The 56748-nt window shown below is 68.3% G+C and carries 47 protein-coding genes and 5 pseudogenes (1 of these 52 running past the window's edge); 30 read left to right on the plus strand and 22 right to left on the minus strand.

All coding sequences use genetic code 11. The features are described from left to right. Positions 1 to 27: 27 nt before the first annotated feature. The gene (locus tag ACN6O8_RS12335; protein ID WP_427991330.1) at positions 28 to 228 is read left to right on the plus strand and encodes a hypothetical protein; all 201 of its coding nucleotides are present in this window, start codon (positions 28 to 30) and stop codon (positions 226 to 228) included. 25 nt (positions 229 to 253) lie between these two features. Here ACN6O8_RS12335 and ACN6O8_RS12340 read toward each other — a convergent pair whose 3' ends face one another. After that, positions 254 to 688, minus strand: a complete 435-nt coding sequence (locus tag ACN6O8_RS12340) for a DUF2809 domain-containing protein (RefSeq protein ID WP_427991331.1) — start codon at positions 686 to 688, stop codon at positions 254 to 256. A 143-nt stretch (positions 689 to 831) separates the two neighbouring features. On the opposite strand from ACN6O8_RS12340, the gene ACN6O8_RS12345 reads away from it, so the two are divergent. From ACN6O8_RS12345 to ACN6O8_RS12370, 6 genes are all read left to right on the plus strand, one after another. Further along, complete coding sequence (locus ACN6O8_RS12345) at positions 832 to 2067, plus strand: molybdopterin-dependent oxidoreductase (protein ID WP_427991332.1); 1236 nt, start codon at positions 832 to 834, stop codon at positions 2065 to 2067. Between the two features lie 10 nt (positions 2068 to 2077). Then, positions 2078 to 2404 carry a sulfite:cytochrome C oxidoreductase subunit B gene (locus ACN6O8_RS12350; protein WP_427991333.1) on the plus strand — a complete coding sequence of 109 codons (327 nt, stop codon included), beginning with the start codon at positions 2078 to 2080 and terminating at the stop codon, positions 2402 to 2404. A gap of 140 nt (positions 2405 to 2544) precedes the next feature. Next, positions 2545 to 4245, plus strand: coding sequence for an MFS transporter (locus ACN6O8_RS12355; RefSeq protein ID WP_427991334.1), 1701 nt, complete (start codon positions 2545 to 2547; stop codon positions 4243 to 4245). Positions 4246 to 4261: 16 nt separating this feature from the next. After that, positions 4262 to 6322, plus strand: a complete 2061-nt coding sequence (locus ACN6O8_RS12360; protein WP_427991335.1) for a site-specific recombinase — start codon at positions 4262 to 4264, stop codon at positions 6320 to 6322. 110 nt (positions 6323 to 6432) lie between these two features. Then, a complete protein-coding gene (locus tag ACN6O8_RS12365; RefSeq protein WP_427991336.1) occupies positions 6433 to 7842 on the plus strand; it encodes an MFS transporter in 1410 nt (469 codons plus the stop codon). A 144-nt stretch (positions 7843 to 7986) separates the two neighbouring features. Further along, entirely contained in the window at positions 7987 to 9606 is a 1620-nt protein-coding gene (locus ACN6O8_RS12370) for a methyl-accepting chemotaxis protein (protein WP_427991337.1), read from the plus strand. 43 nt (positions 9607 to 9649) lie between these two features. Here ACN6O8_RS12370 and ACN6O8_RS12375 read toward each other — a convergent pair whose 3' ends face one another. Next, entirely contained in the window at positions 9650 to 10276 is a 627-nt protein-coding gene (locus tag ACN6O8_RS12375; RefSeq protein WP_427991338.1) for a HutD/Ves family protein, read from the minus strand. Beyond that, positions 10273 to 10437, minus strand: a pseudogene (locus ACN6O8_RS12380) (UTRA domain-containing protein); the annotation flags it as partial. The gene ACN6O8_RS12375 and the pseudogene ACN6O8_RS12380, both read right to left, overlap by 4 nt. A 176-nt stretch (positions 10438 to 10613) precedes the next feature. Here ACN6O8_RS12380 and ACN6O8_RS12385 point away from each other — a divergent pair. The 3 genes from ACN6O8_RS12385 to ACN6O8_RS12395 all read left to right on the plus strand — a co-directional run bounded on the left by ACN6O8_RS12385 (position 10614) and on the right by ACN6O8_RS12395 (position 14128). Next, positions 10614 to 10904 carry a metal-sensing transcriptional repressor gene (locus ACN6O8_RS12385; protein WP_427991339.1) on the plus strand — a complete coding sequence of 97 codons (291 nt, stop codon included), beginning with the start codon at positions 10614 to 10616 and terminating at the stop codon, positions 10902 to 10904. Between the two features lie 25 nt (positions 10905 to 10929). Continuing rightward, positions 10930 to 12039 (plus strand): S-(hydroxymethyl)glutathione dehydrogenase/class III alcohol dehydrogenase, encoded by a 1110-nt coding sequence (locus ACN6O8_RS12390; protein WP_427991340.1) that lies wholly within the window; start codon positions 10930 to 10932, stop codon positions 12037 to 12039. 169 nt (positions 12040 to 12208) lie between these two features. After that, positions 12209 to 14128 (plus strand): bifunctional metallophosphatase/5'-nucleotidase, encoded by a 1920-nt coding sequence (locus tag ACN6O8_RS12395; protein ID WP_427991341.1) that lies wholly within the window; start codon positions 12209 to 12211, stop codon positions 14126 to 14128. 59 nt (positions 14129 to 14187) lie between these two features. On the opposite strand, the gene ACN6O8_RS12400 is transcribed toward ACN6O8_RS12395, so the two are convergent. The 4 genes from ACN6O8_RS12400 to ACN6O8_RS12415 form a co-directional block, all read right to left on the minus strand. Continuing rightward, a complete protein-coding gene (locus ACN6O8_RS12400; protein ID WP_427991342.1) occupies positions 14188 to 14559 on the minus strand; it encodes a hypothetical protein in 372 nt (123 codons plus the stop codon). 101 nt (positions 14560 to 14660) lie between these two features. Further along, positions 14661 to 16001 carry a heavy metal sensor histidine kinase gene (locus ACN6O8_RS12405; RefSeq protein ID WP_427991343.1) on the minus strand — a complete coding sequence of 447 codons (1341 nt, stop codon included), beginning with the start codon at positions 15999 to 16001 and terminating at the stop codon, positions 14661 to 14663. Beyond that, the gene (locus ACN6O8_RS12410) at positions 16001 to 16690 is read right to left on the minus strand and encodes a heavy metal response regulator transcription factor (protein ID WP_020925543.1); all 690 of its coding nucleotides are present in this window, start codon (positions 16688 to 16690) and stop codon (positions 16001 to 16003) included. Before ACN6O8_RS12410 ends, ACN6O8_RS12405 begins: the two co-directional genes overlap by 1 nt. Positions 16691 to 16873: 183 nt before the next feature. Beyond that, a complete protein-coding gene (locus ACN6O8_RS12415) occupies positions 16874 to 17212 on the minus strand; it encodes a DUF4148 domain-containing protein (protein WP_427991344.1) in 339 nt (112 codons plus the stop codon). Between the two features lie 255 nt (positions 17213 to 17467). Between ACN6O8_RS12415 and ACN6O8_RS12420 the strand changes: the two genes are divergently transcribed. From ACN6O8_RS12420 to ACN6O8_RS12440, 5 genes are all read left to right on the plus strand, one after another. Beyond that, complete coding sequence (locus ACN6O8_RS12420; protein ID WP_427991345.1) at positions 17468 to 18712, plus strand: TolC family protein; 1245 nt, start codon at positions 17468 to 17470, stop codon at positions 18710 to 18712. Between the two features lie 14 nt (positions 18713 to 18726). Beyond that, complete coding sequence (locus tag ACN6O8_RS12425; RefSeq protein ID WP_427991346.1) at positions 18727 to 19950, plus strand: efflux RND transporter periplasmic adaptor subunit; 1224 nt, start codon at positions 18727 to 18729, stop codon at positions 19948 to 19950. A 16-nt stretch (positions 19951 to 19966) separates the two neighbouring features. After that, complete coding sequence (locus tag ACN6O8_RS12430) at positions 19967 to 23152, plus strand: CusA/CzcA family heavy metal efflux RND transporter (RefSeq protein ID WP_427991347.1); 3186 nt, start codon at positions 19967 to 19969, stop codon at positions 23150 to 23152. A 150-nt stretch (positions 23153 to 23302) separates the two neighbouring features. Further along, positions 23303 to 24334 (plus strand): glycosyltransferase family 2 protein, encoded by a 1032-nt coding sequence (locus ACN6O8_RS12435; protein WP_427991348.1) that lies wholly within the window; start codon positions 23303 to 23305, stop codon positions 24332 to 24334. Next, positions 24318 to 25772, plus strand: coding sequence for an ArnT family glycosyltransferase (locus ACN6O8_RS12440; RefSeq protein WP_427991349.1), 1455 nt, complete (start codon positions 24318 to 24320; stop codon positions 25770 to 25772). Before ACN6O8_RS12435 ends, ACN6O8_RS12440 begins: the two co-directional genes overlap by 17 nt. 10 nt (positions 25773 to 25782) lie before the next feature. Here ACN6O8_RS12440 and speB read toward each other — a convergent pair whose 3' ends face one another. Together speB and ACN6O8_RS12450 are read right to left on the minus strand one after the other, a co-directional pair. Continuing rightward, positions 25783 to 26829: an agmatinase gene (speB, locus tag ACN6O8_RS12445; RefSeq protein ID WP_427991350.1), complete on the minus strand. Its 1047-nt coding sequence runs from the start codon at positions 26827 to 26829 to the stop codon at positions 25783 to 25785. Continuing rightward, positions 26826 to 28226, minus strand: a complete 1401-nt coding sequence (locus ACN6O8_RS12450; RefSeq protein WP_427991351.1) for a sodium:solute symporter — start codon at positions 28224 to 28226, stop codon at positions 26826 to 26828. The genes speB and ACN6O8_RS12450 overlap by 4 nt, the downstream gene beginning before the upstream one ends. Before the next feature lie 253 nt (positions 28227 to 28479). Between ACN6O8_RS12450 and ACN6O8_RS12455 the strand changes: the two genes are divergently transcribed. From ACN6O8_RS12455 to ACN6O8_RS12465, 3 genes are all read left to right on the plus strand, one after another. Further along, positions 28480 to 29397 (plus strand): LysR family transcriptional regulator, encoded by a 918-nt coding sequence (locus ACN6O8_RS12455; protein WP_427991352.1) that lies wholly within the window; start codon positions 28480 to 28482, stop codon positions 29395 to 29397. Between the two features lie 111 nt (positions 29398 to 29508). Continuing rightward, positions 29509 to 30618 carry a YcjF family protein gene (locus ACN6O8_RS12460; RefSeq protein WP_427991353.1) on the plus strand — a complete coding sequence of 370 codons (1110 nt, stop codon included), beginning with the start codon at positions 29509 to 29511 and terminating at the stop codon, positions 30616 to 30618. 127 nt (positions 30619 to 30745) lie between these two features. Further along, positions 30746 to 32827 (plus strand): sensor domain-containing protein, encoded by a 2082-nt coding sequence (locus tag ACN6O8_RS12465; protein ID WP_427991354.1) that lies wholly within the window; start codon positions 30746 to 30748, stop codon positions 32825 to 32827. A gap of 29 nt (positions 32828 to 32856) precedes the next feature. Here the strand turns inward: ACN6O8_RS12465 and ACN6O8_RS12470 are convergent, their stop codons facing one another. Together ACN6O8_RS12470 and ACN6O8_RS12475 are read right to left on the minus strand one after the other, a co-directional pair. After that, entirely contained in the window at positions 32857 to 33927 is a 1071-nt protein-coding gene (locus tag ACN6O8_RS12470) for an ornithine cyclodeaminase (RefSeq protein ID WP_427991355.1), read from the minus strand. Positions 33928 to 34082: 155 nt separating this feature from the next. Continuing rightward, the gene (locus tag ACN6O8_RS12475; protein ID WP_427991356.1) at positions 34083 to 35030 is read right to left on the minus strand and encodes a LysR family transcriptional regulator; all 948 of its coding nucleotides are present in this window, start codon (positions 35028 to 35030) and stop codon (positions 34083 to 34085) included. Between the two features lie 112 nt (positions 35031 to 35142). Here ACN6O8_RS12475 and ACN6O8_RS12480 point away from each other — a divergent pair, with 112 nt between their 5' ends. The 3 genes from ACN6O8_RS12480 (at position 35143) to ACN6O8_RS12490 (ending at position 39284) form a co-directional block, all read left to right on the plus strand. Beyond that, complete coding sequence (locus tag ACN6O8_RS12480) at positions 35143 to 36381, plus strand: MFS transporter (RefSeq protein WP_427991357.1); 1239 nt, start codon at positions 35143 to 35145, stop codon at positions 36379 to 36381. 270 nt (positions 36382 to 36651) lie between these two features. After that, a complete protein-coding gene (nadA, locus tag ACN6O8_RS12485) occupies positions 36652 to 37788 on the plus strand; it encodes a quinolinate synthase NadA (protein WP_427991358.1) in 1137 nt (378 codons plus the stop codon). Between the two features lie 20 nt (positions 37789 to 37808). Further along, positions 37809 to 39284: an L-aspartate oxidase gene (locus ACN6O8_RS12490; RefSeq protein WP_427991359.1), complete on the plus strand. Its 1476-nt coding sequence runs from the start codon at positions 37809 to 37811 to the stop codon at positions 39282 to 39284. Between the two features lie 87 nt (positions 39285 to 39371). On the opposite strand, the gene ACN6O8_RS12495 is transcribed toward ACN6O8_RS12490, so the two are convergent. The 4 genes from ACN6O8_RS12495 to ACN6O8_RS12510 all read right to left on the minus strand — a co-directional run bounded on the left by ACN6O8_RS12495 (position 39372) and on the right by ACN6O8_RS12510 (position 42243). Then, on the minus strand, positions 39372 to 40022 hold the full coding sequence (locus tag ACN6O8_RS12495) for a DUF799 domain-containing protein (RefSeq protein ID WP_427991360.1): 651 nt from the start codon (positions 40020 to 40022) through the stop codon (positions 39372 to 39374). 1 nt (position 40023) lies between these two features. Further along, positions 40024 to 40524 carry a DUF4810 domain-containing protein gene (locus tag ACN6O8_RS12500; protein ID WP_427991361.1) on the minus strand — a complete coding sequence of 167 codons (501 nt, stop codon included), beginning with the start codon at positions 40522 to 40524 and terminating at the stop codon, positions 40024 to 40026. 12 nt (positions 40525 to 40536) lie between these two features. Then, positions 40537 to 41214: a CsgG/HfaB family protein gene (locus tag ACN6O8_RS12505; protein ID WP_427991362.1), complete on the minus strand. Its 678-nt coding sequence runs from the start codon at positions 41212 to 41214 to the stop codon at positions 40537 to 40539. Between the two features lie 231 nt (positions 41215 to 41445). Further along, complete coding sequence (locus tag ACN6O8_RS12510) at positions 41446 to 42243, minus strand: fused MFS/spermidine synthase (protein ID WP_427991363.1); 798 nt, start codon at positions 42241 to 42243, stop codon at positions 41446 to 41448. 170 nt (positions 42244 to 42413) lie between these two features. Here ACN6O8_RS12510 and ACN6O8_RS12515 point away from each other — a divergent pair, with 170 nt between their 5' ends. Then, a complete protein-coding gene (locus ACN6O8_RS12515) occupies positions 42414 to 43502 on the plus strand; it encodes a hypothetical protein (RefSeq protein ID WP_427991364.1) in 1089 nt (362 codons plus the stop codon). Between the two features lie 125 nt (positions 43503 to 43627). Continuing rightward, entirely contained in the window at positions 43628 to 44122 is a 495-nt protein-coding gene (locus tag ACN6O8_RS12520; protein ID WP_427991365.1) for a WG repeat-containing protein, read from the plus strand. A gap of 372 nt (positions 44123 to 44494) precedes the next feature. On the opposite strand, the gene ACN6O8_RS12525 is transcribed toward ACN6O8_RS12520, so the two are convergent. Next, positions 44495 to 45367, minus strand: coding sequence for a cupin domain-containing protein (locus ACN6O8_RS12525; protein ID WP_427991366.1), 873 nt, complete (start codon positions 45365 to 45367; stop codon positions 44495 to 44497). Between the two features lie 100 nt (positions 45368 to 45467). Here ACN6O8_RS12525 and ACN6O8_RS12530 point away from each other — a divergent pair. From ACN6O8_RS12530 to ACN6O8_RS12540, 3 genes and pseudogenes are all read left to right on the plus strand, one after another. Next, a pseudogene (locus tag ACN6O8_RS12530) lies at positions 45468 to 45644 on the plus strand (organic hydroperoxide resistance protein); the annotation flags it as partial. Positions 45645 to 45709: 65 nt separating this feature from the next. Beyond that, complete coding sequence (locus ACN6O8_RS12535) at positions 45710 to 46723, plus strand: alpha/beta hydrolase (RefSeq protein ID WP_427991367.1); 1014 nt, start codon at positions 45710 to 45712, stop codon at positions 46721 to 46723. 73 nt (positions 46724 to 46796) lie between these two features. Then, positions 46797 to 47373 (plus strand): annotated as a pseudogene (locus tag ACN6O8_RS12540) (hypothetical protein); the annotation flags it as partial. Positions 47374 to 47386: 13 nt separating this feature from the next. On the opposite strand, the gene ACN6O8_RS12545 reads toward ACN6O8_RS12540, so the two are convergent. Beyond that, a complete protein-coding gene (locus ACN6O8_RS12545) occupies positions 47387 to 47956 on the minus strand; it encodes a TetR/AcrR family transcriptional regulator (RefSeq protein ID WP_427991368.1) in 570 nt (189 codons plus the stop codon). 117 nt (positions 47957 to 48073) lie between these two features. Here ACN6O8_RS12545 and ACN6O8_RS12550 point away from each other — a divergent pair, with 117 nt between their 5' ends. The 3 genes and pseudogenes from ACN6O8_RS12550 to ACN6O8_RS12560 all read left to right on the plus strand — a co-directional run. Then, entirely contained in the window at positions 48074 to 48541 is a 468-nt protein-coding gene (locus tag ACN6O8_RS12550) for a DUF1348 family protein (RefSeq protein WP_427991369.1), read from the plus strand. 644 nt (positions 48542 to 49185) lie between these two features. Further along, positions 49186 to 49470 (plus strand): annotated as a pseudogene (locus tag ACN6O8_RS12555) (IS66 family transposase zinc-finger binding domain-containing protein); the annotation flags it as partial. A gap of 63 nt (positions 49471 to 49533) precedes the next feature. Beyond that, positions 49534 to 49593: pseudogene (locus ACN6O8_RS12560) on the plus strand (transposase domain-containing protein); the annotation flags it as partial. A gap of 22 nt (positions 49594 to 49615) precedes the next feature. Here the strand turns inward: ACN6O8_RS12560 and glmS are convergent. Next, positions 49616 to 51448 (minus strand): glutamine--fructose-6-phosphate transaminase (isomerizing), encoded by a 1833-nt coding sequence (gene glmS / locus ACN6O8_RS12565; protein WP_427991370.1) that lies wholly within the window; start codon positions 51446 to 51448, stop codon positions 49616 to 49618. A 151-nt stretch (positions 51449 to 51599) separates the two neighbouring features. On the opposite strand from glmS, the gene ACN6O8_RS12570 reads away from it, so the two are divergent. Continuing rightward, on the plus strand, positions 51600 to 52088 hold the full coding sequence (locus ACN6O8_RS12570; RefSeq protein ID WP_427991371.1) for an Lrp/AsnC family transcriptional regulator: 489 nt from the start codon (positions 51600 to 51602) through the stop codon (positions 52086 to 52088). A 27-nt stretch (positions 52089 to 52115) separates the two neighbouring features. Here the strand turns inward: ACN6O8_RS12570 and ACN6O8_RS12575 are convergent, their stop codons facing one another. The 4 genes from ACN6O8_RS12575 to glmU form a co-directional block, all read right to left on the minus strand. Continuing rightward, the gene (locus tag ACN6O8_RS12575) at positions 52116 to 53177 is read right to left on the minus strand and encodes a glycosyltransferase family 4 protein (protein ID WP_427991372.1); all 1062 of its coding nucleotides are present in this window, start codon (positions 53175 to 53177) and stop codon (positions 52116 to 52118) included. Beyond that, on the minus strand, positions 53174 to 54496 hold the full coding sequence (locus ACN6O8_RS12580; RefSeq protein ID WP_427991373.1) for a UDP-glucose dehydrogenase family protein: 1323 nt from the start codon (positions 54494 to 54496) through the stop codon (positions 53174 to 53176). The genes ACN6O8_RS12575 and ACN6O8_RS12580 overlap by 4 nt, the downstream gene beginning before the upstream one ends. Before the next feature lie 108 nt (positions 54497 to 54604). Beyond that, complete coding sequence (locus ACN6O8_RS12585; protein ID WP_427991374.1) at positions 54605 to 56005, minus strand: MFS transporter; 1401 nt, start codon at positions 56003 to 56005, stop codon at positions 54605 to 54607. Beyond that, positions 56002 to 56748: the 3' portion of a bifunctional UDP-N-acetylglucosamine diphosphorylase/glucosamine-1-phosphate N-acetyltransferase GlmU gene (gene glmU / locus ACN6O8_RS12590; protein WP_427991375.1), read on the minus strand. It continues 627 nt past the right edge of the window; only the last 747 of its 1374 coding nucleotides appear in the window; its start codon lies beyond the right edge, outside the window; the stop codon is at positions 56002 to 56004. Before glmU ends, ACN6O8_RS12585 begins: the two co-directional genes overlap by 4 nt.

Below are 56748 nucleotides of genomic sequence, written 5' to 3' on the forward strand. Positions count from 1 at the left end.
ACACTTTCACTGCCACCCGGAAACATCATGAAGACCCGCCATCCTCTCGGGGACGCCCCGATCGGCCAGCAACTGCTGGCGCATTACGCCCGCCGCGATGCGGTGCGCCACGCCACGCCCTTGTTGCCCTCGTCGTGGGCCGAATGCCTGGCCCCCTTCCGCAGTGCGCGGTTGCGCCCGCAGGCCGCGCAGGGCGGCGACGGCGCCCCCGTCGGCCAGCCCGGCTGAGCCCGCCCGGGACCGGATCACGGGTTCAGGGCCTGACGGCCCCCGCGGCCGGACGCCCCTCGCCCCCCACGCCCGGCCGCGCCGGCTCCCGCGCGCGGCGCAGGCCGGCCAGCAGCAGCACCAGCAGAAATCCCAGCGTGTAGGCCAGCATGTCCCACCAGTCGGGCACGCTGCCCAGGATGACGCGCAGCACCGGCTGCTCCAGGCGCCAGCCATAGTGGCGCGCCAGGTATTGGCCTAGCTCGACCGCGTAGCCGGTCAGCAGCGCCGCAAGTGCCAGCGGCAGCACGCCGGCGCGAATAACGCTGCGGTACACCAGGTAGGCCCAGCCCACCGCCACCACATCGCCCACGAAACCGCGCAACAGCGGATAGGGCTTGCCCAGGGTGGCGATCAGCGCCTCCACCGCGGTCACGGCCAGCAGCGCGGCGAAAGCCGTCCGGTTGAAAGTCAGTCTCATCGCGAGGCCCTGCGCGCTTGGCGCGGAAAACACGGTTATTGGAACGGCCGATGCAACTGTTAACGCATTTGTCAGGCGGGCAAGCGTAGCCTGATTCGACCGCGCCGCAGGCGAGGGTACTAGAAAACAAAGAGGAGACAAGCATGAGCACATTCGATCCGGATGGGCGCCGACGCTTCCTGCGCCAGGCCTGTACGCTGGGCGCGACCGGCACGCTGGCCGGCCACGCCCTCACCAGCCTGGCGGCCCCGGCCACCGTCACCCTGCCTTTCGCCAACGGCGAGCGCGACCTGATCGCCTATCCGCAGAAACGCCCGCTGATTCGCCAGACCTCGCGCCCGCCACAGCTGGAAACCCCGTTCGCGGTCTTCAACGAAGACCTGATCACGCCCAACGACGCCTTCTTTGTGCGCTACCACCTGGGCAACATCCCCACCGCCATCGACCCGGCCGCCTACCGGCTGCGCGTGGGCGGACGGGTGGCCACGCCGCTGGAACTGTCGCTGGCCGACCTGAAGCAGCAATTCGGCGCGCCGGTCGAGCTGGTGGCGGTGGCCCAGTGTTCCGGCAACAGCCGTGGTTTCTTCGAACCGCGCGTGGGCGGCGGCCAGTTGGCCAACGGCGCCATGGGCAACGCCCGCTGGCTCGGCATCCCGCTCAAGCGCGTGCTGGAAAAGGCAGGGATCCAGGCCGGCGCGCGCCAGGTGACGTTCGAGGGGCTGGACCGGCCGGTGCTGCAAGGCACGCCCGAGTTCGTCAAGGCGCTGGACGCGGACCACGCGCTCGATGGCGAGGTGATGCTGGCCTACGCCATGAACGGCGCCGACCTGCCCATGCTCAATGGCTATCCGGTGCGCCTGGTGGTGCCGGGCTACTACGGCACCTACTGGGTCAAGCACCTGGCCGACATCAGGGTGCTGGATCACGAATTCGACGGCTTCTGGATGCAGAAGGCCTACCGCATCCCCGACAACGACTGCGCCTGTACGCCGGCGGGCAAGGCGCCGGACAAGACCCGCCCCATCGGCCGCTACAACGTGCGCAGCTTCATCACCAGCCTGGCCGATGGCGCCCGCGTCGCCAAGGGCCAGCGCATACAGGTACGCGGCATCGCCTTCGACGGCGGCCACGGCATCCGCGAAGTGCAGTTCTCGGCCGACGGCGGCAAGCGCTGGCGCGCCGCCACGCTGGGCCGCGACCTGGGCCGCTATTCCTTCCGCGAATGGCACGCCGATTTCACCCCGGCGCAGGCCGGCGCCTACGCGCTCAAGGCACGCGCCACCAACCTGGCCGGCGATACCCAGCCACTGGAGCCGCTGTGGAATCCGGCTGGCTACATGCGCAACGTGGTCGAAACCGTGCGCGTCGACGCCGCCTGAGGAGAGCGCCATGATCCGATTCGCCCGCCTCGCCCTGGCGCTGGCCGCCGCCGGCGCCGCCGTGCCCGCGCTGGCGCTGGACATCCAGTTGCCCCAGGAAACCGCCACCCTGCACCCCGGCACCGGCCCCGGCGCCCAGGGCGCCACGCTGTGCCTGATGTGCCACTCGGTCGACTACCTTTCGTCGCAGCCGCCGATGCCGCCGGGCTTCTGGGAGGCCGAAGTCAAGAAGATGGTGGGCACCTACGGCGCGCCGATCCCGGCCGACCAGGTGCCCCTGATCGTCGAGTACCTGAACCAGGCCTACCCGCCGCCGGCGCCACGCGCCAAGCCCTGATCCGCGCCGCGCGCCCCCGCCGGGCGCGCGGCGTCGCAATCCCTCACACTCGCGCCGCGCCTCGTCTTAACCGTGACGCCCCAATAGGCGTACCATTGGACGGCCCCCGCCCGCCGTTTCCGGGTGATACAGAGGCCTCCATGCTCCAGCCCGTCTCGGCCAACAACGATCTGCCCCCCGCGCCGCCGGGCGCGGCCGCTGCGCCCAAACCCGTCCTGCGGGTCAGCACACTCTCCCCCTTTTCCTTCCCGGCGTTCCGCATCATCTGGATCGCCAACCTGTTCGCCAACCTTGGCACCTGGGCGCAATCGGTCGCCGCCGCCTGGGTCATCACCACCGAGCAGAGCAGTCCGCTGCTGGTCGCCATGATCCAGGTGGCCGCGGCCTTCCCGCTGGTGGCGCTGTCGATCCTGACCGGCGTGCTGGCGGACAACTACGACCGCCGCAAGGTCATGCTGGTGGGCATGCTGCTGGAGCTGGCTGGCGGCGTCTTCATCACGATCCTGGCCTTCCTCGGCCTGCTGCACCCCGTCACCCTGATCATCTCGGTCTTCTGCATCGCCATCGGCAGCGCCATCGTCACGCCTGCCTGGCAGGCGGCCGTGGGCGAACAGGTGCCGCGCGAGCACATCGGCAGCGCGGTGCTGCTCAACAGCGTCAACTACAACGTGGCGCGCGCGGTCGGGCCCGCCATCGGCGGCCTGCTGCTGGGCGCCGCCGGCGCGCCCACCGTGTTCCTGCTGAACTGCGTCTGCTATGGCAGCCTGATCTGGGCCATCTGGCGCTGGCGCCGCGACGTGCCGGGGCGGCGGCTGCCGCCGGAACGGCTGTTCGAGGGCGTGGTGGCCGCCTTGCGCTATACCCAGCATTCCACCGTGACGCGGGTGGTGATGCTGCGCGCCTTCGCTTTTGGCCTGTCAGCCAGCGCGCTGTGGGCGCTGTTGCCGCTGCTGGCCTATGCCCACGAACAGGGCGACGCGCTGCTGTACGGCTACATGCTGGGCGCGCTGGGCTTGGGCGCCATCCTCGGCAGCGCCGTGGTGCGGCGCTTGCAGGCAGCCTGGGGCGCCAGCGGCCTGGTGAGCGCCGCGGCCGGCCTGTTCGCCGCCTGCCTGCTGGCGCTGGGGCTGACCGACACGCTGTGGCTGGCGTTTCCGGCGCTGCTGCTGTCCGGCGCCTGCTGGATCGGTGTGCTGGCCACCTACAACACCGCGGTGCAGATGCTGGTGCCCGACTGGGTCAAGGCGCGTTCGCTGGCGCTCTACCAGACCGCGATCTTCGGCGGCCTGGCGGCCGGCTCGTTCATGTGGGGCCACTTCGCCGGCACCATGGGCGTGTCCGGCGCGCTGTCGGCCGCTGGCGTGATGCTGGCCATCACCGTCGCGCTGCTGTACCGCTCGCGCCTGCCCGAGCAGGTCGACACGCAATCGCTGACACGCGCCGGCACCACCGAGCCGGCGCTGTCGGCGGCGGGTTTCGACACCCAGCACGGCGCGGTGCTGGTGGCGGTGGAATACCTGATCCCCAGGGAAAAGCTGTCCGCCCTGATCGAGGCGGCGCGGCCGCTGCGCCTGCTGCGGCTGCGCAACGGCGCGCAGCAATGGCAACTGTTCCGCGACCTGGAACGCGCAGGCGTGTGGCGCGAGGTGTTCCTGGTGGAAAGCTGGATGCAGTACCTGCGCATGATCGACCGCATGACCCTGGCCGACAAGATGGTGCTGGACGGCTTGCTGGCGCTGCATGACGGCGACACGCCGCCAGTGGTGTCGCGCAATGTCAGCTACCTGGCCATGAACGAGGCGCAGGGTTTCTCGTTGCGCCGCGAACCCGAATCGCTCTGATCCAAAAGGCCCGGCCATGTTGACTTCCCTCTGGCGTAAATGGCGTGCGTCGCGGCACGGCGGGCCGCAACTGGATACGATCCTGGCCGCCGCCGATCCGGCGGCGCCGCTGGCGCAACGCAACCTGTGGATGGTGGATCTGTGCCGCTGGATCGACCGCCCCGGGCGCGATCCGGCCGAAGCCGGCCGCCACCCGCAGCACGCGCGGCTGCGTTACGCGCTGCAGGTGCTGGAAAACAACCCGGCGCTGGCCGCGCCCGTGGCCGCCACGCTGCGTTCGCTGGTGGCCGACAACGATCCCACCTCGCTGCTGTGCGATACCGGCGTGGCCTCGCACCCCGGCTTCTGGGGTGAATTCTGGGAACGGGCCCAGGCGCGGCTGCTGCCGCCGCCACCCAACCGCGGCGACATGTTCGGGCTGTTCTCGCTGATCTTTCGCCAAGCGCAAGACGCCGCCTGGATCGAGGCGTTGGACGACGACACCCGCGCCCGCATGCGGCGCCTGCTGCGCCACGGCGACGGCGTCGAACGCGCCGATCCGGGCGCCCCCGAGGCGCCGCCCCGCCACCTGGTCGATGCCCTGACCAGCAGCATCCAGGTGCTGGCCAGCCAGGTGCGCGCCACCGGCCTGAGCCAGGACATCCGCGCGCGCCTGCCGGGCCGGGTGCGCGAAAGCCCGTTCTTCGGGCTGGCGGCGGCGGCGGCCGAACTGTGCGACAGCCCGCCCGATACGCCGCGCGAGGTGTTCGCGCGCCGCCTCAACGTGTTCCGCGCGCTGCTCGACAGTTGCCGCGCCGCCTCGCGGCACGTCTATGCCGAGCTGGAACAGAACGGCGTCTCGGTCGAAGTGGTGTTCCAGATCGAGCGCATGAAGCTGCGGCTGACCCGCATCGAACTGCTGCTGGGCGTCTGGGTCGACCCTACCCAGCGCCATAAGTACGTGCATCTGATCGCCGAGCTGATCCGTTCGACCCAGGCGCGCAGCAGCATCCGCCACCTGGCCGCCTCGTCGTTCGCGCAACTGGCGCGGCGCGTGATGGAGCGCACCGCCGAAACCGGCGAACACTACATCGCGCGCGACCCGGCCGAATACCTGTCGATGCTCAAGGCCTCGGCCGGTGGCGGACTGGTGATGGTGCTGACCGTCTACCTGAAGTTCTTCATCGTCTCGCTGCACCTGGACAAGTTCATCGAAGGATTGCTGGCCTCGCTGAACTACGCCGGCGGCTTCCTGGCGATCCACTTCGCGCACTTCACCCTGGCCACCAAGCAGCCGGCGATGACCGGTCCGGCCCTGGCGCACCGGCTGGACGAGGCCAACACCCCCGCAGGCCGCGAAGCCTTCCTGGACGACACGCTATCCATGATCCGCTCGAACGCGGCGGCCATCCTGGGCAACCTGGCGGTGGTGTTTCCGCTGGCCTGGGCGGCGCAATGGGTGGCGCAGCACGGGCTGCAACGGCCCTTGATCGATGCGCAGAAGGCGCAGGCGACGCTGGATTCATTTTCCGCCTGGGGATCGACGCCGATCTACGCCGCCGCCACCGGCGTGCTGCTGTGGCTGTCGAGCCTGATCGCCGGCTGGGCCGACAACTGGTTCGCGCTGCACCGCGTGCATGACGTGATGGCCTACGACCGGCGCATCCGCCACCTGTTCGGCGCGCGCGGCGCGGCACGCTGGGCCGGCTTCTGGCAACGCAATATCTCCGGCATCGCCGGCAACGTATCACTGGGCCTGATGCTAGGCCTGGGACCAGCCATCGTCAGCTTCTTCGGCCCGCATGTGGAGGTCCGCCACGTCACCCTGAGCGCCGGCCAGATCGGCTCGGCCATCGGCGCGCTGGGCTGGGAAGTGGTGCATACGCACGCGTTCTGGCTGGCCGTGGCCGGCACCGCGTTGACCGGCGTCCTCAACGTGGGCGTGAGCTTCGCGCTGGCCTTCAACGTAGCCCTGCGTTCGCGCAACCTGCGCCGCGGCGACCGCAAGGCGCTGGCGCTGGGTGTGCGGCGCCGCATCTGGCAGCGGCCGGCCACGCTGTTCTGGCCGGTCAAGCCGCGCGCGACGCTCAAGACGTGAAGGCCGGCACATGGCCGCCGCGCGCCGCCGCCTGACGAAGCGTTGAATCGCCATGTCGCACTAGAATCAACGCTCCCTCCTTACGTGCCCCGGCGCGGCGCCGCCCTCCCATGTTCTCGTTCTCACGCAACACCATCCATCCCGCGGGCCAGGGCCTGCCGGCGTCCGAACGCCTGGGCGCGCTGCTGGCGGTGATGCTGGCCGTCTGCATGGCCAGCCTCGACACCGCCATCGCCAACACCGCGCTGCCCACCATCGCGCGCGACCTGCGGGCCAGCGACGCCGGCTCCATCTGGGTCATCAGCGGCTACCAGTTGGCGATGGTCGCCGGCCTGCTGCCGGCCGCGGCGCTCGGCGAGATCCTGGGACACCGCCGCGTCTACATGGTCGGCATCGTGGTCTTCACGCTGTCGTCACTGGCCTGCGGGCTGGCGCCGTCACTGCCGGTATTGGTCGCCGCCCGCATCCTGCAAGGCCTGGGCGCGGCCGGGGTCATGAGCGTGAACGCGGCCTTGCTGCGCTTCATCTATCCCGCCCCGGTGCTGGGACGCGGCATGGGCCTGAACGCCATGGTGGTGGGCCTGTCGTTCGCCGCCGGGCCGACGGCGGCATCCACCATCCTGTTGCTGGGTTCGTGGCACTGGCTGTTCCTGATCAACGTGCCGATCGGCCTGCTGGCCGTGGGGCTGGGCCTGCGCGGCCTGCCGCGGACCACGCGCGCGCCGCACGGCTTCGACGGCCTGGCGGCGGCCCTGTGCGCGCTGACGCTGGGATTGTTCGTGCTGGGCTCGAACGAACTGGCGCACAGCGCGCCGTGGCAGCGCGTCACGCTGGAATGGGGCCTGGCGGCGGCCAGCCTGCGGCTGCTGATGCGGCGCCAGGCCGGCCACCCGGCGCCGATCCTGGCGGTGGACCTGCTGCGCCGGCCGCTGTTCGCGCTGTCGGCGGCCACCGCGGTCTGCGCCTTCGCGGCGCAGGCGCTGGCGTTCGTATCGCTGCCGTTCCTGTTCCAGACGGTGCTGGGCTACACGCAGGTGCACACCGGCTTTCTCATCACGCCCTGGCCGGTGGTGGTGGCGTTCATGGCGCCCATCGCCGGCCGCATGTCGGATCGCTATCCGGCCGGCATGCTGGGCGGCGTGGGGCTGGCGCTGCTGGCCCTGGGCATGGCTTCGCTGGCCCTGCTGCCGGCGGCGCCCACGGCTTGGGACATCTCGTGGCGCATGGCGCTGTGCGGCGCCGGCTTCGGCTTTTTCCAGTCGCCCAACCTGCGCGCCATCATGACCTCGGCGCCGCCCTCGCGCGCCGGCGGCGCCAGCGGCATGATCGGCACCGTGCGCCTGCTGGGCCAGGCCAGCGGCGCGGCCCTGGTGGCGGCCTGCTTCAACGTATCGACCACGCACGGGGCCGTGATGGCGCTGTGGCTGGGCGGATTGTGCGCCGCGCTGGCGAGCCTGGCCAGCTTCGCGCGGCTGCGTTTTGGCGCGGTGGAACCGGCCGAACTGCCCGCCACACGCTGAAATCCGGGGTTTATTGCGTTTTATGGCGTTATATATCGGTATGCGCCAGACATATACGTAAGATGTGCAACACACGCTAAATATCGGTGGAAATCGGGCCGTTGTCCGGAATGTAGCAATCCGCTGCACCCTAGAACGACGCGTATGACACAGTTCCTGAAAGACATCACCATCCGCCGCATGATCCTGTGCACGCTGCTCATGATCAGTGTCCTGGTCGCCGGCCAATCGGCCATCAGCGTAAGAGGATTGAACAACGCCGACGAAGCGCTCGCCGCAAGCTATGAACTCCTGAACGAAGTCTCCTCGCTTTCCCGCACCAACGACCAGATCATGCGCGCCCGCTTGCGCCTGGCACGCCAGCTGGACTATGCGCGCGACGGCCTGGCCGGCCCGGCGGCCGAGGAAAACCGCGGCATCGACGCGGCCCTGCAGGAAGCCCGCGAGCACCAGGCCGCGTTCATGGCCTCGGCGCGCGATGACACCCCCGCCGCAATCCTCGAACCGCTGCAACGCAACTTCGAGGCGCTGGCCGACGGCATCGCCACCCAACGCAAGTTCATGGCCGCCGACGACATCGAAAAGGCGCGCGCCCAGGCCGCCGGCCCGATCATCAGTGTCAGCCGCGCCTATGGCGAGAGCATCGAGAAGTACGAAGCCTATGCGCGCGAACGCCAGGAGGCCCTGAGCCGGCAAGCGGCCGCCGACCAGCATCAGGCCTTCCTCGGCATCGGCACCGTGCTGGGCGTGACCCTGTTGCTGCTGTTCCTGGGCGACCGCTACGTGGTGGGATTCGTGCGGCGGCCGCTGGAAGACATCAAGCGGCATTTCCAGCACATCGCCGCCGGCGACCTGACCGCGCCCATCGCGCCCTACGGCGGTAACTGTGTCGGCCAGCTCGTCCCCTACCTGCAGGAGATGCAGGCCAGCCTGGTGCGCACCGTGCACGCGGTGCGCGAGGGCGTGGCCGAGATCAACACCGGTTCCAGCGAGATCGCCGCCGGCAACCAGGATCTGTCCAGCCGCACCGAACAGCAGGCCGCCTCGCTCGAAGAAACCGCGGCCAGCATGGAGCAACTGCTGTCCACCGTCACCAGCAACGCCGACAACGCGCGCCAGGCCAACGCCATGGCCGCCGAGGCGTCGGCAGTGGCGCGCCGTGGCGGCGCGGCGGTGCAGAGCGCGGTCGCCACCATGCGCGAAATCGCGCAGGACTCGGGACGCATCGAGGACATCGTCGGCGTGATCGACGGCATCGCCTTCCAGACCAACATCCTGGCACTGAACGCGGCGGTCGAGGCCGCGCGCGCCGGCGAACAGGGCAAGGGCTTCGCGGTGGTGGCGGGCGAAGTGCGCTCGCTGGCGCAACGCAGCGCCAGCGCCGCCAAGGAGATCAAGCAGTTGTTGGGCGCCTCGGGCGCGACGGTGCAGGCCGGCGCGGTCCAGGTGGAAACGGCCGGCCGCACCATGGAGGAAATCCAGGCGGCGATCGAACGGCTCACCATGCTGGTCGGCGACATCGCCGCGGCCTCGCGCGAACAGGTCACCGGCATCGACCAGGTCAATACCGCGGTGACGCAGATGGATCAGGTCACGCAGCAGAACGCGGCGCTGGTCGAACAGGCGGCGGCCGCGGCGTCGTCGCTGGAATCGCAGGCGCAGCGCCTGCAGCAGTCGGTCAGCATTTTCCGGTTGCCGTCCGGCCAGCACGAGCCGAACCGCCCGGCGCTGGCCGCCGGCGGGCGGCTGGCGCTGTCGGCCTGAGCCGGGGCGGCCCGGCTCGTGCTGGCCGTTCCGGGCCGGCCGTTCAGCCGCGGCGGCGTTGCAGTTCGATCAGGCAGGCATCCAGCGGCGAGGCCGATGCCAGGCGATACTCGGCGAGATCGTCCCGGCCGTCCTCGCGCGCCGTGGCCGGCTGTTCGATGTGCAGGCAGTCGTAGCGCGCCGCTTCAGGCAGCGCGCGGCCATCGCGCCGGACAGTGAGCGCCGGCCCCGCATTCAACAGCAGCACCGTGCTGGCGGCGCTGTGGAACGTCCATTCCCGCGCGCCGCCGATCCATTGCAGTCGGGCGCGGTAATGACGCGGCGAGTAGATCAGATTGAAGTCGCGGATGGCGCCATCGAGCAGGCGGCAGTCGACCCGCGCGTCGCCCGCGAAGGCATAGGCCTGGCGCGGCCGCAGCGGCGCCTGGGCCTGGCCGTCGACGGTCAGCGCGATGCCGGCGCCTTCGAGCACCGTGATAATGCGCTGCAGGCCGCTGAACAGCGAGAAGCCGCCGTCCTGCGTCACGTCGGCAATCGACAGGCGCCAGTCGAACGCGGCACTGCTGCCGCCTGCGTTGCAGGCCACTTCCTGGGTGGTGCCGGCGCCATTGCGCCAGGGCATGCGCGGGTAATCCTGTGCCCGGTACAGGCGCACATCGAACGGGTTCATGTGGTGAATTTTCCTTCAAGGCGATGGCGCGACCCGGGATGGATCAGGCGCGCCAGGGTCACGGCGCGCTCGCCCGACCAGGTGCGCCGCCGAATCAGCAGGCACGGCTCGCCCCGATCGATCTGCAGCCACTGGCATTCGCGCGGCTTGGCGGTGATGGCATGGCGCTGGGCAGGGCCCGCAAATGGGGCGGGGCAAGCCAAGGGGTATCCTGTGTCGTGCCGTGGGACGAAGATCGATTATAGAGGGGCCCCTGACAGGTACCGACAGGCGGCCCTCGCTGGACGCAATGAAGCCGTCCGCGTATACTCCCCCCCTGTATCTATCGGAGCCCGCCGTGCCCCATTCCCCCGCAGAGAAAAAGCGCGTCACCACGCGCCTGCGCCGCATCCAGGGCCAGGCACTGGCGCTCGAACGCGCCGTCAACGAAGGCACGGAATGCGGCGCGCTGCTACAGCAACTGGCGGCCCTGCGCGGCGCGGCCACCGGCCTGATGGCCGAAGTGCTGGAAAGCCATCTGCGCGAGACCTTCCTGCAATCCGCCCAGGGCGCGCGCCCCGGCGCCGCGATCGAACCCGAAGCCGAGATCGACCAGATCATGCGCATCGTCCGCGCTTACCTCAAATAACCCATCCGACCTTCTGGAGCCCCTTATGAAATCACGCGCCGCCGTCGCATTCGGCCCTGGCAAGCCGCTGGAAATCGTTGAAATCGACGTCGCCCCGCCGCAACGCGGCGAAGTGCTGGTACGGATCACCCACACCGGCGTCTGTCATACCGACGCCTTCACCCTGAGCGGCGACGACCCCGAAGGCCTGTTCCCCGCCGTGCTGGGCCACGAAGGCGCCGGCGTGGTGGTCGAAGTCGGCGAGGGCGTGACCTCGCTCAAGCCCGGCGACCACGTCATCCCGCTCTACACGGCCGAGTGCCGCGAGTGCAAGTTCTGCCTGTCGGGCAAGACCAATCTGTGCCAGAAGGTGCGCGCCACCCAGGGCAAGGGCGTGATGCCCGACGGCACCTCGCGTTTCAGCTACGAGGGCAAGCCGCTCTACCACTACATGGGCTGCTCCACCTTCAGCGAATACACCGTGGTCAACGAGATCTCGCTGGCCAAGATCAACCCGGCCGCGCCGCACGAGAAGGTCTGCCTGCTGGGCTGCGGTGTCACCACCGGCCTGGGCGCGGTGCACAACACCGCCAAGGTCAAGGAGGGCGACACCGTGGCCGTGTTCGGCCTGGGCGGCATCGGCCTGGCGGTGATCCAGGGCGCGGTGCAGGCCAAGGCCGGCCGCATCATCGCGGTCGACACCAACCCCAACAAGTTCGTGCTGGCCAGCGCCATGGGCGCCACCGACTGCATCAACCCCAAGGACCACGACAAGCCGATCCAGGACGTGATCGTCGAACTGACCGACGGCGGCGTCGACTTCTCGTTCGAGTGCATCGGCAACGTGCACGTGATGCGCGCCGCGCTGGAATGCTGCCACAAGGGCTGGGGCGAGAGCATCATCATCGGCGTGGCCGGCGCCGGCCAGGAAATCAGCACGCGTCCGTTCCAACTGGTCACCGGGCGCGTCTGGCGCGGCTCGGCCTTCGGCGGCGTCAAGGGCCGCACCCAGTTGCCCGGCATGGTCGAGGACGCCATGAGCGGCAAGATCGACCTGGATCCGTTCGTGACCCACACGCTGCCGCTGGACCGCATCAACGAGGCCTTCGACCTGATGCATGATGGCAAGTCGATCCGCACCGTGATCCACTACTGACACCAAAGTAGACGCCTGGCGGGCCCGGCGCGCAAGCGTCGGGCCCGCGCCTTTTTTTGCGTGACAGCTTCGCGACAACGGCGCTCGGAAGATGACAAGCCTGTCATTCATCTTCCCGTCATCTCGGCCCGCGACCATGCGCCCTCCGACGACAGAGGGAAGCGCGCGAATGATTACGTGGAAGCGGACGGCCGGCGTGGCCGCATTGAGCCTGGTGGCGCTGCTGGCCGGTTGCGGCGGCGACGACGATACGCCGGCCAGCCCGGCGCCGGCACCGGCGCCGGCCGCCAGCCGGCCGCTGGAACTGACGATCCTGCATATCAACGATCATCATTCCAATCTGGACAGCAGAAAAAAAGACCTGAAGCTGCTCAACGCCGCGGGCGCGCGCGTCACGGTCAATGCCGACGTCGGCGGCTTCCCGCGCGTGACCGCCGCCTTCCAGGCGCTGGCCGCGCAAGCGCCCAACGTGCTCAAGCTGCACGCCGGCGACGCCACCACCGGCACGCTCTACTTCAACCGCGCCGGCGAGGCGGGCGCGGCCGACGCAGCCCTGATGAACACGGTCTGCTTCGACGCCATGACGCTGGGCAACCACGAGTTCGACAAGGGCGACAGCGGCCTGAAGCGCTTCATCGAACTGCTGCACGCCGGCCCCTGCCAGACGCCTGTGCTCAGCGCCAACGTCACCTTCGGCGCCAACTCGGCGCTGAATCCGTCGCGCGCGCCCGGCATGGTCAAGCCATCCATCGTGCTGCAGCGCGACGGCCAGCCCATCGGCCTGGTCGGCCTGACCATCGCCAACAAGACGCAACAGTCGTCCAGCCCCGACCCCGGCACGCTGTTCTCCAACGAAACCGCCGCCGCGCAGCGGCAGATCGACGCGCTGCGCGCCCAGGGCGTGAACAAGATCGTGGTAATGAGCCACATCGGCTACGACTACGACAAGCAGATCATCCCCAACCTGAGCGGCGTGGACGTGGTGGTGGGCGGCGACTCGCATACTCTGCTGGGCCCGGCCGCGCTGTCGACCTATGGCGTCGGCTCGCCCGCCGGCGCCTATCCCACCGAACTGCGCAACAAGGACGGCAAGCGCGTCTGCCTAGTGCAGGCCTGGGAATACTCGCAGGTTGTCGGCGAACTGAAGGTCAGCTTTGACGCGAACGGCGATGTGACCGCCTGCGCCGGCACGCCCCATGTGCTGATAGGCGACAACTTCAAGATCGGCGGCCTGGCGCCCGCCGCCGCCGACCAGGCCGCCATCCTGGCCGACGTGGCCGCCAGCGGCTTGCTGCGCGTGCAGGCCCCGGACCCGCAGGCGACGGCCGTGCTGCAGCCGTTCAAGACCAAGGTCGACGCGTTCAGCGCCAGCCTGGTGGCGACGGTGCCGCAGGAACTGTGCTCGCGGCGCGTGCCCGGCGGCCCCGGCTCGCGCGACTACTCCCGCTCCAGCGTCGCCTGCAACACGCTCGGCAACGTCAGCCTGCACGGCGGCGACATCCAGCAACTGGTGGCCCAGGCCTACCTGGAAGTGGCCAATGCCAACTATGGCGGCGCCGACATCTCGCTGCAAAGCGGCGGCGGCGTGCGCGTGCCGCTGCTGGGCAACGTGACGGCGGCCAACGTGATCGAGGTCGTGCCGTTCGGCAACATGCTGTGGCGCCTCGATATCACCGGCGCCGAGGTCAAGAGCATGTTGGAAGACGGCATGCAGGCGGTCTATGGCCCGGGCGGCTCCACCGGCCCCTATCCATACGCGGGCGGGCTGCGCTGGGACGTGAATGCGGCGCTGGCCCAAGGCAGCCGGGTATCGAACATCGAGGTGCTGGATGGCGCCAGCGGCAACTGGCTGCCGCTGGACCTGAACCGCACCTACAAGCTGTTCGTCCTGAGCTTCAACGCCACCGGCGGCGACGGCTACAAGACGCTGGCCAACGTGCCGGCGGCGCGGCGCCAGGATATCGGCGTGCTGGATGCCGACGTGCTGCAGGCCTACATCGACAAGCAGGCCAAGGATCCCGGATCCGGCCTGCCGGTACTGAACCTGCTGCCGATCAGCCTCTACAGCACCAAGACGTATAGCGAGTAACCACGCTACCCCAGGCAGGCCATGCTGGGCGGCATGGCCGCGCCGTCGGCGGCGCCGGTTCAGCGCGCATCCTGCAACTCCCTGCAAAGCGCGGCCTCGAATTCCGGTCCGCTGCGCATCCGCAGATACGTCGCGTAGCGTTGCCGATAGCGCTCGCTGAAGACGTCGGGCAAGGGACGCGCGCGTGACAGCTGCGCCATGCCGGATGCGCGCCAGACCTCGACGTCGGCGCGCACTTCTTCGCGCGTCGTTGCGCCCTGCGCGCGCCGCGCGGCGAACTCGCGCCGCGCCTCGGCCGGCACGTCGCATTGCCAGTCCACCGCCGCGGCGCCGTCCAGGCCAGGCGCCGGCCGGGCCGCCGATGCGGGCCAGGCCGCGGCCAGGCCCGCCGTCACCATGGCGGCACATGCCGCCCGCTTCCATCGCTGCATAAACGCTCCATCGCGCTCGGACCCGCGCACCCTCACAGGGGCGCGGCCAGCGTACAGAAGCAGTCTAGGCAAGGCATGCCAACAGAATCCGCACAGGAAAATTAGTTTTCTGTAATGGGGCGGTCGGCAATCCAGAAGCCGATGGTGACGACGCCGCCCTCGGAGCACGCGAACGGCCTGCCGCCGTGCATGCGGGCGATGGCGGCGACGATGGCCAGTCCCAGCCCATGGTGGTTGGCATCGAAGGGCCGCGCCGCGTCCATGCGGTAGAAGCGGTAGAACAACCGCGGCAGATGCTCCTGGCCGATGGGATCGCCCTGGTTGCGCACGGCGACGCGGATGCCCGCCTCGCCCCGGTCGACCAGCAGATCGACGCGACTGCCCCGATGCGCATAGCGCACGGCATTGGACACCAGGTTGGAGACCGCCCGCTGCAGCAGCGAGCGATCGGCCTGCGCCGCCGCCTCGCCCGAGACCGCGAACGACAGGCCCGCGTCCATGGCTTCCGCTTCATGGTAGTCCGCCACCTCCGACAACACCTGCGCCAGGCTCGGGATCCAGGCGCCGCGCGCTTGCGCGCCGCGGTCGGCCTGCGACAGGAACAACATGTCGTTGACGATGCCGGACATCCGCTGCAGTTCCTCCAGGTTCGATCCCAGGATTTCGCGCAACTCCCGCTCCGAACGCCGGCCGCTCAGCGCCAGTTCGGTCTCGCCGATCAGCGTCGCCAGCGGCGTGCGCAGCTCGTGCGCCACGTCGGCGTTGAAACCCTCCATTTGCACATAGGCGCGCTCCACCCGTTGCAGCACCGCATTGAACTGGTGCACCAGCGGTCGGATCTCCTCGGCCTGGTGGCTTTCGTCGAGCCGCTCGCCGATGCGGTCGGGCGACAGCCGCGCGGCCTGGCGGCCCAGTTCGTCGACCGGCGCCATGGCGCGCCGCACCAGCCGCGTGCCGAGCGCCGACACCACGATGGCGCCGGCCAGCGCGCAGGCGAACAGGGTCCAGGCCAGCGCGGCCCGCAGGTGCAGGTCGGAGGTGATGTCCAGCACCAGTTCCGCATTCATCGAGCCGCCGGGTGATCCGGGCACCGGCAGGGTGAAACTGATGCGTCTGTCGTGACCGGCGTCGCTGTCATCGGGCAGGCCGTAGACCACCTTTCTACCATCGATCTCCAGCGCCAGCGAAAAATCGGGCCGGCCATAGAAGAAGTCGTCGAGCTTGTGCCGCAGCGAGGCCGAATCGCCCTTGGCCGCGTTCTCCTCGACCAGGTGCTTGATCACCTCCATCTTCTGCGCCAGCAGCGCCTCCTGGCGAATCGACAGGTTGCGGTTGGTGGCCCAATAGACCGCCACGCACACCAGCCCCAGCCCGGCGAACGTCAGGATCGCCAGCCAGCGCGTGAGCCAGCGGCGCAATGACCTGGGGCGCGGCGCCGGCATCAGTCGTCCCGCGTTTCCAGCACGTAGCCCATGCCGCGCACGGTATGCAGCAGCTTCTTCTCGAACGGGTCGTCGACCTTGCCGCGCAGGCGCCGCACCGCCACCTCGACCACGTTGGTGTTGCTGTTGAAGTTGATGTCCCACACCTGCTCGGCCAGCTCCAGGCGCGACAGCACCTCGCCCTGCTTGCGCATCAGCAGCGCCAGCAGGGTGAATTCCTTGGCGGTCAGGTCCAGCCGGGTGCCGGCGCGGTAGGCGCGCCGGCGCAGCAGATCGAGTTCCAGGTCGCCGATGCGCAGCACGTTCTGGCCGCCGGCCTCGGCCACGTTGTGGCCGCTGCGCCGTCCTAGCGCCAGCACCCGCGCCAGCAGTTCAGACAAGGCGAACGGCTTGGCAAGATAGTCGTCGGCGCCATCGCGCAGCCCCTTGACGCGGTCTTCCAGCTTGTCGCGCGCGGTCAGCATCAGCACCGGCACGCGGTCGGTCTTGCGCAGTTCGTGCAGCACCGAAAAACCGTCCATGCCCGGCAGCATCACATCCAGCAGAATCAGGTCGTACTGGCTTTCGCGCGCCAGGTGCAGGCCGCTGACGCCGTCCATCGCCACGTCGACCACGTAGCTGTGCTCGGTGAGCGCGCGGCGCAGGTATTCGGCGAGTTTCTTTTCGTCTTCAATGACCAGTATTTTCATGAGGCCCCGGATGGAGAAAGGGACGAACCGCGACGCAGTGCCACCCTATTCTACGTTCGCGGCGTCGGAATACGACAGCCGCCGTCCACGCGCCAGGGCGCGGGACGGCGGCGGCGGTCGGGCCGCACCGGTTTCCGCCCGCGGCGCGCTGGCCGCGAACGGCGCGGAAACGACGGGGCGCGTTCAACCCGGGGTATAGATCGCGTCCAGCCGGGCGCGTTCGGCCGGCGTCATCGCCTCGACTTCCGCCAGCGCGTCAGCGCGGGTGCGCGAGGTGCCCTGCTTGGCCCAGCCCGGCTTGCCCAGGTTGTAGTAGGTGAAAAACCACTGGCGCCTGTCGGCCTTGGCGGCGGCCAGTTCGCTGGCGACCTGCTCGCCGGTCTTGCCCATGGCCGCATGGTCCGGCGCGATGCTGTAGCCGATCTCGGTGTTGGTCGGGTGCCAGGTGCTGTTGGCGCTGGCCAGGGCCGGCACGGCCAGGGCGCCGCACAGGGCGAGGGTGGCGACGATGCGTTGTTGCATGAGGATATCTCCCAGTTTCGGTGACTTGCCGGGGCGGCCAGGACGCCGCGCCTGCACGCTTTCTGTTAAGCGGTGAAGACACTCTACGGACACGACCGCGTCAATTCGCCAACACGCCGATTACGAATTCGTAAGGCGCGCGGACCTTACGAAAATGTCATTTTTCTGTCGAGGATCTGACGAGGCCCGTTGGATAGAGTGCTCACCAATGCCTGTCTCAGCCCGAGTCCGTGGCGCCCTCCCTTGGTTGACCTCATGCGTTTATCCCCGATACCGCTCCTCGTGGCGGCCGCCGTCTTCCTCTCGCCCGCCTGGAGCCAGGCGGGCCCCGGGGCGGCCGCGCCAGCGTCCCGCGTCGCGCCCGCCCTGACCCTGGAACAGGCGCTGGCCGCCGCTTATGAACGCAGCCCGCTGTTGGCGGCCGCGCGCAACGAGGCCGCGGCCAGCGAAGGCCAGGTCACGCAGGCCGGCGTCATCCCCAACCCCAGCCTCGAAGTCGGCATCGACGACAACCGCCGCAGCACGCGCACCACCACCACCGCCCTGAGCATGCCGGTCGAACTGGGCGGCAAGCGCGGCGCGCGCATCACGGCCGCCGGCCTGGCGCGCGACATCGCCCGGCGCGATCTGTCCGGCGCGCGCGCCGACCTGCGCGCCGCCGTCATCGCCGCCTTCTTCGACGTGGCGGTGGCGCAGGAAACGGTACGGGTGGCGCAGGGCACGGTCGAGATTGCCCAGAACGCCCTGCGCCTGGCTGAACGGCGCGTGGCGGCTGGCAAGGCGCCGCCGCTGGAAAGCAGCAAGGCTCGCGTCGAACTGGCCAACTCGCGCATCGAAGCCCGCGCCGCCGACTCCGCGCTGGACGCGGCGCGGCGCAAGCTAGGGCAGTTGTGGGGCGCGCCGGAAGCGGATTTCGCGCGGGTCAGCGCGGACCTTCAGACCCTGCCACGGCGCGACGCCATCGACGACCTGCGCGCCGCGCTGGCCGCCTCGCCGCGCATGGAGGCGGGCCGCCTCTCGGTCGAACTGGGACGGGCCCAGCTGGAGGTCGAGAAAAGCAAGCGCTATCCCGACATCACGCTCAGCGCCGGCGTCGCGCGCGACAACGAACAGGGCCGCAACAAGGCGCAGTTCGGCGTATCGATCCCCCTGCCGCTGTTCGACCGCAACCAGGGCAACGTCTATTCGGCCACGATGCAGTCATACAAGGCGCACGACCTGTACCGCGAGCTGGAGTCGCGCCTGACCGCCGACCTGCTGCAATCCGTGTCGCGATTCGACCTGGCCGCCAATTCGGTGCGCGAGTACCGCGGCACCGTGCTGCCCGGCGCCAACGAGGCCTACGAGAGCGCCCGCAAGGGCTTCGAGGCCGGCAAGGTCAGTTTCCTGGAAGTGCTGGACGCGCAGCGCACGCTGTCGCAAGGAAACATCGCTTACCTGAACGTCCTGGCCAGCGCCTATCAGGCGGCGGCGGACATCGATCGCATTCTCGGACGTTGAACCTTATTCCTCCCATGACCATGCACACCGCGCTTTCCGCCTTTTCCCGACCGGCGCTGGCCGCCGCCCTGTCCGCCGCCTGCCTGCTGGCGCTGGCCCTGCCACGCCCGGCCCAGGCCGACGCCGCCGGCGATGGACACCGTCACCCGGCCGCCGACGCCGCGCCGCAGGCCAAGGCCGGCGAGGCCGAAGCGGCTGCCGATCACAATGAAGACAAGATCACGCTGAGCGCCGAGCAGATCCAGGCCGCCGCCATCGGGATCGAAACGGCCGGCCCCGCCAAACTGGAAACCGCGTCGCGTTTCCCCGGCGAGATCAAGTTCAACGCCGACCGCACCGCGCACGTGGTGCCGCGACTGGCCGGCGTGGTGCAGGAGGTATCGGCGGACCTGGGCCAGCAAGTGAAAAAGGGCGACCTGATGGCGGCGCTGTCGAGCACCGCGCTGTCGGAGCTGCGCAGCGAATGGCTGGCCGCCAGCAAGCGCCGCGACCTGGCCGCCGCCACCCACCAGCGCGAACTCAAGCTGTGGCGCGAGAAAGTCTCGGCCGAGCAGGACTACCAGCAGGCGCGCACCGCGCTGCAGGAAGCCCAGATCGCGGTGCAGAACGCCGCGCAGAAGCTCGCGGCCATTGGCGCGCCGCCGCAGTCCAATGACCTGAGCCGGCTGGAGATCCGCGCGCCGTTCGATGGCGTGGTGGTCGAGAAACACATCGCCCTGGGCGAGGCGCTGGCCGACACCGCCAGCATCTTCACGCTATCGGACCTGCGCACCGTCTGGGCGGAGTTCGTGATCGCGCCCAAGGACCTGCAGGACGTGCGCGTGGGCGAGGCCGCCAGCGTCGACTCCGCGGCGTTCTCGGGCCGCGCCAGGGGCGAGGTGTCGTACATCGGCTCGCTGCTGGGTCAGCAGACCCGCACCGCCACGGCCCGCGTCACCCTCGACAACCCCGACATGGCCTGGCGCCCGGGCCTGTTCGTCTCGGTCAACGTGGTCACCAGCAGCGCCGACGCCGCGGTGGTGGTGGCGGCCGACGCGGTCCAGACCGTCGAGAACGAATCGGTGGTGTACGTGGAAGTGCCGGACGGCTTCCTGGCGCGGCCGGTCAAGCTGGGCCGCGCCACGGGCGAGCAGGTCGAAGTGCTGTCGGGCCTGGCCGCCGGCACCCGCTACGTCGCCCGCAATGCCTTCGTGCTCAAGGCCGAGCAGGGCAAGGCCAGCGCCAGCCACGCGCACTGAGCCGGAGCACGCAGACATGTTCGAACGCCTCATCCGCTTCGCCATCGAGCAGCGCTGGCTCGTCATCTTCGTCACCCTGGGCGTCGCCGCCATCGGGGTCTACAACTACACCCGGCTGGCCATCGACGCCGTGCCGGATATCACCAACGTGCAGGTGCAGATCAACGTCGGCGCGCCCGGCTATTCGCCGCTGGAGACCGAGCAGCGCATCACCTATCCGATCGAAACCGTCATGGCCGGCCTGCCCGGTTTGCAGCAGACCCGCTCGCTGTCGCGCTACGGCCTGTCGCAAGTGACGGTGATCTTCCAGGACGGCACCGACATCTATTTCGCCCGCCAGCTGGTCAACCAGCGGCTGCAGGAAGCCAAGGAGAGCCTGCCGGAAGGCATCACGCCGACCATGGGGCCGATCTCCACCGGCCTGGGCGAGATCTACCTGTGGACGGTGGAGGCCGAGCCGGGCGCCAAGAAGGAAGACGGCACGCCCTACACGCCGACCGACCTGCGCGAGATCCAGGATTGGGTCATCAAGCCGCAGCTGCGCAACATCACCGGCGTCACCGAGATCAACTCGATCGGCGGCTTCGCCAAGGAATACCAGGTGGCGCCCGACACCGAGCGGCTGGCCTCCTACGGCCTGTCGCTGACCGACATCATGACGGCGCTGGACCGCAACAACGCCAACGTCGGCGCCGGCTACATCGAGCGCAAGGGCGAGCAGTACCTGATCCGCGCGCCGGGCCAGGTGCGCTCCATCGACGACATCCGCGACGTGGTGCTGACCGCCGTGGACGGCCAGGCCATCCGCATCCGCGACGTGGCCGAGGTCGGCATCGGCCGCGAGCTGCGCACCGGCGCGGCCACCGACAACGGCCAGGAAGTGGTGCTGGGCACCGTCTTCATGCTGATCGGCGAGAACAGCCGCGCGGTGTCGCGGGCGGTGTCGGCGCGCATCGACGCCATCAACAAGACCCTGCCGGCCGGCATAAAGGCCGTCACCGTGTACGACCGCAGCAACCTGATCGACAAGGCCATCGCCACGGTCAAGAAGAACCTGCTGGAAGGCGCGACCCTGGTGATCGTGATCCTGTTCCTGTTCCTGGGCAACATCCGCGCCGCGCTCATCACCGCCATGGTGATCCCGCTGTCGATGCTGTTCACCTTCACTGGCATGGTCACCTACAAGGTCAGCGCCAACCTGATGAGCCTGGGCGCGCTGGACTTCGGCATCATCGTCGACGGGGCCGTGGTGATCGTCGAGAACTGCGTGCGGCGCCTGAGCCACGCGCAGGAACAGCAGGGCCGGCCCCTGACACGCAGCGAACGCTTCCACGAGGTCTTCGCCGCCGCGCGCGAGGCGCGCCGGCCATTGCTGTTCGGCCAGCTGATCATCATGGTGGTGTACCTGCCGATCTTCGCGCTCAGCGGGGTCGAGGGGCGCATGTTCCATCCCATGGCCCTGACCGTGATGCTGGCGCTGCTGGGCGCGATGATCCTGTCGGTCACCTTCGTGCCGGCGGCGGTGGCGCTGTTCATCGGCAAGAAGGTCTCGGAAAAGGAAAACCGCCTGATGCTGTGGGCCAGGCGCCGCTACGCGCCGCTGCTGGACCTGGCCCTGCGCCGCACGCCGCTGGTGCTGGCCGCGGCCACCCTGTTCGTGGCGGTGTGCGGCGTGATCGCCGCGCGCATGGGCAGCGAATTCATCCCCAATCTGAACGAGGGCGACATCGCCATCCAGGCGCTGCGCATTCCTGGCACCAGCCTGAGCCAGTCGCTGGAGATGCAGAAGCAGCTGGAGACCCGGCTGAAGCAGAAATTCCCCGAGATCGAACGCGTGTTCGCCCGCACTGGCACCGCCGAGATCGCCTCCGACCCGATGCCGCCCAACATCTCCGACGGCTACATCATGCTCAAGCCTCGCGATCAGTGGCCCGCGCCGCGCAAGACCCAGGCCGAGCTGTTGCAGGCGATCCAGGAAGAGGCCGCGCGGATTCCGGGCAACAACTATGAGTTCTCGCAACCGATCCAGCTGCGCTTCAACGAGCTCATCTCCGGCGTGCGCAGCGACGTGGCGGTGAAGATATTCGGCGACGACAACGAGGTGCTGAACCGCTCCGCCGCCGAGGTCGCCCAGGTGCTTCAGGCGATTCCCGGCGCCTCCGAAGTCAAGATCGAGCAGACCACCGGCCTGCCGGTGCTGACGGTCAACATCGACCGCGCCCGCGCTGCCCGCTACGGCCTGAATCTGGCCGACGTGCAGGACGCCCTGGGCATCGCCATCGGCGGCCGCGAGGCCGGCACCTTCTTCCAGGGCGACCGCCGCTTCGACATCGTGGTGCGCCTGCCGGAGACCGTGCGCGAGAGCATCCCGGCGCTGCGCAAGCTGCCCATCGCGCTGCCCCGGAGCGAAGGGCAGACCCAGACCGCCTACATCCCGCTGTCGGAAGTAGCCACCTTCGATCTGGCGCCCGGCCCCAACCAGATCTCGCGCGAAGACGGCAAGCGCCGCATCGTGGTCAGCGCCAACGTGCGCGGCCGTGACCTGGGCTCGTTCGTGGCCGACGCCGAGGCGGCGCTGGCCGAGAAGATCAAGGTGCCCGCCGGTTACTGGACCGCCTGGGGCGGCACCTTCGAGCAGCTGCAATCGGCGGCGCAGCGCCTGCGGATCGTGGTGCCCGCCGCGCTGCTGCTGGTGTTCGGCCTGCTGTTCGCCATGTTCGGCAACATCAAGGACGGCCTGATCGTATTCACCGGCATTCCCTTCGCGCTGACCGGCGGCGTCATCTCGTTGTGGCTGCGCGGCATTCCGCTGTCGATTACCGCGGCGGTGGGCTTCATCGCGCTGTGCGGCGTGGCGGTGCTGAACGGCCTGGTGCTGCTGTCGTTCATCAGCTCGCTGCGCGAATCCGGCAAGCCGCTCGACCAGGCGGTGCGCGAGGGCGCCCTGACGCGGCTGCGGCCGGTACTGATGACCGCGCTGGTGGCCTCGCTCGGCTTCGTGCCCATGGCAATCGCCACCGGCACCGGCGCCGAGGTGCAGCGGCCGCTGGCCACGGTGGTCATCGGCGGCATCATTTCCTCGACCATCCTGACGCTGTTGGTGCTGCCGGCGCTGTACCGGCTGATGCACCGCAAGGATGCCGAAGAGGTGGAGTTGGCCGAGAGCGAGGCGCGGCGCCAGGAGCGGCCGGCGGCCGGATGATCGCCGTGGCGGGCCCGCGTCGCGGGCCCGAGCTTGCGCAAATGTAATGTGACCGTCAGCGCGCTGTCGAGGGCGGCTCAATAGAGTGGTGGCACGTCGGCGCCGCACGGCCGGCGCGGCCCGCCCGATCGACTGAAAAGTACCCAGACCATGCGTCCCTATCTCGATATCCCGCCCCCGCCGCGCGCCCAGCCGCGCCCGGTGCAAATCTCCATCATCATCCCTTTCCTGAACGAACGCGAAGTGCTGCCGTTGTGTCACGCGCGGCTGCGGCAGGTCCTGGACGCGCTTGGCGAGCCGTGGGAGATCGTGTTCGTCGACGACGGCAGCCAGGACGGCAGCGCCGAATACCTGGCGGGCCTGATGGCGTGCGAAGCCGGATTGAAACTGGTGCGGCTGAGCCGCAACTTCGGCAAGGAAGCCGCCATGACGGCCGGCCTGGAGCATGCCTCGGGCGCCGCCGTGATCCTGCTGGATGCCGACCTGCAGGATCCGCCGGAGCTGATCCCGGACATGGTGCGGGCCTGGCGCGAAGGCGCCGACGTGGTCTGCATGCGGCGCCGCAGCCGCGCCTGCGAAAACTGGTTCAAGCGCGCCTCTGCCTATGCCTACTACCGCCTGCTCAGCCGCCTGAGCCGGGCCGCGATCCCGGCGGACACCGGCGATTTCCGCCTGATGAGCCGGCGCGCGGTCGACGCGCTGCTGCGGCTGCCTGAACGCTGCCGCTACATGAAGGGCTTGTATGCCTGGATCGGCATGCCCACGCGCGTCATCGACTACGACCGCGCGCCGCGCGCCGCCGGCGCCACCAAGTGGAACGTCTTTGCGCTGCTGCGGCTCGCGCTGGAGGGCATCACGTCGTTCTCCACGGCCCCGCTGCGCTGGGCCACGATCGCGGGCATGACGGCCGCGCTGCTGGGCGCCTTGTTCGGTATCATCATCATCTTCAAGACACTGATCTACGGCCACGACGTCCAGGGTTATCCCTCGCTGATGGCCATGATCACGTTCCTGAGCGGCATCCAGCTGATCACCATCGGGTTGTTGGGCGAGTACATGGGCAAGACTTATATGGAAACCAAGCAGCGCCCGGTCTACCTGGTGCGCGACGTACAAGGCAGCGCCACGATGGCCATGCCGCTGGCCGAAGCCGCAAAGGGTCCGCGTGTGGTTAACTGCTAAGGGCCTGCTGCTGGGCCTGATCGGCATCCTGGCGCTGCGGCTGCTGGCCATGGCGGCAATGCCGTTCGCGGACACGTCCGAGCCGCGCTACGCCGAGATCGCCCGCCTGATGGCGACGACCGGCGACTGGATCACGCCCTGGTTCGAACCCGGCGAACCGTTCTGGGGCAAGCCGCCGCTGGCCTTCTGGGCCCAGGCCCTGTCCATCCGCCTGTTCGGCCTGTCCGAACTGGCGGTGCGCCTGCCGTCCTGGCTGGCGATGCTGGGAGTGCTGGCGCTGGTCCACCGCTGCGGGCGGCAGTTGCGCGGCGAACAGGCCGCGCGCTGGGCCACACTGCTGTTCGCCACCATGCTGCTGCCGTACGCCAGCGCCGGCGCGGTGCTGACCGACGCCTTCCTGGCCCTGGGCATCACGCTGTCGATGGTGTCGTTCCTGCTGGCGCCGCGCGATCCACGGCCGCTCTGGCGCTACGGCTTCTTCGCCGGGCTGGCCATCGGCCTGCTCGCCAAAGGGCCGCTGGCGCTGGTGCTGACCAGCGGCGCGATCGTGCCCTGGATGCTGTGGCACCGCAACGCGCGCGCGCAGTTAAGCGCATTGCCGTGGGCGGCTGGCATCGTCCTGACGCTGGCGTTGACCTTGCCCTGGTACATCGCGGCCGAGCTGAAGACGCCGGGATTCCTGCGCTACTTCATCCTCGGCGAGCACATCCTGCGCTTCGTCGATCCAGGATGGGAAGGCGACCGCTACGGCTCGGCCCACGAGCGCCCCTACGGCAGCATCTGGCTGGACTGGCTGCTCGCGACCATGCCGTGGGGCGCCGCCTGGCTCGGCCTGTTGCTGTGGCCCCGGCGCGACGCGCCGCTGGGGCGCCGCGTGGCCGCGGCGGCGCGCGACCCCGACCAGACCTATCTGCTGACGTGGGCACTGGCCACGCCGGCGTTCTTCACGCTGTCGGGCAACATCCTGTGGACGTATGTGCTGCCGGCGCTGCCGCCCGTTGCGTTGGCGCTCGGCATGCGGGTGGCGCAATGGCGTGACGCGCGCCAGGGACGCCTGATGCTGGCGGGCATGACGCTGGCGCCCGCCGCCGCCCTGGTCCTGGCCCTGCTGGCCTGGCTGCTGCCGACGCACTACAAGACGGAAAAACAACTGGTGCAGCGCGCCGAAGCCGCCATGCAAGGCGGCGATCGGCTTTATTTCGTCGGCAGCCGCCCGTTCTCCGCCCGTTACTATTCGCGCGATACGGCCGGCCTGGTGGACGGTCCGCAAGCCCTGACCGCGGTGCTGCCCGCCCCGGGCCAGCGGGTATTCCTCGCCGTGCGCAGGCGCGAGGCGACCACCTTGCTGGCGACCTGGCGCGGACAGGTCACGCCGCTGTACTCGAGCCGGCGCTACACCTTGCTGCAAGTGGCGGGCGAGGGCGCCACGGCGCCCTGACGCCGGCGCGTCAGCGCGCGCCGCGCAGCCGCATCAGGCTCAGGATCTCGAACAGGATCTGTGCGCCCGCGTGCGCCGTGTTGGCGGTGGCATCGTACGACGGGGCCACCTCCACCAGATCGCCGCCGACGATGTCCAGCCCTGCCAGCCCGCGCAGCATGGCCTGGGCCTCGCGCACCGTCACGCCGCCAACCTCGGGCGTGCCGGTGCCAGGCGCGAAGGCCGGGTCCAGGCAATCGATGTCGAATGACACGTAGACGGGCGCCTCGCCGACCACGGCGCGCGCCTGCGCGATGATCGCGTCCACCCCCAGGCGCGGGATGTCCTCGGCGTGGATCACGGTCATGCCGGACTCGTACGAAAACTCCCACAGGTATTCGGCCGAGCCGCGGATGCCGATCTGGATGGTGCGGGTCGGGTCGAGCACGCCTTCCAGCACCGCCTGCCGGAACGGCCCGCCATGATGGAAACGGCTGCCGTCGAACGGGCCGCCGGTATCGCAATGCGCATCGAAGTGCACCAGCGCCACCGGCTGCCGCGCGCCCAGCGCCCGCAGGATCGGCAGCGTCACGGAATGGTCGCCGCCCACCGACAGCGGCGTCACGCCGGCCGCCACGATCTTTTCGTAGGCGGCGTGGATATCCTCGTGCGATTGTTTCAGGCTATAGCGGCTGCGCATCGGCACGTCGCCGATGTCGGCCACCCGCAGCTCGCGCACCGGCGTACACCTGAGCGCGTGGTTGTAGGGCCCGACCCGCTCGATGGCGCGCAGCGCGCGCGGCCCGAAGCGACAGCCGCTGCGGTTGCTGGCCCCCAGATCCATCGGCACGCCCAGCAGCGCCACCTGCAGGTCGCCAAAATCCGGCTGATTCCAGTCGACCTGCCGCGCCGGCGCGTCCAGCAGTGTCGGCATGCCGGCATAGGGCGCGCTGCGCGTGCCGCTGTCGTCGATGACGTTGGCCGCCACCGCGCGAAAATGCGGGTCGTGGATGACGGCTTCGTTGGCGCCGCCGAACCGGGCGCGCAAGGCCGCCAGCTTCTCGCGGGTGAAACTCATGGAAGGCTCCTGGAAGAGGTTGCGCCGGGGACGGGCGCGGCCGCCTGTCCCATCAGGCTGACGATGATGAAACTGACGGCGCTGACGGCCAGGCTGGCGTAGATCGGCGTGTTGGCCGCCAACCCGTCTCGGATCATGAAGCCGACCGCCGTGGCGCAGCCCAGCAGCATGCTGGCGATGGCGCCCACGGTGCTGGCGCGGCGCCACCAGATGGCGCCCAGAATCGGCACCAGCATGCCGCCGACCAGCAGGTTGTAGGCGTAGGTCAGCGCGTCCAGCACGTCATCGACCACCAGCGCGATGCCGAGGGTAACCAGGCCGACCAGCAGCGTCATCAGGCGATGGCTGCGCACGTGGGCGAACCCGCGCCCGTTGCGCAGCGCCGGCAGCAGGTCCTCGGCCAGCACCGTGGACGACGCCAGCATCGCGGCGCTGGCGGTGGACATCATCGCCGCCAGCGCGGCCGCGATCACCAGGCCCCGGATGCCGGGCGGCAGCTCGGCCTGCACGATGGCGGCGAAGGCATTGTTGACGTTATCCAGATCGGGCAGCAGCACCCTGGCCGTCATGCCGATCAACGCGCCCACCAGGCCGTAGACGATGCAATAAACCCCTGCGGCGGCCCCGGCCACGCGCGCCACCCGCTCGCTGCGCGCGGTGAAGACGCGTTGCCAGATGTCCTGGCCGATCAGGATGCCGAAGAAATAGATCAGGAAATACGTAACGATGGTGGGCCAGCCGATCGCGGTGGCCTCGAAACTGGCCGCCGGCAGCTTCGCCACCAGCTGGTCCCAGCCGCCGACCCGGGACAGACAGATCGGCAGCAGCACGGCCATCAGGCCAACGGTCTTGATCAGGAACTGCACGATATCGGTCAGGGTCAGCGACCACATGCCGCCCACCGCCGAATACACCACCACCACGCCGCCGCCCACCAGGATCGCCAGCCAGAACGGCATGTCGAACAACACCTGCATCACCGTGCCGGTGGCGATCACCGAGGTCGCCGCCAGCATCAGGGCGTAGGCCATCATCACCAGCGCGCTGACATGGCGCGTGCGCGCGCTGTAGCGGAACTCCAGGATCTGCGTCACGGTGAAGATGCGCAGCTTCAGCAGCGGCCGGGCCAGGAACACGTTGAGCACGATGATGCCCAGGCCCAGCATGGCGCACAGCCAGAAGCCGGAGATGCCATGCACGTACCCCAGCCGCACCGTGCCGACGGTGCTGGCGCCACCGAGCACCGTGGCCGCCATGGTGCCCATGTAGAAGGCCGGCCCGAGATTGCGCCCGGCCACCAGGAAATCCTCCTGCGTCCTGGCCCGGCGCATGCCGTACCAGCCCAGCAACAGCATCGCGGCCAGATAGGCCACGACCACGCCTACATCGACAAACATGTCCTTCCCCTTGTCTCGTCGCGCGCCACACGCACGCTGAATGACCGCCGCCGGCTAAACAACTATTGGCATAGAAGTGAACTCGCCAAAACCGGACATGCCGGCCCCGATTCGCCCGCCTGCCGCCGGCGGCACCGGCGCCGGGTCGAATCGGCAACACCGATGGAATAATAGGAATCCGGACTTTTTTCATCCATGCCTAGTTCGGAAAATTCACATCGATGCCCATCAATGTTTAGTCGGTGATTACCCTATGCTCTCGACCGTTTCCGACCTCGACCTGCGCCTGATCCGCGTCTTTCTCACCATCGTCGACGCTGGCGGCGTGTCGGCCGCGCAGGCCTTGCTGGGCGTGGGCCAGTCCACCATCAGCAGCCAGCTCGCCACGCTCGAAACCCGCCTGGGCTTCACGCTGTGCGAACGCGGCCGTGGCGGCTTTCGCCTCAGCGCCAAGGGCGAGCGCTTCGACAAGCTGGCGCGGCGCGCGCTGGCCTCGCTGGACGACTTCAGCGCACAGGCGCGCAACATGCACCGGCAACTGGTCGGCAACCTCACGCTGGGCCTGATCGGCAACGCCACCATGGCGCAGAACGCCCGTATCGGCCACGCCATCGAGAAATTCCGCCGGCGCGACGAAGCGGTGCGCCTGTCGGTGCTGATCCGCAGCCCGCGCGAGCTCGAAGAACTGATCCTGAAAGACGAGATGCAGGTGGCCATCGGCTACTTCCTGCACCGGGTGCCGATGCTGGACTACACGCCGCTGTTCCAGGAACGGCAGATCGCCTACTGCGGCGCCACCCATCCGCTGGCCAGCCGTGCCGGCCGCGTCACCGAATCGGATCTGGCCGACGCCGACTGGACCTGGCGCACCTATCCGCTGCCCGAGTCCTCGTTCGCCGGACGTCCGCGCCGCATCACCTCCGAAGCCGACAACATGGAGGCCGCGCTGATCCTGATCCTGTCCGGCGCGCACCTGGGCTACCTGCCGGAACACTACGCCGCGCCCTATGTGGCGGCCGGCCTGCTGCACGCGCTCGACGCCGACGCCTATCACTATGACGTCGAGATCAGCATGGTGGCCAAGCGGCGCAGCCACCTGGACGACATCGCCGCGGCCTTTCTCGAAGACATGCGCGCGGCCCTCGCGGCTGCGCCCGGCGCGGCGCCGTGATATACCTGTGCCGCGCGCCACGCCCGTCCACGGGCCGCGCGCGCCGGGGCGCCCCGCGCGGTTTTGTCGCTAGAATCAACCCATGCCCCACTTCGCCGCCCGCCGCCAGCCATGAATCCGCCCCGCCACGACACGCCGCAGTTGCAGGACGCGATCGCCGATGCGATCAGCACCGCCACGCGCGGGGCGGGCCGCGTCAACATCCTGGTGGCCGGCAAGACCGGCGTGGGCAAGAGCACGCTCATCAACGCGGTGTTCCGCGGCGACCTGGCCAAGACCGGCGCCGGCAAGCCGGTCACACAGACCACGCAGGAATTCTCGCGCCCCGGCCACCCGCTCACCATCATCGATACCCGCGGCCTGGAGGTCGGCGACTACGCGCGTTCGCGCCAGCAGTTGACCGACCTGGTGCGCGAACGCGCCGCCGCGCAGGACCAGGACCGGCACCTGCACGTCGCCTGGCTCTGCATCCAGGACAGCAGCCACCGCGTCGAAGAGGCCGAGATCGAGCTGTGCGCGCTGCTGGCCGACGCCGGCATCGCGGTCATCGGCGTGCTCACCAAGGCGCGCAAGAACAGCCCCTTCCTGGAACAGGCCCGCGCGCTGCTGCCGCGCGCGCGGCAAGTGGTGGCGGTGCGCGCGCTGCCCGAACACATCGAGGAGCTGGGCGCGGATCTGCCGCCGATGGGGCTGGACGCCCTGATCGAGGCCACCGCGCAGTACATCCCCGAAGCCCAGCAGCGCGCCTATGCCAACGCGCTCTCGACCCGCAACCTGAAAGCGCTGGAAGTAAAAAAAAAGCGGGCTGAAATAGAGGTCAATGTGGCCGCCGGCCTGGCCGCCTCGGCCGCCGCCGCGCCGATCCCGTTCTCGGACGCGGTGGCCCTGGTGCCGATCCAGGTCGGCATGATCGCCAAAATCGGCATCACGTTCGGCATGGAACTGAACACCGCCGCCATCAGCACGCTGGTCACTTCATCGCTGGGCGCGTCCGCCGCCACGCTGGTCGGGCGCTCGGTGGTGTCGAGCCTGCTCAAGTTCATTCCCGGCGCCGGCAGCGCCGTGGGCGGCACCATCGCCGCCACCACCGCGGGCGCCATCACCAAGCTGCTCGGCAACGCCTACATCGCGGTGTTGTACGACTTCTGCCAGAAGCATCCCGGCCAGGACCTCGACATCCCGATGATCACGCAGGCCCTCAAGCAGCGCCTGAAACCCTGAACGCGCAACGACACGCCAAGACCGGGCGCAATACGCCAGGTTCGGCTTTTTTGCGCGACACCGGTAAATAAACGCGGCGGCACGACGTAAACGTAGTGCCGCCCATCCCGCAACGCCCGCCCATCCAATGATCATCGACAATTCCGACGTCATGTACCGACACCTCGTGCAAGGTGTGGTCGACTACGCTATCTACATGTTGAACCCCGACGGCACCGTCGCCAACTGGAATGCCGGCGCCGAACGCGCCAAGGGCTACACCCGCGATGAGATCGTGGGACGGCATTTTTCCTGCTTCTACAGCCCGGCCGACCAGGCCGCCAACCTGCCCGCGCGCGGCCTGGCCACCGCCCGCGAGCAAGGCCGCTTCGAGGCCGAAGGCTGGCGCATGCGCAAGGACGGCACGCCGTTCTGGGCCCATGTGGTGATTGACGCCATCCACAACGATGCCGGCGCGCTCATCGGCTACGCCAAGATCACGCGCGACTGCACCGAACGGCGCGAGCGCGAACTGCAGTTGCTGCACGCCAAGGAACTGGCCGAACGCTACAACAGCGAACTGACCTCGCTGTCGAGCTTCCTGGAAGCGGTGGTCTCGCACATCCCGTCGTGCGTGCTGGTGCTGGACGCCGTTTCGCGGCGCATCCTGCTGGCCAACCGGCAGACCGAAGCCGCCTTTGGCGCGCGCCGCGAGCAGATGCAGGGCAAGACGATCCAGCAATGCCTGCCGCCCGCGGTGCATGAGTTCTTCGAGCGCCTGACCAACGACGCCCTGCGTTCCGACGGCGCGCTGCGCGAGGCCGGCCAGGAAGAGGTGCCGACCGGACGTGGCCCGCGCACCCTGCGCAGCCGCACGCTGGTGTTCCACAGCAGCGACCCGCGTTCGCGCTACGTGCTGCTGATCGCCGACGACATCACCGACGAGAACGCCGCGCAGGCCCAGGTCCGCTACATGGCGCACCATGACACGCTGACCGGCATCCCCAACCGCCGGCTGTTCCGCGAGCGGCTGCTCAAGGCGCTGGCGCCCGACGGCCGCGAGCGCGGCGCCGCGGTGCTGTGCCTGGACCTGGACAACTTCAAGAGCGTCAACGACACACTCGGCCACCAGTACGGCGACGAACTGCTGCGCCAACTGGCGCGGCGCCTGGCCAGGAACCTGCGCGAGCAGGACACGCTGGCGCGGCTGGGCGGCGACGAGTTCGCGGTAGTGCTGCCCGGCATCGAAAAGACCGACGACCTGCGCCAGATGGCGCAGCGCCTGATCGACGCGGTGCGTGAACCCTTCCAGGTCGACGGCCACACCGTGCCGGTAAGCGTCAGCATCGGCATTGCCCGCGCCACCGCGCACGAAGCCAGCGCCGACCATCTGCTGCGCTACGCCGACATGGCGCTGTACGAAGCCAAGCGCAATGGCCGCAACTGCCTGGCGTTCTTCAAACCCGAGATGGAGGCGGCCGCGCTCAAGCGCCACGAAATGGAAATGGATCTGCGCCAGGCGATCCTGTCGCAGCAACTGCAGCTTTACTACCAGCCGATCAAGGACACCAGCCACGTGCGCACCGTCGGACGCGAAGCCCTGATGCGCTGGCGGCACCCCGTCAAGGGCCTGATCATGCCCAACGACTTCATCCCGATCGCCGAGGAAACCGGGCTGATCCACGAACTGGGCGCCTTCACGCTGCACGAGGCCTGCCGCGAGGCCACGACCTGGGACGCGCACGAAACCGTGGCGGTGAATCTGTCGGCCACGCAGTTCACCAACAGCGCGCTGGTATCGCTGGTGGAATCGGCCCTGGCCACTTCCGGCCTGGCGGCCGGCCGGCTGGAACTGGAGATCACCGAGTCGGTGTTGCTGGCCAACTCCGAGACCAACCTGACCACGCTGAACCGGCTCAAGCAACTGGGCGTGAAAGTGGCGCTGGATGACTTCGGCACCGGCTATTCATCGCTGGGCTACCTGCGCACCTTCGAGTTCGACAAGATCAAGATCGACAAGTCCTTCACCCAGGATGTCGAGTCGAGCAAGGAGGCGCTGGCCATCATCCGCGCCATCAACGGCATCGGCCGCAGCCTGGATATCCCCACCACCGCCGAGGGCGTCGAGACCGCGGCCCAGCTCGAAAGACTGACCCAGGAAGGCTGCTCGCATTTCCAGGGCTTCCTGCTGGGCCGGCCGGTATCGCACGAGCCGCCGCCGTCCGAATAGGGCGCGGGCGCGCGGCACGGCGCCGTCTCTCAATCCTTGAGCAGCGCCTGACCGGCGCGAGCCGCCGCGCGGCCGGCCGCCTGGCGGCCGCGGACCAGGTCGAACAGGTTCTTCGGATCAGCCAGGCGCGGCGCCACCTCGACGCGCGTGCCGCAGCCCTGCCTGACCGCGCAGTCGCGCAGCCAGCGCAGGGCCGAAAAATCCTCCAGCGCGAAGCCGACCGAGTCGAACACCGTGATGTCGCGCGCACGCCGGCGCCCGGCGCTCTGGCCCGTCAGCACGCGCCACAGCTCGGTCACCGCGAAGTCGGCCGGCATCTGCTGCAAGTCGCCCTCGATGCGTGTCTGCGGTTCGTATTCCACGAACACGGCGCCGGCGCGCAAGACATCGGCATGCAGCTCGGTCTTGCCCGGGCAGTCGCCGCCCACGGCATTGATGTGCATGCCGGGTTCGACCATCGCGGCGGTGAGGATGGTGGCATAGGCCTTGTCGGCCGTCACCGTGGTCACAACGTCCACCCCCTTGACGGCGGCGGCGGTGCTACCGAAGCGGCGCAGGCGCAGGCCCGGCACCTCGGCCAGATTGCGCGCCAGCTTGTCGCTGGCGGCCGGATCGACGTCGTACAGGTGCAGCGTGTCGATGCCCAGGATGTGGTGGAACGCCAGGGCCTGGAACTCGCTCTGCGCACCGTTGCCGATCAGCGCCATGCTGCGCGCGCCCGGCCGCGCCAGGGCGCGCGCGGCCAGCGCCGATGTGGCGGCGGTGCGCAGCGCGGTGGTCAGGGTCAGCTCGCTGATCAGCAGCGGTTCGCCGGTGCTGACCCGCGCCAGCGCGCCGAAGGCCATCACGGTGCTCAGGCCGGCCGCCGGATTGCCGGGGTGGCCGTTGACGTACTTGAAGCTGTAGAGATCGTGGTCGGCGGTGGGCATCAGTTCGATCACGCCGGTCGCCGAATGGCTGGCCACGCGCGCGCTTTTATCGAATTCCGGCCAGCGCAGGAAATCGGCCAGCAGATAATCCAGCAGGTCTGCGAACACCTGGCGCGGGCCCTGCGCGGCCACGATTTTGGCCACGTCGGTGGTGGTGAGCAGTGTCGTCATTGTTTTCCCCTGAAGATCCGTTACGGAAATTCTGTCCGATGCCCAGGTCAATGCCTAGCGCCCACTTTCCACACAAAATGCGGGGATCCTGCCATTCTGGCAACGGCCGATGCCACTTGTCGCAAACCGGCCGCAAGCGGCCCGCGATGCCGCCCTCAGGGCGCTTCCGAGCCGGCGCGCAATTCCGCCGGCAGGTGCTCGCGCATGATGTCGATGAAGCGCCGCAACCGTGCCGGCAGCAGGCGCGAGGGCGCGTACACCAGATACACCGGCAGGGGCTCGGCGCGCCATTGCGGGGCCAGTTGCACCAGTTGACCGCTGGCCAGCTCGTCGCGCAGGGCCCAGGCCGATGCAATGCCCGCTCCCAGGCCCAGCAAGGCGGCCTTGCGCAGCGCATACAGGCCGTCGGTGGACAGACGCGGCTGGATCTCGAAGCGGAACACTTCGCCGGTGGCGCTATGCGTCAGGCTGACCGCGTCGCGATAGAAGGTGCGCAATGCCAGCCACGGCAGGCGCGCCAGTTCCGACGGATGCTGGGGCACCGGCCCCTGGCCCAACAGCGACGGCGCCGCCATCACGCTGCGCGGCACCTCGCCCAGCTTGACCGCCACCACCGACGGATCCTGCACCGGCCCGACCTTGATGGCGCAATCGATGTTCTCGGCAATGAAGTCCGGCAGCCGGTCGTGCAACAGCCATTCCACCTGCATGCGTGGATACTGCCGCAGGTATTGGGCCAGGGCGTCCATGAACTGGTTCTGGCCGAAGGCGTGCGGCGCCACCACGCGCAGCGTGCCCGCCAGTTCTTCACCGGCCCCGCGCACGTCGCTCTCGAACGACTGCCAGGAAGCCAGCAGTGCCTTGGCCCGTTCGTAGCAGCGCTGGCCGTCCTCGGTCAGGCGGATGGCGTGGGTCGACCGCTGCAGCAGCCGCACGCCCAGGGTGCGTTCTAGCAATTGCAGGCGCCGGCTGACGGTGGGCTGCGTGCCGCCCAATTGCGCGGCGGCGGCCGACAGGCTGCCGGCCTCCACGATGCGCACGAAGGTTTCGATCAACAGCATGCGGTCGGTGCTGGTCGCGGCGGTCAGGACGGGCTTGGTCATACGCCTATCGTATAACGGATCTACCCGGACGACGGCTACCCAAGACCCGTTCGCGCGCTCAGAATCTGCGCCATACGCACCTCGCGGTGCCTTTCCTGAACGGATCTCCATCATGTCCCCAGATACCCGGGCGCCCGCCGCCCCCCCTTCCCAAGACCTGTCCGCCGGCCTCGTGCTGCTGCTGGCAATGGGCGCCGGCCTGGCCGTCGCGTCCCTGTACTACAACCAGCCCATGCTCGGCATCCTGGGCGCGGACCTGGGCGCCAGTCCCACCGCGCTCGGCTGGATTCCGACGCTGACCCAGCTTGGTTATGCATTCGGCATATTGATGCTGGCGCCGCTGGGCGACCGCTACGACCGCAAGCGCATCGTCCTGATCAAGGCCGGCGCGCTCAGCGCGGCGCTGCTGCTGGCTGCCGTCGCGCCCGCCATCGGCGTGCTGCTGGCCGCCAGCTTCGCCATCGGCCTGTCCGCCACCCTGGCCCAGGACATCGTCCCGGCCGCGGCCACGCTGGCGCCCGCCGCGCACCGCGGCCGCATCGTCGGCACCGTGATGACCGGACTGCTGCTGGGCATCCTGCTGTCGCGCGTCATCAGCGGCGTGGTGGCCGAGCAGCTCGGCTGGCGCGCGATGTTCCTGGCCGCCGCGGTCTCTATCCTGGCGCTGGGCGCGGCGCTGTGGCGCGGCCTGCCGGCGTTCACGCCGACCTCCCGGCTGCCCTACATCGAACTGCTGGGTTCCTTGCCCCGGTTGTGGCGCCAGCATGGCCAGTTGCGCCACGCCGCGCTGGCCCAGGGCCTGCTGTCGCTGGGCTTCAGCGCCTTCTGGTCGACGCTGGCGGTGATGCTGCATGGCGCGCCGTTCCATCTGGGCGCGGCCGCCGCCGGCGCCTTCGGCCTGGCGGGCGCGGCGGGCGCGCTGGCCGCGCCATTGGCCGGACGCTACGCCGACCGGCGCGGGCCCCATGCCGTCAGCCGCCTGGGCGCCGCGCTCACCGCCGTCTCGTTCGCGGCCATGGCGCTGCTGCCGCTACTGTCCGCCCACGCCGGCCTGTGGTTGATCGCGGCCAGCGCGATCGGCTTCGACCTGGGCATCCAGGTGGCGCTGATCGCGCACCAGAGCATCGTCTACAGCATCGACCCCGCCGCCCGCAGCCGCCTGAACGCCGTGCTGATGGTCAGCGTCTTCATCGGTATGGCCGCGGGTGGCGCGCTGGGCAGCCTGGCCCTGGCGCAATGGGGCTGGATCGGTGTGACCCTGGTGGCCACGACAGCGGCCATTGGCGCGCTGCTGCTGCGGATCTGGCCGGGCCTGCGCGCACGCCGCCAGCGTGCCGGTGTTCCGGCGTGACGCCCCGGGCGGGCGGCCGCGACGGCGCCCCGCTGACGCCCCTGATGGCGCCCATCCTGCGCGCGGCAGAAGACCGCCGCCGCGGCAGGGCGGGCACGGCCGCGACGGCGGTCTGCCTTCAGGAGCGCCGCTACCGGGCCCGCGCGCCCGGGGAAAAGCGGGAGGTGAAATTTCACCCGATCCGTTTTATGCTCAACAAAAGCATAAGTCGGCTTTTTTTTAATCAATTAATGCTCATTTTGAGTATTAAGCGCGCCCAAGGAACCCGCCATGACCGCCATCGCCCCCCGCGCCATCGCCATCGACCTGCCCGCCGCCGGCCACCCTGGCGCAGTCGGCCAGGCCTGGGCCCGCGTGCCCGCGCCCCTGTCCGCCACACAACGCGCCGAGGCAGCGCAACGCGTCCGCGCCTTGCTGGCACGCGAGGACGCCGCGCTGGTGGCCCATTACTACGTCGACGCCGAGGTCCAGGAATTGGCCGAAGCCAGCGGCGGCTGCGTCGGTGACTCGCTGGAGATGGCGCGCTTCGGCCGCGCTCATCCGGCCACGACACTGGTGGTGGCCGGCGTGCGCTTCATGGGCGAGACCGCCAAGATCCTCAGCCCCGCCAAGCGCGTGTTGATGCCGGACCTCGACGCCAGTTGCTCGCTCGACCTGGGCTGTCCCGCGCCGGCCTTCGCCGACTGGTGCGATGCCCATCCCGACCGCACGGTGGTGGTCTACGCCAACACCAGCGCCGCGGTGAAGGCGCGCGCGGACTGGGTCGTGACCTCCTCGATCGCGCTCGACCTGATCGCCCACCTGCACGCGCGCGGCGAGAAGATCCTGTGGGCGCCCGACCGCCACCTGGGCCACTACATCCAGCGCCAGACCGGCGCCGACATGCTGCTGTGGCAGGGCGCCTGCCTGGTGCATGACGAGTTCAAGGGCGCCGAGCTGGCGCTGATGCGCGCCGAATACCCCGACGCGCGCGTGCTGGCCCACCCCGAATCCCCCGCGTCGGTGCTGGCGCAGGCCGACGTGATCGGCTCCACCACGCAGTTGATCGAAGCCGCGCGCGCGCTGGACGCGCACCGCCTGATCGTCGCCACCGACATGGGCATCCTGCACAAGATGCGCCAGCGCGCGCCCGGCAAGACCTTCCTGGCCGCCCCCACCGCCGGCGACAGCGCCACCTGCAAGAGCTGCGCCCACTGTCCGTGGATGGCAATGAACGGATTGGCGGGCCTGGTGCACACCCTGGAACACGGCGCCAACGACATCCAGCTCGACCCGGCCGTGGCAACGCGCGCCAAGGCCCCGATCGACCGCATGCTGGACTTCGCCGGCGCGCGCAAGCGCCCGGTGCGCGCCAGCGGCGACCTGGCGCGCGATGGCGCGCTGTTCCAGCGGGTCGGCCCGGCCTGAACATCCACGGAGCGTCCGCCATGGCATTCGACGTCATCATCATCGGCAGCGGCCTGGCCGGCATGACCGCCGCGCTGGAACTGGCGCCACAGCGGCGCGTGGCGCTGGTCAGCAAGGGCCCGCTGCTATCCGGCGCCAGCCCGCGCGCGCAGGGCGGCATCGCCGCGCCCCTGGGACCGCGCGACAGCGTGGCCGCTCACCTGCGCGACACCCTGGACGCCGGCGCCGGCCTCTGCGATGCCCAGGCCGCGCGCGCCATCATCGACCAGGCCGGCGCGGCCATCGCCTGGCTGCGGGCGCGCGGCGTGGCCTTCTCGACCGAAGGCGCGGGGCTGCACCTGACCCGCGAAGGCGGCCATGGCCAACGCCGCATCGCGCACGCCGCCGACGCCACCGGCCACGCCATCATGACGGCGCTGGACGCGCAGGTACGCCGCCAGCCCGCCATCACGGTGCTTGAGCGGCACTGCGCCGTCGACCTGCTGCTGTCGGGCGCGCCCGGCGGCCGCTGCCACGGCGTGCGTCTGTTGGACCTGGAACGGCGCGTATGCCGCGACCTTGCCGCCGCCCAGGTGGTGATCGCCAGCGGCGGCGCCGGCCAGGTCTACGCCACCACCACCGCGCCAGCCGGCGCCACGGGCGACGGCATCGCCATCGCCGCGCGCGCTGGCGCCCGCCTCCAGAACATGGCCTTCACGCAGTTCCATCCCACCGGCCTGCATCACCCGCGAGGCGCAGGTTTCCTGATCTCCGAAGCCGTGCGCGGCGAAGGCGGGCGGCTTTGCCTGCCGGACGGCAGCCGCTTCATGCCCGCCCACGATCCGCGCGCCGAACTGGCGCCGCGCGAATTCCTGTTGGCGCACTTTCCCGCCATCCACGCGCACTGCCTGGCGCTCGGCCTGGACATCGCCACCACGCCGATCCCCGTCGCGCCGACCGCGCACTACACCTGCGGCGGTATCGCCACCGACACCCGCGGCCGCAGCAGCGTGGCGGGCCTGTATGCGGTGGGCGAGGCCGCCTGCACCGGCCTGCACGGCGCCAACCGCCTGGCCAGCAATTCGCTGCTGGAATGTGTCGTCATGGGCCGCGCCGCGGCGCGCGACATCCTGGCATCGCCCGCGACGCGCGCCGTGGCCGTCCCGCTGGCCGACACGGCAATGCCCGGTGCCGCTCCGGCGCACGCCACGCCTGCGGCAGCCTTCGCGGCGCCACTGCGGCAATCCCTGCGCGCCATGATGACGCGCGAAGTGGGCATCGTGCGCAGCGACGCCTCGCTGCGGCGGGCAGCCGACCACATCGCCGGCCTGAACCGGGCGCTCGCGTCGCGCGGCCATGCCGACACTCACCCTGAAATGCTGGAATTGCGCAACCTCGCCGGGGTCGCCGAGCTGATGGTGCGCGACGCCCGCGCCTGCCGGGAAAGCCGGGGCGCGCATTTCAACCAGGATCGGCCCGGCCGGGCGGCAGCGCCTGCGCCCGGAGCCTCGCCATGAGCCGCTGGCGGATCGCGGCGCCGGCGAATGTGACACTGCCCTCGAACCGCGGTCAGACGGCGCGAGGGCAGTGCGGTCCCGCCACGGTCAGGGCTGGGCGGCGTAGCGCGGAGAGCGCGGGCCGTACAGGATGCCGCCCGGCGTGCCGGCACTGAGCAGCATGTTGTTGGTCATGCCCGCCACGCCGTAGCTGCGGTCAGAAAGCGTATTGACGACCTGGTCCACCACCGCCTGCACCAGCATGCCGATCAGGCCATTGCTGCTGTTGCTGGCCTGCACCACCTCCTTGCTGCCATCCCACAGCTTGGCCCCCGTGCGCAGGTCCACCAGAGCGGCATCGATCGAGACAGTGATGGAACTGGACAGCACCGCATAGCTCGACCCGTACTGTTTCACCGTCATGTACAACGCGGCATCGGCCCCGAAGATCTCGCGCAGGCGGGCAGCCGGCAGCTCGTGGATATCGTCCGCGCTGGTCAGGCCGTTCTGCTTGAAGGTCTCTTCCATGACGGCCACCGGCACGACGTAGTAGCCCGACTCCGCCAGCGGCATGGTCGCCTGCGCCAGCACCGCCGCGCCCGCCGCCACATCCACCGACGTGTTCAGCGGCGGCAGCACCAGGATGGAGGCCGGCTTGCTTTCGCGGAAGGCGGCGTAGTCGACATTGCGCTGCGGCGCGGCGCAACCCGCCAGCAACGCCACCAGCGCCAAGACGGCGATACGGATGAAGGTGTTCATATCAGGCCCCCTTCTTGGTGGCGGGCGGATTGGCCGGCTTGGGCGCGGCGGACGATTGGGTTGCGGCGGCCGCTTCCGGCGTGGCCTGCGGCGCCGGCACGGCGCTGTCGGCCGTCTTGCCGGCATTGCGCAGCAGGAAATCCATGAACGGCTTGGACTCGGGGAAGGCCGCCTTCTCGCCTTCCAGCTGTTCCAGGCCCTTGTCCCCCTGGCCCAGCTTCAGGTACAGCATGCCCAGATGCGCGCGGAACCCCGGCGGCAACGCCGCGTCGGTGGCGCGCGCGGTTTCGATGTTCTTTTCCATCGCCAGGCTCTGCGCCGCATAGTCGGCGCCATCCTCCTTCAGATAGGCATAGACCGAGGGTTCGTACGACTGCCAGCTGTACATGCGCTTGGGCTGCTGCGCGCATGCGCCCAGCAATCCCGCCAGGGCGGCCAGCGCCAACGCACGGCCCACGCGCGCGAGCGCCTGCGGACGCCCCTTCGCCAGATTGTTCGACATGGGAATTACCTATCAGGGTTGGTTGGGCTGCCAGGCGCCTTGCTCGATGCCATCGACCAGCCGGTCGACCGCCTCGCGGATCGCCAGGTCCAGCACCTTGCCGTTCAGCGTCGAGTCGTAGCCGGCGGTGCCGCCGAAGCCGATGACTTCGCGGTTGGAGAGGCTGTATTCGCCGGCGCCCGATGCGGAATAGACCACTTCGGAGGTCGCCACGTCGACCACGTTGAGGTCGACCTTGGCGTAGGCCACTTGCTCCTTGCCCCGGCCGAGGATGCCGAATAGTTGCTGGTCGCCGGTCACCTTGCGGCCGAATGCCGTTACATCGCCCGTCACCACGTAACGCGCGCCCTTGATCTGGCTGGCCTTCTTGTTGAGCGCCGCTTCCTGGGCGATTTCCGACAGGTTGTCGCGATCCATCACCTGGAACCGGCCGCTGCGCTGCAGGTGGCTGACCAGGATGGTCTTGGCCTGGCCGCCCAGACGGTCCACGCCGTCGGAGAACACGCCGCGCAGGTAGTTGGTGCGGTTATCGAACTTGCCCACGGAGATCGGGCTGCGCACGCCTTGGTAGGGCTTGGCCGCCGCCGCCACCGTGGGCACCGCGACCGACTGGGAACGTTCGGTGGCACAACCGGCCACCAGCAGTGACAGGATCGTCACCGCGCCAAGCGTTACTGCCTTGCTCAACATGCCTTTCTCCTGCGGACCCGGCGCTCGAAGCGCGCCGGATGAAATGGGAAATGAGAAATCAGGCAGTGAGTATATACAATTACATACAACGGTAATAATTGGAATTAGTACGGTAAACGCGGTTATTTCGTCCTAAAAATCGCCAATATCCGCAATTTTCGCGACGCGAAGCACGATCCGGATGGTTTTGCATGCCCGGCGCGCCCGTACGGCCCCCTGCGTGGCGCGGCATCACTTCAATTCGCGCGTCGCGCCAATGATGCGCAAGGTCGGCATCAACTGGCGCCAGGCATCCTTGGGAATGACCGCCGGCCGTTTCAGGTCGGCCGCCGCGGGATCGTCCAGCAGGTCGCCCTTGCAGGCGAACACGATGCTGTTGGTCATGTCGTCGTCCACCACCTCGAACATCGCGCCGCCGAACACGGCGCGCACCCGCTCCAGGTAGACGCGGTGCGACGGATGATTCACATGGAAATTGATGACCAGGATGCCATCGTCGCGCAGGGCGCGATGGCAGTCCGCATAGAACGCGGCCGAGCACAGGGCGGGGGGAATGCCGGCATCATCGAAGCCGTCCAGCAGCAGCACGTCGGCGGCATCGCGCAGCCCGCGCAGATGATCGGCCGCGTCGGCCCGCACCACCTTGAAACGCTCGCCATCCGGCGGCACCATGAAGGCATCGCGCAGCGCGATGACCCCCGGGTCGATCTCGACCACTTCGATGCGCGAATGCGCCAGGTAGCGATGGCAGAACTTGGCCAGCGACCCGCCGCCCAAGCCCACCATCAGAATGTCCGCGGGCGCCGGCGCGAACAGCACGAACCCCATCATCATCCGCGTGTACTCCAGGTCGAGCGCATCGGGGCTGAGCGTGGACATGCGGCTCTGGATCACCTTGTCGGAAAAATGCAGGCTGCGCGTGGTGCCGGACGCGTGCACATAAGGCAGCGTGGCGGGCGCGGCCGCGCGGGCGGCGTCAGGCGCCATCGGCGCGCTGGACAGGGGCAGGGAGGAATCACGGGCGGACATGGGGCAGAAGATACCACCGCCGCCTGCCGACCCAGAATTCTCGGACGGATTCCCAATGCAGGCCGGTTAAAGAACGGCCGCCGGCGTGCCGTACATATCATTGTCACCCCGCCGTCACGGACACCGGCCCGGCCACGGCGCCATGTGCCCCGCCTTATCGGAATTCTCCCATGCCGTCCCCGCTCACCGACACCCTCCCGCCGCCGACCGTCTCCCCGGGCAACGAGCCCCGCGCCGCCGCCCGGCGCGACACGGACGCGGCGCAAGACCGGGACGCCGCCCAGTCCGCGGACAAGCCCGTCTCGATTCGCGTGATCCTCAGCGACGACGCGCTGGAGCGCGCCGCCAAGGCGCGCAAGGCCGCCTCCCAGATGGCCGTGGACGCGGCCCAGACGCGCCAGGACTTCGCGCGTGCCCGCATCGCGCAGATCAGGCAGCGCATCGACACGCTCAAGAAGATGCTGATGTTCCTGGGCAAGGCGGCGGCCAAGGCCATCCTGCGCGAACTGCGCCAACTGTCCGGCGAACTCGGCCAGGCCGCCAACGCGCTCAAGGACAGCGGTGGCGCGCAGCCCGCCAGCGGCGCCGCGCCAGGCGCGACCGCCGCGCCCGTGGTGCAGGGCGCCGCCGCCGCGAGCACCGGCGGCGCCACGGCGGTGTCCCCGGCCGGCAGCGCCGATGGCACCGATGCCTCCGGCACCGAGAGCGATGGATCCACGTCCCCCGCCGCCACCTCGCGCGCTTTGGCGGCCTATGCCGCCGCCAGCGACACCGCTGCGAACACCGACGCGGACGCTGCCGACACGCCGGCGGCCGACACCGCGGCCCAGGGCGCCGCCGCCGCGGCCCGGGCGGACGCCGCCAAGGACACCTCCGAGTCCGACGACCGCGACAACGCCAGCGCCCCGCAAGACAAGGCCGGCGCCGCCACCGAAGCCCGCCATGACCCACAAGCCGCCCAGAAGCGCCGCGAAAGCGACGCCCTGGCCGTACGCGATGCCATCCGCGCCATGAAGGAGCTGCTCGCCATGCTCAAGAGCAAGCTGCGGCAGAACGACAAAGAGGCGCAGAAGCAGGTCGCCGAAGTGCGCGACGCGCTGGTCGAGGCCGAAAAGACCGCCCATGCGATCGAGGGTGGTGGCGCGACCAGTGACATCAGCGCCGCCACGGACGGCGGCACGGGCGACACGGCTGGCGACACGGCTGGCGGTGCGGAAAGCGGCGCAGAAAGCGGCGACGCCGTGGCAGCGCCAACCTGAGCCGGCAGGGACGCCGTGGCGCCGCCGCGACGGTGGCGCTGCGCGAGGCCACCGCCGCGCGGGCGGAGTCGGCTTATGATGGGCGCCCCTTCCCGCCGCGCCCGCGGACGATTCCGGCCCTCGCAATGCCCCGCATCCACCCGCTTTGCTTCGCCTTTCTGCTGCTCCCGTCCCTGGCCATCGCGCAAACCGACGCCGACACCGACGCAGCGCAAGCGCGCGCGATCTTGAAGCAGCGCGCCATCGAGCCCGAATGGATCGACGACTGCTTCGTCCCCGGCAATCCGTTTCGCTACTGCCTGTATCTGGACAAGCAGGCCGGCGGATTCCGCGTCGTCGACCCGCAACTGCGCGAGCCTTACCAGGTCTACCTGTTCGACAACGGGCCAGACTATCCGCATGACGGCCGCTACCGCATCCGCCTGAACGGCAAGATCGGCTTTGCCGACGAGGAAACCGGCGCTATCGTCGTTCCCCCCGTCTATGACTGCGCCTTTCCCTACGAGGACGGCAAGGCCCGCGTCGGCGTCGGCTGCAAGGAAGAAAACGACGGCGAGCACCGTTGGTGGTCGGGCGGGCGCTGGCAGACCATCGACCTGCAGGGCAAGGTCGTTGGCTAGATCATCAGGGCATCACGGCGCCCGGCCCGGGTTGAAAGAGAGAAATAAAGTCGGTCGCAGCGCACCAGCGACTCAGATCGGCGACGGCAATCGTGAAGTTTCTCGGATGGGTGCGGGGCCACCCAGGGAGGTGGGCCCTCGCATGTACACAGGGCGCACAGAAAGCGCCTTGGCGTATCGGGCTTCACGCCGCGCGGTTCGTCCCAGATCTAGTAATGCGCGCCAATGCTATCCGCACTGATCGCCATAGGATCAAAGCGGATCGGCTCCTTCGCTCTTGGCAACCGCCCAGCCCAGGGCAGCACCGGCGAGGTCTGAGGCCTTGATAGTGGCGGTCTCAGAAAACGGAAAATGAAGCACGCGAGGCCGCTTTCAGCGGACGCTTGCACTATCGGGAAGCGTGCCGTTTCGCCATTCCCGTGGCGTCATGCTGCAATGAGCCTTGAATGCGCGAGAAAGCGCGGCTTCACTGCCGTAACCGACCTCAATCGCGATCATCTTCAACGGTCGCCCCTGTCGCAACGCCCGCTGCGCCAACCTGATACGCCAGCCCTGTAAATAAACACCTGGGGTACAACCGACAACGCTACGGAAACTGTTGGCGAATACGGTACGTGACATTCCCGAGATACCGGCCAACGCATCTAGTGACCATGCTTGCCGCGGTTGATCGTGCATTGCCACGAGGGCTTGGCGCAATTTGGGATGCGACAAGCCGGCCAGCATGCCACCACTGATCTTCCCAGCCTCCATCAAGTGCCGCAACACCTGAATCAACACAACCTCGAACAGCCGGTCAATTAGCACATGCCGACCACAGTTGTTGCCGAATGCCTCATCGAACAGCAGTGTCAACACTTGATCGACACCATCGACGTCATCCAGCGCCAAGCAGATAACGTCGGGCAACGCAGCCGCCACCGGATTTGAAATTCCACCATCGAATTGAAGATCTGCACACACCAGGTCTGAGCCGCGCTGGGTGTCAGTCATAAAGCGCCTGGACATGGGGCGCGGATAGAGCAGTAGGCTTGGAACGTTCACCTGGAGTGGGGGATGCCCAGGATGGATGACCTCCACCGCCCCAGTCCTGACCAAATGCATCTGACCACCCTCGTTTGGGGCGGAGAAATCGGTGATGCCGCACATGGCACTCGAATGAAACATGCGTGCGCGTACCGGGAAGTGATTCAGCAGTGCCGCCAAGCGGTCAGTACATCCATCGGTCAATTTGGAACTCTGCATCAAGTTTTCTGTATTTTATGTAGCTAAAAATTCCGCGTCCAGTTCTAAAGTTCGTTCTGCCACCCGGCTCCATTCAACCTCAAGTCACAAGGAGTACCTGATGTCGATCGAAATACTCCTGTACCGCGCCCAAGCCACTGCCATCGGCGGTCGTGAAGGGAGCGCCACCACCTCGGATGGCGCCCTGAAAGTCCAGCTCTCCACACCACGCGAACTTGGTGGCGTTGGCGGTCCTGGCACCGACCCAGAGCAGATGTTTGCCGCTGGCTACTCCGCGTTGTGCGTTTGAGCCTCGTTTGAGTCTCACGGCCCTATTCATCTTCAACCAAAGGATCAAGCATCATGAAGTCCACAAACAAGCTCATCGCCGCATCTGCCATGGCTCTGGCGTCCACCCTGTCCCTGGCGGCAGGCAGTCCTGGTGTCGAGCGCAATACCCAAGCCTTCCTCGAAGCCTTGGCTAAAGGCGGTGGCCAGCCACTGGAAACGCTGTCGCCTGCCGATGCCCGCCAGGTGCTTGTTGGCGCACAGAAAGGCGCGAAGCTAGCGCCCGCCGACGTCAGCGAGAAAACTATCACCGTTGATGGCAAGCCGATCGTGTTGAACATCGTTCGTCCCGCCGGCTCCAAAGGCGTATTGCCCGCGTTCATCTTCGTGCATGGCGGCGGCTGGATTCTGGGCGATTTTCCGACGCACGAGCGCTTCGTTCGCGATCTGGTTGCCGACTCTGGCGCGGTGGGGATTTTCGTGAACTACACCCCTTCGCCCGAGGCGCGTTACCCCGTGGCCATCAACGAAATCTACGCTGCCGCCAAGTGGGTGGCTGACAACGGCTCGCAGATAAATGTGGATGGTAAGCGGCTGGCCATTGTGGGCAACAGCGTAGGCGGCAACATGGCCACGGTGGTGGCGCTGATGGCCAAGGCCAAGGGCACGCCCAAGCTGCGCTCGCAAGTACTGTTCTGGCCCGTCACCAACGCCAACTTCGAGAATGCGTCCTACGACGAGTATGCCAATGGCCACTTCCTGACCAAGGGCATGATGAAGTGGTTCTGGGATGCCTATACCACCGACCCGAAGCAGCGCCAGGAGATTTACGCCTCGCCGCTGCTGGCAACACCCGAGCAGTTGAAGGGGCTTCCCCCGACGCTGATCCAGACGGCCGAGAAGGACGTGCTGCGCGATGAAGGCGAAGCCTACGCACGCAAGCTAGACGCCGCTGGTGTGAACGTGGTCTCAACCCGCTATAACGGCATGATTCACGACTTCGGCCTGCTCAATGTGCTAGCTGACGTGCCAGCTACGCGCGCCGCTCTGCATCAAGCTAGTGAAGAATTGAAGGCTCGTTTGCGCTGAAATGAAATAGCCGCACCCAGGCCACAGGAGTATCCGGTTTGGGCGCGGATATTTTTGCTGAAGAACCGCGTGAACTTGGCTGGCCTGGCTGCGCCAGTCACCAGTCAAGCCCATTTCACGGTACATGCTGGAGCACATCGAACGACTCAAGGCATTGCAGGCGTTCGATCTGCCTCCCGGCATCGAACGGACAGTGAGCCAGAACCGGCCGCTCCAGATCGCCCGTGAGGACGCCTAGATAACGCCCGCCGACCTGGCCAAGTTCGAGGCACAGCGGCGCTACGCAACCCTCGTGGCGCTCGCCATCGAGCGTATGGTGCCAGTTACCGACCAAATCATTGGCCTGCTCGGCCGCATCGGCCGAGACCAAGCAGTCGGACCGCGATGCGTTCGCAGTCGTCGAGGCCGCCATGTCCTGGAACGCACTGCACTCCGGCGACATCTAGGTGCAAGGCTCCCCCCAGCTCAAGGATTTTGAGGACTACTTGGTGCCAACCGAAAGATTCGCCAGCCTCAAACAAGCCAGCGGCTTACCGTTGGCTGGGGCCACCGACTGCGGCCCATATCTACATGAATGGCTGACGCTGCTGGAAACGCGGCTCGCCACCGTCAACCGCGCGGCGATGGCCAGCAAGCTGCCGGACGCCATCGCCTTCCCGGCCGTCAATCATCCAGAATGCAGTGCGAGAGACTCCGCATCGCATCGATGGCGCGATCGGTGGATTCGCCCATCTGGGCATGCACGATGGCGCCGTCAATCGCGACCGTAAGAGGGGCGCCCAGGGCCTGACCAGGGCTCTCGAAGAGCTCGTCCAGACATCGCGCGACGTCCTTCTTGTGCTCGCGCACGATCTTCAATATGGCGGGATGCGTGGAGCCGAACTCGGCTGCGGCATTCAGAAAAGCACAACCGCGGAAATCCTCGCTGTCGAACCAGTCGCGCAGCGTGAGCGCCAGCGAGTCGATCCGCGAGGCGCCGGCGGCCAGGTTGGACGCCAGACTCTCTCGAAACCACCGCATCCAGCGTTCGTGGCGAAACTCGAGATAGGCCATCACCAGCAATTCCTTGCTGGGATAGTGCCGATAGAACGTCACCTTGGTGACAGCGGCAGCTTCGATGATCTTGTCGACCCCGGTGGCGCGGATGCCCTGGCCGTAAAACAAGGCATGGGCCGTATGCAAGATGCGTTCACGAGGCGAGAGCGTGTCGACGGGGGGCGTGTTGCATGTCATGGCGCATTGTAGACAGATCGGTACACCCGCTGCAAATTATAAGTAGACAGGTCGTTCCACTTGCGCTAATTTGCAAACGTAGACAGACCGTTCTACCTCATTTGCCTAGGAGCAATCATGGAAGCTCGTCCCCCCCTGCCGCCGTTCACCAAAGAAACCGCCATTCAGAAGGTGCGGCTCGCGGAAGATGGTTGGAACTCGCGCGATGCCGCGAAGGTCGCACTGGCCTACACGCTGGATACCAAATGGCGCAATCGCGCCGAGTTCGCCAATAACCGAACCGAAGCCCAAGCCTTCCTGGATCGGAAATGGAAGAAGGAACTCGACTACCGGCTCATCAAGGAACTCTGGGCCCACGATGGCAACCGGATCGCCGTGCGTTATGCCTACGAGTGGCACGATGACGCCGGCAACTGGTTCCGTTCTTATGGAAACGAGAACTGGGAGTTCATGCCTGATGGACTGATGCAACGCCGCTATGCCTGCGTCAACGACATGCCGATCAAGGAATCGGAGCGAAAGTTCCATTGGCCTCTCGGCCGCCGGCCCGACGATCATCCGGGCTTGTCGGAGCTCGGCCTCTGAACGACCGCAAGCATGGTGGGTTGGAGCGTCCAGCTCGCATGAGCTTGACCTCCGCTCCCTATTCCGCCTTACTACGCCTGACTTTCGGGATGCAACAGGCCCCCTCCTTGCCGCGCGATTCAAGTTGAGTGCAACCAACTTGACATGTCCGGCACCATGTCGAAGACAGAATTAGCGTCGGCGCCTGAGCGCCGGTCTTATCCGAAGGCGCTGAAGGCGCAGATCGTGGACGAGTGCAGCCAGCCGGGGACATCCATTGGGTGTGGCGCTTTCGCACGGCGTGAATGCAAATCTGGTGCACAAATGGATCCGTCAGGCCGAACGGCAGACTTCTGTAGCGCCGGCGTTCGCGCCGGTAGCGTTACCAGCTCTGGCCTCGACAGGTCGTCATATCGAGATCCGCTTGTCGCGAGGCCCCGTACAGGCGACGGTGCAATGGCCCGTGAGTGAAGCCGGCTCGTGCGTGGCTTGGCTACGTGAGTGGCTGCGGTGATCCGTGTCGATGCGATCTGGCTGGCCGCACGGACGCGCAACCGTGGCAAGTTCGTATGAGCAGATGCCTTGCGCGGCGCTCACGTCGCGGTAGACGGCGAGCAATGGCAGGCGCTGGTGCTGGGGCTGCCGTGGCAGCACGTCGGTACAGCGGCTGCGATCTCAAGCGCATCGGCGAGGACGTGAGCGAGAAGCTGGACTACCTGCCGGGCGTCTTCAGCGTCGAGCGCCACATCCGCGGCAAGTGGGTGTGTGACCACTGCGAGACGCTCACGCAGGCGCCTGTGCCCGCTCAGGTCATCGACAAGGGCATCCCGACGGCGGGGCTGCCGGCACAGGTGCTGATGGCGAAGTTCGCCGATCACCTGCCGCTGTACCGCCAGGAAGGCATCTTTGCACGCGCCGGCCTGGCGCTGCCGCGCTCGACGCTGGGCGAGTGAGTGGGCGTGTGCGAGCTGTTCGCGGGTTCGCTGCGCGGGGGGCAACGCGCTGCCGCCATCATGAGCCTGATCCAGTCGGCACGCCTGAACGGGCACGATCCATATGCCTATCTGAAGGAGGTCGGACAGCCCGCAACACACGTCACTCCACCGTCACGCTCTTGGCCAGGTTGCGCGGCTTGTCCACATCGGTGCCGCGAGCGCAGGCTGTGTGGTACGACAGCAGCTGCAGCGGCACGGTGTGCAGAATCGGCGACAGCTTGCCGTAGTGCTCCGGCATGCGGATCACGTGCATGCCTTCGGCGCTCTGGATCTTGCTGTCGGCGTCGGCAAACACGTACAGCTCGCCGCCGCGCGCGCGCACTTCCTGCATGTTGGACTTCAACTTTTCCAGCAGCTCGTCCTTGGGCGCGATGGTGACCACCGGCATATGCTCGGTCACCAGGGCCAGCGGGCCGTGCTTGAGCTCACCGGCCGGATAGGCCTCGGCGTGGATGTAGCTGATTTCCTTGAGCTTGAGCGCGCCTTCCAGCGCGATCGGGTAGTGCATGCCACGGCCCAGGAACAGCGCGTTTTCCTTCGAGGCGAAGCGGTCGGCCCAGGCCATGATCTGCGGCTCCAGCGCCAGCACCGAGCCGATGGCCACGGGCAGGTGGCGCAGCGCCTTCAGGTGCTCGGCCTCTTGCTCGTCGGTCAGGCGGCCACGCACCTGCGCCAGCGCCAGCGTCAACAGGAACAGCGCGGTCAACTGCGTGGTGAAGGCCTTGGTCGAGGCCACGCCGATTTCGACGCCGGCGCGCGTGATGTACGACAGCTTGCACTCGCGCACCATGGCGCTGGTGGACACGTTGCAGATGGTCAGCGTGTTTTCCATGCCCAGCGAGCGGGCATGCTTGAGCGCGGCCAGGGTGTCGGCGGTTTCGCCCGACTGCGAGATCGTGACGACCAGCGAGCGCGGGTTCGGCACGCTGTCGCGGTAGCGGTATTCGCTGGCGATTTCGACGGCCACCGGGATCTTGGCGATCGATTCGATCCAATACTTGGCGGTCAGGCCGGCGTAGTAGCTGGTGCCGCAGGCCAGGATCAGCAGCGAATCGATGTCCTTGAAGATCTTGTAGGCGCCGTCGCCGAACAGCTCGGGCGTGATGGCCTCGATGTCCTGCAGCGTGTCGCCCACGGCGCGCGGCTGCTCGAAGATTTCCTTCTGCATGTAGTGGCGGTAGGGGCCGAGCTCGGCCGCGCCGGTGTGTACCTGCACCGTATGCACCTGGCGTTCCACGTTCTTGCCGTTGGCGTCCACGATCCAGACACGGGCCAGTTGCAGGTCGACAACGTCGCCGTCTTCCAGGTAGATGATCTGGTCGGTGGTGCCGGCCAGCGCCAGCGCGTCCGAGGCCAGGAAGTTCTCGTTCTGGCCCACGCCCACCACCAGCGGCGACCCCTGACGCGCGCCAACCACCCGGTGCGGCTCGTCGCGGCAGAACACGGCGATGGCGTAGGCGCCATGCAGGCGGCGCACGGCGTTCTGCACGGCTTCGAACAGATCGCCAGCGTACAGATGGTTGACCAGGTGCGCGATCACTTCGGTGTCGGTCTGGCTTTCGAACACATAGCCCACGGCTTGCAGCTCGGCGCGCAGTTCGTCGTGGTTCTCGATGATGCCGTTGTGCACCAGCGCGATGCGCGGCTCGTCGTTGCCCAGGTGCGAAAAGTGCGGGTGGGCATTGTGCGTGGCGGGCACGCCGTGGGTGGCCCAGCGGGTGTGGGCGATACCGGTGAATCCTTGCACCTTGTCGTGCGCGACCTGCTCGGCCAGCTCGGCCACGCGCTGGGTGCTGCGCGTGCGGCGCAGGTGGCCGTCGGCGTAGACGGCGACGCCGCAGGAGTCATAGCCGCGGTATTCCAGCCGCTTCAGGCCTTCGACCAGGATCGGGGTGATGTCGCGCTGGGCGACGGCGCCAACAATGCCGCACATAGGAGAGACTCCTGAAAGTTCGAGTACGGCACGCATTGTGCGCGCACCATCGAGAAATTGGATTTCTTTATCTGGTCATATTTGACAGTTTATTCACTTACATATTTGTGATTAAATAATATTTCATAAAGCACGTATTCATGAATTAATCATGCAAAACAAGCCGGTCACCCTGCCTGAATTGGACGATCTGGATCTGCGCATCCTGGAACAGCTCCAGGACGACAACTCCCTGACCAACCAGGAGTTGGCCGCGCGCGTGCACGCCTCGCCGCCAACCTGCCTGCGGCGGGTGCGGCGGCTGGTGGAGGAAGGGGTGATCGCGCGCCAGGTGGCCATCCTGGCGCCCGACAAGCTGGGCAGCACGCTGACCGCCATCGTCGAAATCACGCTGGACGTGCAGGCGGCCGAAAGCCTGGATGCCTTCGAACGGATCATGCTGGCCGAACCGGCGGTGCTGCAGTGCTACCGCGTGTCGCCGGGGCCGGATTTCGTGGTGATCGCGCAGGTCAAGGACATGCCGGCCTATCACGCGCTGGCGCATCGCGCCTTCACCGCGCACGCCAACGTGCGCAACGTGCGCACGTTCTTCTCGGTGCATCGCGCCAAATTCGAAACCCGTATCGATCCGCGCGGGTAAGCACTCCGCCGGCAGGCGCCGCGCGGCTCAGCGGGCCGCCAGCAGGCGTTCGAACTGCGCCAGGTAGCGGTTGCCCATCTTCTGCACGTCGTGCTCGTCGCGCACGTAGTGGTAGGCGCGCTCGGTGATCTCCTGGCGGAAGACGGCGTCATCCAGGCAGCGCGCCATGCCCTGGGCCATGGCATGGAAGTCGGCCACCGCGCACAGCACGCCGCGACCGTCCGCCAGGCTTTCCTTCAGGCCGCCGGCATCGGTGGACACCACCGGCACGCGCTGCAGGAACGCGTCCAGCACGCTGCTGCCGAGCGCCTCCTCCTCGGAGCTCATCACGAACACGTCGAGGATGCTGTAGAAATCCTCGACGCCCTTGCGAAAGCCCGCGAAACGGTAGACGTCCTCGATGCCCAGCCGACGCGCCTCGTCGCGCGCCGCCTGCTCGCGGTCGCCGCCGGCGCCGAAGTGCAGAAAGACGAAATCGCGCCGCGTCCGGGCCAGCTCGCCGACCGCGCGCACCAGCGTCACCGGATCCTTGTCGCGGATCAGCGCGGCCGACGTGGCCATGACCTTCTTGCCTTCCAGGCCGAACTCGCGCACCAGCGCGGCCACGTTGTCCTGGTTGATCGCGTGCGGCTCGACCGCGCTGCGGATGATGACCGGATCAAGCCCCAGGCGCCGCGGCTCGCTCGCGGCCATGTCGCTGATGGCCACGAACAGGTCGGTGTGGCGCCACTTGAAGCCGGTCTTCCATTCCTCGTTGGGCTTGACCACGAACGAGGTGCGGCGCGAGAACACCACCGGACGCCGGTGCAGCCACTTGGTCAGCACCGCCCAGGTGATGGTGTTGGCGGTCTGGGCGTGGATGATGTCGTAGCCACTGCCCGCCCGCGCCAGGAACCCCAGCTGCGCCGGCACGTTGCGGACAGTGTGCGCGACGAAGCCTTCCTGGCGCACGCGTTCGGCCAACGGCCCGCCTTCGCGGCACAGCACTTCGACCTGGTGGCCGGCGTTGCGGAACGCGCGCATGCAATACAGCGTCTGGCGTTCGCCACCGCGCCAGCCCTTCTCGAAGTTGAGCTGCAGGATCTTCATGCGCGGCCGATGCCCGAGTACTCGAAGCCCTGGGCGCGCACGTCGGCCGGCGTGTAGAGATTGCGGCCGTCGATGATGAGCGGCGTCTTGAGCAGGGCCTTGACGCGGTCGAAGTCAGGCGCGCGGAAGACCTTCCATTCGGTGGCGATCAGGAGCGCGTCGGCGCCGTCGAGCGCGTCGTACATATCGGTGGCGAAGCTCACGCCGGGCTTGCCGTCAAGAACCCGGGCGGCCTCGTGCATGGCCACCGGGTCGTAGGCGCGCACGGTGGCGCCGCGGCGCGTCAATTCGGCGATCACGGTCAGGCTGGGCGCCTCGCGCATGTCATCGGTATTGGGCTTGAACGACAGGCCCCACAGCGCGATCGTGCGGCCGCTCAGGTCCTCGCCGTAGCGCGCCACCAGCTTTTCCGACAGGCGGAACTTCTGCGCGTGGTTGGCGGCCTCGGCGGCCTCGATGACGCGCATCGGCAGCGCGTGCTCGGCGGCGGTGTTGACCAGCGCCTGCACGTCCTTGGGAAAGCACGAGCCGCCGTAGCCGGCGCCCGGGTACAGAAAGTGGTAGCCGATGCGCGGATCGGCGCCGATGCCGCGGCGCACCTGCTCGATGTCGGCGCCCAGCGCTTCGGCCAGGTTGGCCATCTCGTTCATGAACGAGATGCGGGTGGCCAGCATGGCGTTGGCGGCATACTTGGTCAGCTCGGCCGAGCGCACATCCATCACCATCAGGCGGTCGTGGGTGCGCTGGAACGGCTCGTAGATGCGGCGCATGACGCCGATGGTGTAGTCGTCGTCGGCGCCGACGATGACGCGGTCCGGGCTCATGAAGTCGTTGATCGCCGCGCCTTCCTTGAGGAATTCCGGGTTGGAGGCGACGCTGAACGGCACCTCGACGCCGCGCTTGGCCAACTCCTCGGCCACCGCGGCGCGCACCTTGTCGGCGGTGCCGACCGGCACGGTGGACTTGTCCACGATCAGTTTACGGCTGGTCATGTGGCGGGCGATGTTGCGGGCGGCGGCCAGCACGTACTTCAGGTCGGCCGAGCCGTCCTCGCCCGGCGGCGTGCCGACGGCGATGAACTGCACGTCGCCGAAGGCCACGCTCTGGGCCACGTCGTCGGTGAAATGCAGGCGGCCGGCCTGCACGTTACGCCGCACCAGGTCTTCCAGGCCCGGCTCGTAGATGGGGATGCCGCCCTGGCGCAGCAGGGCGATCTTGGCCGCGTCCACGTCCAGGCACATGACGTCGTTGCCCATGTCGGCCAGGCATGCTCCCGACACCAACCCCACGTAACCGGTACCCACGACCGTGATCTTCATGCCTGAACGCCTTAAAAATAGGTAATCGTCGCGCCGGAACGACCGGTTCCCGCGCCGGCCGACATTATAGAAGCCGGCCGGCGGGCTTTGCGGCAGGCCCGCCGCCCCCTATGGGCCGGACGGCGCCCGCAGCTTGCTGAACCGCACCGTGTTCACCACCACCGCCAGCGCCGCGCAGATCGTGCCCAGCACCAGAGCCAGTCCCGGCCCGTGCGCCGCGCTGACGCTAAAAGCGATGGCCACCAGCGCGGTGCCGAAGCTCTGCCCGAACACCCGGGTGGTGGCCTGCAGGCCACCCGCGGCGCCACTGCGCGCGCGCGGCGCCGCCGACAGCATGGCGCGGTTGTTCGGTGTCTGGAAGAAGCCGAAGCCCACGCCCGCCACGAACATGCCGGCGATGATCGGCACGTTGCCCACTGCCGCGGGCAACGCCGCCAGCCACAGCATGCCCGCCACCATGGTGGCCGCCCCCACGCCGCTCAGCGTGGCGGCGGAATAGCGGTCGGACAGGCGTCCGGCCAGCGGCGCGATCAGTGCCGTGCCCACCGGCCAGGCGCCCATCAGCATGCCCACCTCCAGGTAGGGCCGCCCCAGCACCTGCTGGAAATAGAACGGCAGCGACACATACGAGGCCATCTGCGCCGCGAAGGTGCAGGCCGACGCCCCCACCGCGAACGCCAGCGGACGGATGCGCAGCAGGTCCACCGGCACCAGCGGCGCGGGCTGGCCGCTGGCGCGGCGCGCCAGCACCAGGCCGGCCACGACGGCAATCGCCACCAGGCCGATGCCGCGCAGCAGGTCTTCGCCCATCATGTCGATGCCGGAGATGAACACCCCCAGCGTGGCCATGCACAGCAGCGCGCTGATCCAGTCCAGCCGCACATCGTTGCGCGGCACTTCCGGCAGGTGGCGCAGGCCGAACATGGCCAGCACGCAGATCGGCAGATTGACCGCGAAGATCCACGGCCACGGCGCCACCGACAGGATCGCCGAGCCGATGGTCGGGCCCAGCACCGACATCACCGCCACTGTGGTGGCGTTGATGCTGATGCCGCGCCCCAGCATCTTGAGCGGATAGATGTTGCGCACCAGGCCGCCGAACAGGCACATCAGCGTCGCCGCGCCCACGCCCTGGAACACGCGCGCCAGCGTCAGTTGCAGCAGGGTGCCGGCCAGCGCGCAGCCCAGCGAGGCCAGCGTGAACAACACCAGTCCGAAGGTGAACATGCGCCGAAAACCGATCCGCTCGGCCAGCGCCGACAACGGCAGCAGCATCATCACCACCGCCAGGTTGTAGGCGTTGACCACCCACACGGCCTGCGCCGGCGAGGCGTTCAGATCCGCGGCGATGGTGGGCAGCGCGACGTTGGCGATGGTGGTGTCGAGCACCGACAGGCTGATGCCTGTCATCACGGTGGCCGCCGCCCAATAGCGGCGTGGAACCGGCAGACCGTCCGGCGCGGCGGCCTTGCCGCCGCCTGACGGCGCCTGTGACGCCGCCGGCGTCACGACTTCTTGACCGGCCGTTGCCAACCGTCGACGGTGACCTGCTTGCCGCGCGACACCGTCAGCTTGTCGGCCGGCGCGTCGCGGGTCAGGGTGGTGCCGGCGCCCAGCGTGGCGCCGCGGCCCACGCGCACCGGGGCCACCAGTTGCGTGTCCGAACCGATGAAGGCGTCGTCTTCAATCACCGTGCGGTGCTTGTTGACGCCATCGTAGTTGCAGGTGATGGTGCCCGCGCCCACGTTCACGCGCGCGCCGATGTCGGCGTCGCCGATGTAGGCCAGGTGATTGGCCTTGCTGTCCGCGCCCAGCACGCTCTTCTTGATCTCGACGAAGTTGCCGACATGGGTGCGGTCGCCCAGTTCGGCGCCCGGCCGCAGGCGGGCATACGGGCCGATACGCGCATCGCCGCCGACCTGGGCTTGCTGCAGATGGCTGAAGGCCTCGATCTGCGTGCCCGCGCCGATGCTCACATCGCGCAGCACGCAATGCGGGCCCACGCGCACGCCGTCGGCCAGCGTCACCCGGCCCTCGAACACGCAACCCACGTCGATGAACACGTCGCGGCCGCAGGTCAGCGTGCCGCGCACATCGAAGCGCGCCGGATCGGCCAGCGTCACCCCGGCCTCGAGCTGGCGCCGCGCCTGCTCGCCCTGCCAGCGGCGCTCCAGTTCGGCCTGCTGCACGCGGCTGTTCACGCCCAGCGTCTCCCACGACGCGCCCGGTTGGGCCGCGCCCACCGGCACGCC

The organism is Achromobacter sp., from assembly GCF_050285565.1.
GTDB lineage: Bacteria > Pseudomonadota > Gammaproteobacteria > Burkholderiales > Burkholderiaceae_B > Achromobacter.

Coding starts and splice junctions, on each gene's coding strand:
- ACN6O8_RS12335 (WP_427991330.1), top strand. CDS start 28: ATGAAGACCCGCCATCCTCTCGGGGACGCCCCGATCGGCCAGCAACTG.
- ACN6O8_RS12340 (WP_427991331.1), bottom strand. CDS start 688: ATGAGACTGACTTTCAACCGGACGGCTTTCGCCGCGCTGCTGGCCGTG.
- ACN6O8_RS12345 (WP_427991332.1), top strand. CDS start 832: ATGAGCACATTCGATCCGGATGGGCGCCGACGCTTCCTGCGCCAGGCC.
- ACN6O8_RS12350 (WP_427991333.1), top strand. CDS start 2,078: ATGATCCGATTCGCCCGCCTCGCCCTGGCGCTGGCCGCCGCCGGCGCC.
- ACN6O8_RS12355 (WP_427991334.1), top strand. CDS start 2,545: ATGCTCCAGCCCGTCTCGGCCAACAACGATCTGCCCCCCGCGCCGCCG.
- ACN6O8_RS12360 (WP_427991335.1), top strand. CDS start 4,262: ATGTTGACTTCCCTCTGGCGTAAATGGCGTGCGTCGCGGCACGGCGGG.
- ACN6O8_RS12365 (WP_427991336.1), top strand. CDS start 6,433: ATGTTCTCGTTCTCACGCAACACCATCCATCCCGCGGGCCAGGGCCTG.
- ACN6O8_RS12370 (WP_427991337.1), top strand. CDS start 7,987: ATGACACAGTTCCTGAAAGACATCACCATCCGCCGCATGATCCTGTGC.
- ACN6O8_RS12375 (WP_427991338.1), bottom strand. CDS start 10,276: ATGAACCCGTTCGATGTGCGCCTGTACCGGGCACAGGATTACCCGCGC.
- ACN6O8_RS12390 (WP_427991340.1), top strand. CDS start 10,930: ATGAAATCACGCGCCGCCGTCGCATTCGGCCCTGGCAAGCCGCTGGAA.
- ACN6O8_RS12395 (WP_427991341.1), top strand. CDS start 12,209: ATGATTACGTGGAAGCGGACGGCCGGCGTGGCCGCATTGAGCCTGGTG.
- ACN6O8_RS12400 (WP_427991342.1), bottom strand. CDS start 14,559: ATGCAGCGATGGAAGCGGGCGGCATGTGCCGCCATGGTGACGGCGGGC.
- ACN6O8_RS12405 (WP_427991343.1), bottom strand. CDS start 16,001: ATGCCGGCGCCGCGCCCCAGGTCATTGCGCCGCTGGCTCACGCGCTGG.
- ACN6O8_RS12410 (WP_020925543.1), bottom strand. CDS start 16,690: ATGAAAATACTGGTCATTGAAGACGAAAAGAAACTCGCCGAATACCTG.
- ACN6O8_RS12415 (WP_427991344.1), bottom strand. CDS start 17,212: ATGCAACAACGCATCGTCGCCACCCTCGCCCTGTGCGGCGCCCTGGCC.
- ACN6O8_RS12420 (WP_427991345.1), top strand. CDS start 17,468: ATGCGTTTATCCCCGATACCGCTCCTCGTGGCGGCCGCCGTCTTCCTC.
- ACN6O8_RS12425 (WP_427991346.1), top strand. CDS start 18,727: ATGACCATGCACACCGCGCTTTCCGCCTTTTCCCGACCGGCGCTGGCC.
- ACN6O8_RS12430 (WP_427991347.1), top strand. CDS start 19,967: ATGTTCGAACGCCTCATCCGCTTCGCCATCGAGCAGCGCTGGCTCGTC.
- ACN6O8_RS12435 (WP_427991348.1), top strand. CDS start 23,303: ATGCGTCCCTATCTCGATATCCCGCCCCCGCCGCGCGCCCAGCCGCGC.
- speB (WP_427991350.1), bottom strand. CDS start 26,829: ATGAGTTTCACCCGCGAGAAGCTGGCGGCCTTGCGCGCCCGGTTCGGC.
- ACN6O8_RS12450 (WP_427991351.1), bottom strand. CDS start 28,226: ATGTTTGTCGATGTAGGCGTGGTCGTGGCCTATCTGGCCGCGATGCTG.
- ACN6O8_RS12455 (WP_427991352.1), top strand. CDS start 28,480: ATGCTCTCGACCGTTTCCGACCTCGACCTGCGCCTGATCCGCGTCTTT.
- ACN6O8_RS12460 (WP_427991353.1), top strand. CDS start 29,509: ATGAATCCGCCCCGCCACGACACGCCGCAGTTGCAGGACGCGATCGCC.
- ACN6O8_RS12465 (WP_427991354.1), top strand. CDS start 30,746: ATGATCATCGACAATTCCGACGTCATGTACCGACACCTCGTGCAAGGT.
- ACN6O8_RS12470 (WP_427991355.1), bottom strand. CDS start 33,927: ATGACGACACTGCTCACCACCACCGACGTGGCCAAAATCGTGGCCGCG.
- ACN6O8_RS12475 (WP_427991356.1), bottom strand. CDS start 35,030: ATGACCAAGCCCGTCCTGACCGCCGCGACCAGCACCGACCGCATGCTG.
- ACN6O8_RS12480 (WP_427991357.1), top strand. CDS start 35,143: ATGTCCCCAGATACCCGGGCGCCCGCCGCCCCCCCTTCCCAAGACCTG.
- nadA (WP_427991358.1), top strand. CDS start 36,652: ATGACCGCCATCGCCCCCCGCGCCATCGCCATCGACCTGCCCGCCGCC.
- ACN6O8_RS12490 (WP_427991359.1), top strand. CDS start 37,809: ATGGCATTCGACGTCATCATCATCGGCAGCGGCCTGGCCGGCATGACC.
- ACN6O8_RS12495 (WP_427991360.1), bottom strand. CDS start 40,022: ATGAACACCTTCATCCGTATCGCCGTCTTGGCGCTGGTGGCGTTGCTG.
- ACN6O8_RS12500 (WP_427991361.1), bottom strand. CDS start 40,524: ATGTCGAACAATCTGGCGAAGGGGCGTCCGCAGGCGCTCGCGCGCGTG.
- ACN6O8_RS12505 (WP_427991362.1), bottom strand. CDS start 41,214: ATGTTGAGCAAGGCAGTAACGCTTGGCGCGGTGACGATCCTGTCACTG.
- ACN6O8_RS12510 (WP_427991363.1), bottom strand. CDS start 42,243: ATGTCCGCCCGTGATTCCTCCCTGCCCCTGTCCAGCGCGCCGATGGCG.
- ACN6O8_RS12515 (WP_427991364.1), top strand. CDS start 42,414: ATGCCGTCCCCGCTCACCGACACCCTCCCGCCGCCGACCGTCTCCCCG.
- ACN6O8_RS12520 (WP_427991365.1), top strand. CDS start 43,628: ATGCCCCGCATCCACCCGCTTTGCTTCGCCTTTCTGCTGCTCCCGTCC.
- ACN6O8_RS12525 (WP_427991366.1), bottom strand. CDS start 45,367: ATGCAGAGTTCCAAATTGACCGATGGATGTACTGACCGCTTGGCGGCA.
- ACN6O8_RS12535 (WP_427991367.1), top strand. CDS start 45,710: ATGAAGTCCACAAACAAGCTCATCGCCGCATCTGCCATGGCTCTGGCG.
- ACN6O8_RS12545 (WP_427991368.1), bottom strand. CDS start 47,956: ATGACATGCAACACGCCCCCCGTCGACACGCTCTCGCCTCGTGAACGC.
- ACN6O8_RS12550 (WP_427991369.1), top strand. CDS start 48,074: ATGGAAGCTCGTCCCCCCCTGCCGCCGTTCACCAAAGAAACCGCCATT.
- glmS (WP_427991370.1), bottom strand. CDS start 51,448: ATGTGCGGCATTGTTGGCGCCGTCGCCCAGCGCGACATCACCCCGATC.
- ACN6O8_RS12570 (WP_427991371.1), top strand. CDS start 51,600: ATGCAAAACAAGCCGGTCACCCTGCCTGAATTGGACGATCTGGATCTG.
- ACN6O8_RS12575 (WP_427991372.1), bottom strand. CDS start 53,177: ATGAAGATCCTGCAGCTCAACTTCGAGAAGGGCTGGCGCGGTGGCGAA.
- ACN6O8_RS12580 (WP_427991373.1), bottom strand. CDS start 54,496: ATGAAGATCACGGTCGTGGGTACCGGTTACGTGGGGTTGGTGTCGGGA.